Origin of the sequence: Sorangium aterium, assembly GCF_028368935.1 — a bacterium.
Classification (GTDB): domain Bacteria; phylum Myxococcota_A; class Polyangia; order Polyangiales; family Polyangiaceae; genus Sorangium; species Sorangium atrum.
In genome coordinates this window covers 2,016,744-2,074,414 of the sequence record NZ_JAQNDK010000002.1, presented here as the reverse complement: position 1 = coordinate 2,074,414, position 57,671 = coordinate 2,016,744, and the positions used below count along the sequence as shown (strand labels likewise).

The following is a 57,671-nucleotide window of genomic DNA, read 5'->3' as shown; positions in this document are numbered from 1 at the left end:
GCCGCTCACCTGTTCGCTCCTCTGGATGATCATGAATCGATGGGAACAGCACGTTTCACGATCATCTCCTGCGCGCGCGAAAAAGTCACACAGCGCTCCGGAATCGACTCCACCCGACTGCGCGCGGGGCGACTGCCCCTGGCGGAAACGCACGTTGGCAACGGCTCGTTTTCCCTGGGATTCGCGTCTCGCAGGGACATGACCATGTGCCCAGGCCTACCGCGGCGCGAGATCGAGAGCTCCAGCACAGGCGTGCACAAAGGTTCCAGATCTACCAGCCCGGAACGTGGCATGCGGATCGCAATACACGAGGGCGAGGAGAGAGCTGGCAAGGGTTCCGTAAGCACCCCGGAAAGGGGGCACGGCAAGAAGAACGTCGCAGCAGAGCTCGGGGGGGCTCCGTTGCGGCGCTCTTCTTGCCGTGCTGTCTGCCGAACGGCCGCGCTCATGCGCCTGCCGGGGACAAAATGAAAAAAGCGCCTCGCGGACCTGGGGGGGGAAGGTCTCCGCGACGGCGCTCGCCCACCATTTTGCAGGCTCTGTGCCGCCCCATCCAGATTAGAATTTCGAACACTTACACCAACGATAACCAGTCACTATTGCATCCTTGCAAATCACGGTTGCAATCTGATTCAAATTCGAAGGACCTCACGCTCTCGAACTGATCAGGCAAGTAACTGTTCCGGACGGAAATCCGACGTACAGGGCGTGCTCACTCGTCCCAGTGACGGCAGACCGGCTTCACGCCGCACCCCTCGCAGCGGACCGGATCGCGCCGCGACGGGCATTGCTGGAGCATGCCGAGGTGGCAGAGGGCGAAGTCGTACTTGACCGGATCGGCCGGATCGAAGCCGCGGAGGGCCGCGGTGATCTCCTCTGCCGTCTTCCAGGTGGCGCCCCTGCGATCGGTGAGCCCGATGTTGTAGCCGAGCTTCTCGATGTGCGTGTCGACCGGGATGAGGAGGGCCGACGGGGGCACCGGCCACAGGCCGAGGTCCACGCCGTCGGCGGGGCGGATCATCCACCGCAGCAGGAGCATCAGCCGCTTGGCGGCGCTGCCCTTCTCGGGATCGGGGAGGATGTGCGCTGCTCCGCGGTCGTCCGGACGCCGGTCGAGGCCGCCGGCACGTCGGATCGCCCGCACCCACGCCCCGAGGGCCTGGCGCAGGTCGCGGGTGCGCGAGAGCTCGGCCGCAAAGGCGGCGCCGAGCGAGCCCGAGGCCCGCTGCACCCGCCGGGCGCCGACGATCAGCCCGGCGAGGTCGCGATCGCGGTAGATCCGGTGCCGGAAGCCGCGCAGCCGCGCCGAGACGGCGCGGGCGTCGTCGGCGGTGAGGGCGATCTCCGGCCCGAGGCGGTCGAGCGCCTCGCCGATCTTGGCGTAGAGCGCCTTCACGTTGCCGAAGGCGAGCGACGCGGCGATGAGCGCCACGAGTTCCTGATCGGCCGGGTCCGTGTAGCGATGGACGAAGGAGACCGGGTCTCGCGCGCGGCGCTCCTCGACGGCGCACCGCGCGCGCACCCCGTCGAGCGCCGCCTGGACCGCGGCGCCCCGCGCGGCGTCCGTCCGCCGGGGCGCGGCCTTGACCGCGGCGTCGCCCGCCCGGGGCGCGGCCTTGACCGCGGCGTCGCCCGCCCGGGGCGCGGCCTTGACCGCGGCGTCACCCGCCCGGGGCGCGGCCTTGACCGCGGCGTCGCCCGCCCGGGGCGCCGCCTTGACCGCGGCGCCGCCCGCCCGGGGCGCGGCCTTGACCGCGGCGTCGCCCGCCCGGGGCGCCGCCTCGCCGCGCTTGCGCGCCCTCACGGCGACCCCGCGTCCGGCGCCGGATCGGCCACCACCGGCTCGGCGTTCGCCGCGCCCTCTTGCGCCTCCCGGTCGTGCTCCAGCGCGGGGAGCGACACGACGAACGCGCTGCCGCGCCCGTCGTCGGTGAGCGGGCTCTCGACCCGCACGGCGCCGCCATGGCTCTCGGCGATGTGCTTCACGAGCGCGAGCCCGATCCCGCTGCCGCGCACCTGCCGCTCGCTCGCCCGCCGTCCGCGCGCGAAGCGCTCGAAGATGTGCTTCTGCTCGTCGGGATCGATGCCCGGCCCGCGGTCGCTCACCCGGATGGCGACCCGCCTCGCCTGGCGCGTCAGCGCGGCGAGGCGCCCCCCGCCCCCGCCCTCGACCTCCACCGCGACGGCGACGCGGCCGCCGTCCTTCGCGTACTTGAGCGCGTTGTCGAGCAGGTTCACGAGGGCGAGCTCGAGCGCGCGCGCGTCGATGAGCGCCTCGGGCAGGCCCTCGGCGATCGTGAGCTCCACGGTCATCTCCTCGCGCTCGGCGCGGTAGCGGTACATGTCGACGGCGCGCGTCGCCACCTCGGCGACGCTCCCGCGCGCGAACTCGTAGGCGGCCTTGCCCCGCTCGACGCGGGCGAAATCGAGGACGTTCTCGATGAGCGCGGTGAGCCGCTCGCTCTCGCTCACGATGATCTGCAGGTACTGGCGGCGCTTCTCGTCGTTGGGGACGCGATCGCCGAGCAGGAGCTCGCCGAACATGCGGACCAGCGAGAGCGGCGTCTTGAGCTCGTGGGACACGTTCGCGACGAAGTCGCTCTTCAGCGCCGCGAGCCGCCGCTCGTTCACGGAGGCCAGCACCACGATCGCGAGCCCGGCCAGCGCGACGAGGGCCGAGAAGCCGACCATCAGGATCTCGATCAGGCGCTGCCGCTCGACCTTCTCGCCGAGCTCCTCGGCCGTGGTGAGCGCCATCTGGAGCCGCCAGTTGTAGAGCGTCGTCGGGAAGGGGCGCCCGACGGTGAACTCGCCGCCGATGATGGGCGGGCCGAACACGATGCGACCCTCCTCGTCGATGACGTTCATCCGGCTCTTCTCGCGATCGAGGTCGCGGAAGAGCCGGGGCATCACCTCGTGGACCAGGCGCGGCACCTCGTGCCACGCGACGATGAGGCACCTGCGCCCCACGTGCTCGCGCTGCCAGTAGCTCACGAGAAGGCTCTGCTGATCGATGACGTGGTGGAGGTGGCGAAGCTCGCCCGTGTCGCCGGAGAAGTTCATCTGCGGCAGGAGGCGGGCGAGCAGGAGCTTGCGGAACGCGTCGTCCTCCCGCCCGGACGCGCCGCGCGAGGCGAACGCGAGCACGTCGTGCGCCTCGTTGTCCATGTCGAGGACCAGGATGGCGCGCACGGTCGGCGTCTCGCGGGCCGCCGTGGGGAGCCACCGCCGCGCGATGACCGAGAGGTTCGCCACGTCGACGTGCGCGGCGACGACGTTGTCCTGGGCGATGATCAGCTTGTCGAGCCGATCGACGCGCTCGTCGGCGAGGGTGAGCGTCGCGTCGAAGACGGTCTGCTGCCGCGCCTTCTCGATCTGCAGCGTCGTGCGCAGGGCGATCCCGCCGAGCACGAGCACGGCGACGACGATGGCGGGGACGAGGGCGAAGTACGGGACGCGATGGCGCTGCCCGGCGGAGGGGAGGAGGTCCATCGCTCGGCTCCGCTAGCGGGCGGCCTTCTTCGCCCCCGCGGTCACGAGGCCGGGCTCGAGGACGACGCCGCGCGCGCCGACGAACTCGGCGAACTGCTGGCCGATGTAGGTGAGCGCGTTGCCGTCGCTCTCGGAGAAGGGCTTGCCGTCGAGCGGGTTTCCGATCTCGAGGAGGCCGAGGTAGCGGCCCGCGAGCTCGACGGGCGCGCAGATGACGCTCCGGAGCTCGACGCCGATCGCCTTCCACCGCTCGTCCATGACGCGCTCGTCCTTGGCCGCGTCGGGCACCACGACGGCGCGCCTCGACCGCATCGCGGCCAGCGGGAGCGGCGCCCGCTCGGACAGCCGGGCGAGGAGCGCGCTCTTGCCGCCGTACTGCCGGACGACGACGAACTCGCGCCGGTTGATGTCGAACAGCGACACGAGCCCGAGGGCGCACGGGATCTTGTCGAGCGTGAGCGCGAGGATGAAGTCGGCGCCCGCGAGGGTGTCCTGGAGGAAGTGCAGGTCGCTGCACGCCTCGAACAGCTCCGCGATGAGGTCGTCGCCGGAGAGGCGCCCGTTCTTCGGAGGGAAGGAGGACCGCCGACGCGGCGGGGCCGGCGTGGCGGCAGCGACCTCGGGCGCCTCCGGAACGAGCTGGAGACGTGGCAGCCCCTTCTGCTCGTCGGACGGCGCGGCGAGCAGCACCACATCGGGCGGCGGCGTGAGGGCTGGCCGCGGCAGGTCCGCCGGATACGCGGCGGCCGGCGGCGGCGCGTCCACAGCCGCCGCGGCGGCCGCAGGCGGCGTGCCGGGCGGCGCGGCGGCCGGCGGCGCCACGTCCGTCGCCGGCGCGGCAGCCGGCGGCGCGGCGGCCGGCGGCGCCACGTCCATCGCCGGCGTGGCAGGCGGCGCGGCGACCGGCGGCGCCACGTCCGTCGCCGGCGTGGCAGCCGGCGCGGCAGCCGGCGGCGCGGCGACCGGCGGCGCCACGTCCGTCGCCGGCGTGGCAGGCGGCGCCGCGCCCGCAGGCGGCGCGGCGGCCGGCGGCACGGCAACCGGCGGCGCCACGTCCGCAGGCGGCATGGCCGGCGGCGGCGCGGTGCCGCCGGTGCGCGGGCGGAACTGGATCTCGGGCTCGGCCGAGCGCCAGTCTTTCCAGGCGAGGGTCGCGAGCGGGCCGCGCTGAGGCCGACCGTCGAAGACGTGATCGAACACGGCGATATGGATGAACTTGCCCGGGCGCGCGTCGTCGATGCGCTGCCGGGCGCGCTCGAGCCGATCGACCAGCAGCGCGCTGACGAGATCGCGCGGGGTGCCGGTCGCGACCGCATAGACGAGCTCTCGGTACGTGAGCGGCGAGCGCTCGGACGGGTTCTCCTCGCGCTGCGAGATGAGCTGATACGGCGGCAGCTCCGCGGGCGCTCGCTCCGGCGCGGCGCCTCGCTCCGGCGCCGCGGCTCGCTCCGGCGGCGCATCCCGCCCCGGCACGGCCTCTCCGCCTTTCGCCGGCTGCGCCTGGGCGCCCGCTGGCTCCGAGACGAGGAGCGCGGTCCCCATCGAGATGAACGGAACCGTGGGCGCGATCAGACGCTTCCCTGCGACGCGCCCCGCAGGCTCGGCCGGCCTGGGAGAAGCCGCCCCGGCCGGGGACGCGCCCGCTGGGGTGTCGGTCCCGTCCGTCAGCGCCGCGTCGTCCGGGGCGCGCTGCACGACGTACCGCACGCGCGTCGCCGGATCGATCGCTCGGTAGCCGCTCTCCAGCAGATCCACCGAGAAATTGTTGAGCGGGCCCCCATCGCCGCGGAGCGCCCGGGCCTTCTGCAGCGCGGGCTGCCACTGCGGGGCCTCGACGCACACCTTCCTGCTCGGCGGAGCGTTCTGGCCTAACGACGAGATCTCGACGAACCAACGCATCGTTTGCGGTTCCAATCCGCGCTGGCGCTGACTGGGTGGCGCGCTCTGGCGCGAAGATCGTTCTACTCGACGCGCGCGAGAGGGGTCAACGCGCAGGCCGCATGGAAGCGCGCAGAGAGCGCGCGGACGCCTTTGGAGGATGGCGCGAAATCTTCTCAACCGGGACCGGTAAGAAGAATCGGGCCTGACCTGAAATCGCGCCCCCCGCGCCGCGAGTCGCCGCGGACGAACCCGTTCGTCCACTGAACGGCCGCGGGGTGTCCCCCGTGGCGGGAGGTCCCCCGCTGTCGAGCCGCGCCATCGCGCTGAAGGGGCCACTCCCCGTCGCTCGTCGCCGCGCGATCCGCCGTTCTCTTCGCGAGCGGGATACCCGTCCTACATCCAATCCAGCCGGGGGACGATCCGGGAGGCGCGACGTTGGAACTCCCCACGTGCGCTGATCCACCCCTGCGGGGGCCGCGCGCGCTCGCTATTGCGTCCGCAGGATGATGTGGAAGCCGAACGGCGTCTCCACGACCCCGCTCATCGCGCCGACAGCGAGGTTCTCCACCGCCTGCTCGAACTCGGGCACCATCATGCCCTTGCGGAACGTGCCGAGATCGCCGCCGCGCGCGCGGCCAGCCGGTTCGTCGCTGTACTGGGCCGCGAGATCCTCGAACCTCGCCCCCTGCTGCGCTCTCACAAGCAGCTGCCCAGCGAGCGCGCGCGCCTCGTCCCGCGTGCGAACGATGTGCGCCCGGGCCCGCAGTGATCCTGCATACATGATGAGGAGGTGCTTCGCCCCCATCTGGCCGGCCGTCGCAGGGGGCTGGGCCGGCGCCGGTTGCGTCGCGCCCGGCTGCGCCGGCGTCGGCGGCACCGGCGTCGGTTGCGCCGGCGTCGGCTGCGCTGCTCCCGGCTGGGCCGCGGGCTTGCCCGCGCCGTGGAGCGACTCCTTCGTCGGGGGATCGTGCGGGCCGAGCGCCCTGTTGACGAGCCGCGTGAAGTGCGCGGTCGGCTGCGCCCCGCTGAGAAAGTAGTCGTTGATGGCGAAGGACGGCGTGCCGGTGATGCGCAGGCGCTCGGCGAGCTTCAGGTCCGCCTCGACCGCCGCGCGGTGCGCTCCCGAGTCGAGCGCGGCGCGGAACTTCGCCACGTCGAGGCCGATCGCGGCCGCGTGGGCCTCGAGCGCCCCCCGGCCGAGCCCGCTCTCGGACTGGTCCTCCCACAGGCGCTGCGCCATCGCCCAGAAGCCGGCCTCGCCCTTCTGCCGGAACGCCTCGATCGACGCCTCGGCGGCGAGGGGCGCCCGCGTGTGGAAGGGGAGCGGCAGGTGCCTGAACACAACGCGGACCTTGCCCGGATAGGCGGCGATGATCTCGTCGATCGTGGGCTGGACGCGCTTGCAGAACGGGCACTGGAAGTCGGCGAACATCTGGATCGTCACCTTCGCGCCGGGCTTCGCCCCCTTGCCGGGGTTGTCCTTGGTCGGCGCGGGGGCGAGGATCCGCTCGGGCGGGTTGGCGGCCTTCGCGTCCTTCTGAAGCGCGTCGTAGACCTTCGCGGGCGGCGTGCCCGCGGCCACGAGCTTCGCGGCGTTCGCGAGCTGCTCGTCGACGAGGGCCTCGAACTTCTCCGCCGGCTGGGCGCCGGCGAGCCGCCTGCCGTTGATGAAGAAATGGGGCGTCCCCCTCGCCTGGAGGTCGTCGGCGAGGCGCTGATCGCGCTCGATGCGCGCCGCGTGGCGCCGGGCGGCGATGGCCCTCTGCGCGCGGACCACGTCGAGGCCCAGGGACTTCGCGTGCGCCGCGAGGTCCGCGTCCTCGAGGCCCCCGGCCTTCAAGAGCTCGTACGCCTTCCAGAACGCCGCGTCGCCCTTCTGCGCCTTGGCCTCCAGCGCGAGCTCCGCGGCGGGCTCGGCCCGCTTGTGGAAGGGGAGCGGGTAGTGCTTGAAGACGACGCGCAGCTGAGCGCCGTACTTCTTTTCGAGGCCTTCGACGGTCGGGGCGACCCTGCGACAGAACGGACACTCGAAGTCCGAGAACATGACCAGCGTGACCAGAGCGTCCGGGTTGCCCCGGATCGGCGACCCGTCGACAGGCACCTTCCACACGGTCGTGTCCTCGGGGGCCCGCGGCGTGGGCGGCTTCGGGGCCGGGGCGCGCGCCTTGTTCTGCTCGGACAGGGCCGCGTAGACGCGCTCCTGCGGGACGCCGGCTCGCCGGAGATCCTCGGCCGCCCGGAGCTGCTCGTCGACGACGGTCCGGAAGTCGTCGATGGGCCGCGCCCCGCTGAGCAACACCCCGTTCACGAAGGTCGCCGGGGTGGCCGTGACGCCCGCGGTCTTGCCGGCCTCGACGTCCCGGTCGATCTTCGGCGCGTGCCGCTGCTCCTCGAAGGACGCGTGGAACGCCGCCTGATCGACGCCCGCCTCGGCGGCCCAGGCCTCGAACGACTCCGGCGTGAGCGAGCGCTGGTTGGCGAAGGCGAGCTGATGGAATTTCCAGAACGCCTCGGCCCCGCCGAGCCGGAACACCGTCTCGGCCGCCAGGTGCGCCGGGCGCGCATTTTTGTGGAACGCGAGCGGGAAGTGCTTCCAGACGATGCGCAGCCGATACGGCCCGTAGGCCTCCTTCAGCTGCTCCAGCGTCGCCATGTACCTGGAGGTGAAGGGGCACTCGTAGTCGCCCCACACCACGAGGGTGACCGGCGCGAGCGGCTCGCCCCACCACGGATCCGCGCGGGTGACGGGTACCGCGGTGCCCGGCTCCGGCTCCTGCTCCGGCTCGGCCGCCACGACAGCGGTCGGCGCGGCGGGCGGCAGGAGGACCACCATCTTCGGCGGCTCGATCGCGGGCGCCGCCGCGGAGCCCGGCGCGCACGCCGCGAGCAGGCTCCAGAGGAACAGCAGCAACAGCAGGCGGGAAACAGGGGCTGACGCAGGCATGGGGCCTCGTGGGTCGTGATCCGGGGGAGGATCCTACACGGGCAACCAGCCCTCACGTCGCCTGGGCTACGGCGCAGCGGAGCACGAACAGGCGCACGACGAGCGTCGCGGCCGGCACGACAGCGAACGCGCGCCAAGGCACCGCGGTGGGTCCGTCCGCCAGAGCCCGGAGGCAACGGACAAAAAAAGAGCGCCCGCTCGACGGTGGGGGGGGAAACCGTCACGGGCGCTCTGAGCCTGCTCACTGAGCAGGATGCGGGCCAAGAGATTCCCTTCCGAATTCAGGGACTTTCGCTAGTAAAATGCCTTGCCTATTTCAATCCTGAATCAGCCGCTTGCAAACGTGCTGGGCAGAGCTGGCCGCCTCTGCAGCCCTGGTACCCCTTCTGACCGGGAGCCGCGGTGACACTTCCCTGAGCCACAGGCCCGTGCTCCCGGAGGACTGGACCGCGAGGCCCGAGCACGGTCCGACGGGCTCTTCCCCGGATGCATCCAGCCACTCCCCGCACGCCTTCGCGGACGGGCTCCACGGCTCGGGCCGCGTGAAAGTCGTGTAAAAGAGCCGCGTGTCACCGTCCAGCGCCGACCCCGCATCCTCCTCGCCGCCCGGAAGCGCAGCGCCCCGACCGAGCAGCGCCTCCCCCGACGGAACGGACGGAACCGGCGAAACCGAGACCACCGTCTCCCGGGACGCCGGCCCGGCGGCGCCCCCAGGTTGGCTCGATCGCCTGGTCGCGGCGTGGCCGCGCGTCGATCCGGTCCTGTTCGCCGCCTACGCGGGCGCGTGCGTGCTCTACGCCGCCGTCGCGTTCTACAGCGCGATGCACCAGCAGACGGGCGGCATGTGGTCGGCGCCGCTCGACGACGTCTTCATCCACTTCGACTACGCCCGCGCCACCGCGCGCGGGTACCCGTTCGAGTGGTCCGAGGGCAACGGCTTCTCGAGCGGGAACACGAGCCTGAGCTACCCGTTCGTCCTCGCCCTCGGCTACCTCGTCGGCTTCCGCGGCGTCCTGCTGATGGAGTGGGCGGCGATCGTCGCGTGCACCTCGACGCTCGGCTTCCTGCTCGTCGGCGCGCGGCTCCTCGAGCCTGTCGGGCGCTGGGCGAAGTACCTGCTGCCGCCCGTGGCGCTCTCCATCGGCGCGCTCGACTGGTCGCTGTTCAGCGGGATGGAGAACGCCTTCCACCTCGGCGTCTGGGCCCTCGCCACCCTCGCCGCGCTCTCGGTCGCCCGCGCGGCCGACACGCCGCGCGAGCCGACGGCGCGGGCGACTGACGACGCGCGCGCCGCAGCGCCGCCGAAGCGCCTCGCCCACCTCGGCTGGGCCGCCGGCCTCGCCGGCGCGCTCCTCTACGCCACCCGGCCGGAGTCGGTCGTCTGCGTGGCGGCGCTGAGCGTCTACGCGGCCATCGCCGTGAAGCGGGCGCACGGCGCGCGCGCGGCGATCGCGACCTTGCTGCGAACGTCGGTGCCCGGCGCGCTCGCGTGCCTCGCCCAGGCGGTCGCCAACCGCGTGTTCACAGGCGAGTGGGCGGCGAGCGGCGCCATCGCCAAGCTGGCGCTGAACAACCCGTACATGACGTCCTCCGAGAAGTGGGACACCTACGAGTTCCTCGCGACGTACGTCGTCGCCCGCAACACCAACCACCACTTCTCGGACGCCCTCCCCTGGGGCTGGCTCGTTCCCGCCCTCGCGCTCGTCCCCCTCGCCTCGCGCAAGACCCGCGGGGCCGCGGCGCTGCTCTGGGTCCAGGTCGTCGGGTGGCTCGCGCTCGTGTCCCTGAACGGTCAGGTCCGCTGGCAGAACGAGCGCTACACCATGCCCGCGGTCGCCTGGCTGCTGGTGCTCGCGGCGATGGGTCTCGCGTTGCTGGTCGCGCGCGCCGCATGGGCCAGCGGCGACGAGCGCCAGGAGCGGCAAGGGAGCGCCCCGGCCGGGCTCAGGGCGCGGCTCGGGGCCCTCGGCGGCGTCGCGGCCGCGGCCCGCGGCGGCGCCCTGGCGCGCGGCCTCTGGTGCGCGCGCGTCGCGCTCGCCCTCGCCGTGGCCGCGCTCTTCTGGGCCCACCAGCTGCCAAGGATGCGCGACCAGATCTGGTTCTTCGGCCGCGCCAGCCGCAACATCCGCGATCAGCACCTCGTCGCCGGCAAGCTCCTCGCCCAGCTCGACGTGCGCCGCGTCCTCGTCGGCGACGCGGGCGCGCTCCTCTACGCGTCGGACCGGCCCGGCCTCGACCTCATCGGGCTCGGCGGCTACCACGATCTCCCGTTCGCGCGCGCGGGCGTCCACGGCCTCGGCGCCTCGCTGGAGCTCATCGAGCGCATCCCCGCCGACGACCGCCCCGACACGCTGGCCATCTACCCGGGCTGGTGGGGCGACCTCCCGGCCATCTTCGGCAGGCGGATCGCCGCGATCCCCGTCGTCGGCAACGTGATCTGCGGCGGCGCGGAGAAGGTCATCTACCAGGCCGACTGGAGCCCGCTCGCGTACGGCGAGGCGCCCGCGTCGATGCGCGCGGACGAGCGGATCGTCGACGAGCTCGACGTCGCCGACCTCGTGAGCGAGCGGGAGCACGGCTACGCGTTCCCGCGGCCCCAGGCAGGCTTCGTCGGCTTCAGCGTCCTGCCGGATCCGCGCGGATCGGGGCACGATCGCTTCGACGCCGGGCGCGTCATCCCGGGCGGCCGGAGCGAGGCGGCCCGCCTGCACGCCCCTCGCGAGGGCCACGGCAGGCTCGTGGTCCGCACCGCCGCGCCCCGCGCCGCGACGATCCGCGCGACGGCGGACGGCCGGGAGATCGGCCACCTCGCGCTCAAGAAGGGCGACGGCTGGACCGAGGCCTCGCTCGACCTCCCCGAGGGCCTGCCCGAGACGTTCACGCTCACGCTCACGCCGGTCGACGGGGAGTGGGTCGATCACCACGTCTGGATCCTCCATCGCCCCGCGCAGGGCGCCGGCGCGCGCCCGCTCGCCGGACAGTGACGTGCGCGCCGGCCTGCCCCGCGACCCCGCGCAATGGATCGCGCTCGCGCTCGCCCTCGCCGCGGTGCTCGGCAGCGCCTGGCTCCTCCGCCGTGGCCGCTCGTCCACCATCGCACGGGCCGGCCCCGGCGCCGCGCGCTCGGGCCCCGACCCCGCGCCCCCCTCCGGCGCGGCCCTGGGCGCCGCGATCGCCGCGGCCCTCTCGGTCGTCGCGGCGCTCCTCTCGGCCGCGTACGTCGCGGTCTACCTGCGGGGCGGCCCCCGCATCATCGACGCGACGAGCTACTGGCTCGAGGCGCGCGCGATGGCGGCCGGCCACCTCGCGTGGCCGCTCGACGAGCCCGCGGCCTCCGTGCTCGGTCGCTTCCTCGTCCGCAGCGACGCGGTGGGCGACGCGATGGCCGGGCCCTCCGGCGCGAACCGCGCGGCCGAGGTCGCGGTCCTCTTTCCTCCGGGCTACCCCGCCCTGCTCGCGCTGGGCTTCCTCGCGGGCGCGCCGCTCGCGGTCGGCCCCGCGCTCGCCGCGGCGCTCGCGATCGCCACCTACGACCTGGCCGGGCGCTTCGCGCCGGAGGGCCCGGCCCCGGCCGGGAGCGCCGCGCCGATCCGCTTCGTTCCGCTCGTCGCCGCGCTCTTCTCGGCGCTCTGCGCCGCGCTCCGCTACCACACGGCCGACACGATGTCGCACGGGCTCGCGGCCCTCTGCTTCACGGTCGCGCTCGCGTCGGCGCGGCGCGCGCTCGATGAGGCCCGCGCCGCCGCGGCGACGGGCGCCGCGACGGGGCCCCTCGGTCCGGCGGTCCGCGCCGCCGCGCTCGCCGGGCTTGCCGCCGGCTGGCTCGCGGCGACGCGCCCGCCGAGCGCGCTCGCCCTCGCCGCGACGCTGCCCTTCGTGCTCCTGCCGGCGATCGCGCCGGGGAGCGCGGCGGCCGGTCCGCGCGAGGGCGAGCCGCCGCCGCGCCCCTCGCCGCGGCTCGTGCGGCTCGCCGCGGCGATGGCGCTCGGCGCCCTCCCCGGCCTCGCGCTACTCGCGGCCCACCAGCACGCCGCGACGGGCGCCTTCGCCTCGTCGCAGGCCGCGTACTACGCGGTCTCGGACGGCCCGCCCGGCTGCTTCCGCTACGGCTTCGGCGCCGGCGTCGGCTGCGTCGGCGAGCACGGCGACTTCGTCCGTCACAACCTCACGGAAGGATACGGCTTTCTGGCTGCTACCGGCACGACGCTGCGCCGCCTGAAGCTCCACCTCGTGGACGCGCTGAACGCCGAGCCGCTCGCGCTGCTCGTGCTCGCCGGCGCCGTGATCGCCTGGCGTCGGCCGCGCTCGCGCGCCCTCGCGATCGCCCCGCTCCTCCAGATCGCCGCTTACGCCCCCTTCTATTTCGATGGCAACTACCCGGGAGGCGGCGCGCGCTTCTTCGCCGATGTGCTGCCGGTGGAGCACGTCCTCGCCGCCATGGCCGCCCTCGCGCTCGCGGAGCACGCTGCGATGGCGGCGCACGCGGGGCGCGCTGCGACGGCGGCGGACGCGGAGCGCGGCCCCGCGCGCCGGCGTGGCGCGCTCCTCCCGGCGGCGCTCCTCGCGGCGGCGCTCCCGCTCGCCGGCTTCGCCTTCCGCGCGGGCTTCGACCACGCCGCGCTCCGCGATCGCGAGGGCGGCCTGCCCATGTTCGACCCCGCCGCAGTCACGCGCGCGGGCGTCTCGCGCGGCCTCGTGTTCGTCGACACAGATCACGGCTTCAACCTCGGCTTCGATCCCGCCCCGGAGGACGTCGCGGTGCTGCGCTACCGGGGCGACGCGATCGACCGCATGGCGTGGGAGGCCCGTGGTCGCCCCCCCGCGTACCGCTACCGCTTCGCGATCCCGGACGGCGGCGGCCTCGCCACGGTCTCGATAACGCCGCTCGTCTTCGACGCCGAGCCGCCCGGCGAGGCCCGCATCGAGGGCGAGTCGCTGTGGCCGCCCCGCGCGCAGCGCGGCGCCTTCGCGCTGCCCGAGCACGCCGGCGGCACGTGCGCGTCTGGCGGGCGCCTCCTCGCGGTGCACGCGGCGGGGCGCGGCGAGGCCGTCGTCCGGGTCGGCCTGCCCGCCCCCTGGCTCCGCGGCGCCCGGATCAGCCCGCGCGTGGCGCTCTCGGGCGACGGCGCCGGCGAGGTGCGCCTCCTCGTCGACGGCGCCCTGCTCCACGCCTGGCGGGTCGAGCCCGCCGCGCCGAGCACCCCCGGCGCGCCGCTCGCCTGCGCCGATCTCCCGCCGCACCCGATCCCCGAGGATGCCGTCGAAATCGAGCTCGCCCTCGCCCGCGAGGCCAGGGGAACGTACGAAACGAGCGAAACGAGCCGAACCGAAGGCCTCTTCGCGCTCGACGCGCTCTCCGTTGTGGGCGGGAATTCGGTTGACCGCTAGTCCCGTAACATGCGAGCTTTTCATAGGATTCTGTTGTCGTGCGGCTCCTGGAGCGGCGCATCCCCTGGAGCTCTGCGGTGGAAAGCGGCAAGTCGAGCGCCGGCGGCGGTCCGCTGGGGTGGGGGAGGTGGACCATGACGAAAAGCGAGCTCATCGACGCGATCGCGGGACGGGGGGAGCTCACCAAGGCTCGAGCGGAGCTCGTCGTGAACTGCGTCTTCGACGCGATGACGCAGGCGCTCCAGCGCAACGAAGGCATCGAGATCCGCGGGTTCGGCAGCTTCACGGTCAGGCCGTACAAGCCCTACAGCGGCAGGAACCCGCGCACGGGCCAGCCGGTGCCCGTGCCCGCCAAGCGCCTTCCGTTCTTCAAGGTCGGCAAGGAGCTCAAGGAGCTCGTCAACGCGAGCCGCGCGTACGCGATCTCGGGCGACGACGACGACGACGACGAGGACGACGAGGAGACCGACGACGAATGAGGCGGCCCGCGGCGCGTGCGTGACGTGACGCGCCGCACGAGGTGACGACGTGACCTCGTCGCTCGCGGCGCCCTCTTCGCTCCTGCGCCCTCTTCGCTCGCGCACGCGGAGGCGCGTCGCCCCCCTGGCGGGCCGTTCCGCTGCGCGGTAGAAGCGGGCCCCCATGGTCCCCGCCGAACGTCAGCTCCAGATCCTCTGCAAGGGTGTCGTCGACCTCCACGTCCGAGCCGAGCTCGAGGAGCGGATCCGCGAGGGCAAGCCGCTGCGCGTGAAGGCCGGCTTCGACCCGACCCGCCCCGATCTCCACCTCGGCCACACGGTGGTGATGCAGAAGATGCGGGAGTTCCAGGAGCTCGGGCACCACGTGGTCTTCGTGGTCGGCGACTTCACGGCGATGGTCGGCGATCCGACCGGCAAGAACGAGCTGCGCCCGCGGCTCTCGCGCGAGGAGGTCGTCGCCGCGGCGGAGACCTACCAGGCGCAGGCGTTCAAGGTCCTCGACAAGAACAGGACCGAGGTCCGCTACAACTCCGAGTGGCTGAACAAGCTCGATCCGACGCAGATGATCGAGCTCTGCGCGAAGTACACAGTCGCCCGCATGCTGGAGCGCGACGACTTCAAGAAGCGCTACGAGGAGGCGCGGCCCATCTACGTGCACGAGTTCATGTACCCGCTCCTCCAGGCCTACGACTCGGTCGAGCTCGAGGCCGACATCGAGCTCGGCGGCACCGATCAGCTCTTCAACCTGCTCGTGGCGCGCGACCTGATGCCCCGCTACGGAAAGCGCGCCCAGATGGTGATGACGATGCCGCTCCTCGAGGGCACGAACGCGCGCGTCGAGGACGGGAAGGTCGTGGGCGCCAAGATGTCGAAGAGCGCGGACAACTACGTCGGCATCACCGAGCCGCCGTTCGACATGCTGCAGAAGCTGATGCTCGTCGATGACGGCGTGATCTGGCGGTACATGGAGCTCCTGTCGTCGCGCCCGCCCGAGGAGATCGCCGCCCTGCGGGAGGCGGTCCTCCGCGGCGAGCAGGGCGTCATCGCGGTGAAGGAGCTCTTCGCGCAGGAGATCGTCACCCGCTTCCACTCGGCGGAGGACGCGCGCGCGGCCCTCGAGCGGCGCCGCAGCGTCGCGGCCGGCGGCCTGCCGGAGAATATCGAGGAGCTCCACGTGGCGAGCGACCGCGACACGATCCCGATCGGCAACGCGCTGGCGCTGGCGGGGCTCGCCGAGTCGACCTCCGCGGCGCGGCGCCTCGTGAAGGGCGGCGCGGTGCACCTCGACGGCGAGGTGGTCAAGGACGAGCAGCTCAAGCTCGAGCGTGGGAAGCGCTACCTGGTCCGCGTCGGCTCGAAGAACCGCCGCTTCGCCCACCTCGTCGTTGGCTGACGCGCCCGGGCGAGCGCCTCGCCGGCGCGCCGTGCTCGGCGGCGCCCTGGGCTGCGCCCTCGGCCTCGCGCTGCCCTCGTGCGGCGGCGCGCCGCGGCCGCACGCCCGGCCGAGCCCGCCGCTGCCGCCGCTCGCCACGGCGGACCTGACGCGCCTGCTGCCGCAGGCGGGGCTCAGGTGGCTGATCCTCGTCCGGCCCCGCGAGGTCGCGGCGGTGCCGTGGCTCATCCCGTCGATCGCGCTCGTGGCGCCCGAGGAGAACCTGGCCCGGCACGCCCGCGCGACCGGCGTCGATCTGCGGCAGGTCCGCGAGGCCGCGATCGCGTCGTACGCGGGCGCGGGGCCGGCGGGCGGCGCCACGCTCTACGTGGCGCGCCACAGCGGCGACCCGCGCGCCATCGAGCGCCTCTTCCGGCGGAGGCTCACGGGCAAGGAGCGGCGCGCGCTCGATCGCCCGGACGTCGTGCGCGTGACGGGCGACATCGGCACGACGCCGCGCGCGCTCGTGCTGCTCGGCGAGGACGTGGCCTGCGTGCAGGACGGCGGCAGCCCGCTGCGCGGGCCGGCGCGCGTCGCGTCGCTGTACGCGCTCGGGCGCCTCAAGCGCTCGCCCGCCGCGCTCTCGGGCGGCCCGCTGCGCGCGCTCGAGGCCCGCCTCGGCCCGGCGCCCGTGCGCGCGTTCGCGCCGGGGCCGTTCGACGGGGAGCTCGCCCGCGGCGCGCGGGGGCTGCTCGCGGCGGCCACCGCCGTGGGCGCGGCCGCGAGGCCGAGCGCGCGCGAGGGGATCGCGCTCGCGATCGCGGTGGCGGGCGACTTCTCGACGAGCGGGGAGGCCGCCTCGGAGGAGCTGCTCGCGGCCTGGAACGAGCTCGCGGGCGGCTCGTTCGGCCACCTGCTCGGGCTGGACGCGCCGGTCGAGCGGCCGCTCGCCACCCACGCGCCGGACGCGGTGGCCGTCGCGGTCGAGCTGAACCCGCGGGCGCTCGCCCGGGGGCTCGCGGCGGCGACCGGCGAGCGGCTCGCCGAGATGCTGCGGTAGGCGCGGCGGCGCCTCGCCGGTAAATTGGACGCCGTCAGCGCCATGCCCACCACGACCAGCGGCTTCTTCCTGCAATGCGCCTCCCGCGGCACGCTCGAGCTCGTCCTGCCCGCCGCCGACACGCCGTTCGGCGTCGAGCACCACCGCCGCGAGGAGGCTTCCGGGCCGTGGCGTCACGTGGCGACGTTCGCCAGCGGCCTCGGGCCGGTCGAGGCGGTGTCGCTCATCCAGAGCAACTTCGGCGATCCAGGCCACCTCGAGGCGGTGGTGCGCGCCGGGGATCGGCTGGCCGCGTTCTGGTGCGCGCCCTCGAGCGAGCCGTCGTGGAGCGAGCCGCGCTTCTTCGCGGAGGGCGCGGCCGGCGACCCCGCCCTGATCCAGGGCGGCTCCGGGGGCAAGGGCAACTTCGAGCTCGTGGTGCCCCACGCGAGCGGCGGGATCGCGCACTACCACCGCGACAACGACACCGCCGAGCTCGGCTGGCGCGGCCCGGTGATCTTCGGCGAGGGGCTCGGTCGATTCGAGGCGGTCGCGATGATCCAGCGCGTGGCCGGCGCGCCGCACGGACCGCACGCGCCCGGCGACCTCGAGGTCGTCGCGCGCGTCGGCGATCGCCTGCTGATGTTCTGGCGCTCTCCCGGGTCCGGGGCTGGGTGGCACGGCCCGGAGGAGGTGGTTTCGGGGGTCCGCGGGACACCGGCGCTCTTCTGGAGCGCGATCGGCGGACCTGCGACCCTCGAGCTGTTCTCGCCGCTCGCGCGCGTGGGGCTCGCTCGGTGGTGCCGCGACGACGGCGCCCGCGGGGCGCGCTTCCGCGGTCCGACCGTGTTCGCCACCGATCTGGGCCGGTGCGAGGCGGTATCGGTGATCGAGAGCTGGCCGCTCGGGCGGATCGAGCTCGCGGTGCGCGCCGAAGGGCGGATCGTCCACGCGACCCGCGACGGCGCGCTGTGGTCGCAGCGCGCGATCCTCGGCAACGCGCCCCCTTCTCCGGCGGATGTCCCCTCTCCGGCGACGCTCCCTCCGCCTGCCACCACGACGAATCGCCCGCCCGCCGCCACGACCTCTCGCCCGCCTGCCGCTACGCCTTCTCGCCCGCCCGCCGCCACGACCTCTCGCCCGCCTGCCGCCACGCCCTCTCGCCCGCCCCCCTCCACGAGTTCGCCTCCGCCTGCGCCGCTCCCGACCGGCGCGTCGCCGCGGCTGCGCGCCGGACCGCATCGGGCGGGATTCCGGCGCATCGGCGCGCTCTCGCTGTCGGCGGACGCCTGCTACCCCGACACGTGGCCATTCCAGGGCGCGCTCTACCGATGCCCCGCGCGGAGCGCCGCGCTGCTCTACTACCCCGCGTCCGCGGACGGCGAGGAGGCGCCGCTCTCGGCGGGAGGCCCGTTCCCGGTCATCGCGATCGCCCACGAGCGGCGCCTCGCCACGAGCGCGGCCACCGCGGGATCCCCCGCGGGTCTTGCCCAGGACTACCGCCAGCTCGCCGGCGTGATGGCGCACCTCGCGCGCTGGGGCTTCGTCGTCGTCGCGCCCGATCTCTCGTGGCTCACGCCCGACGACGCGCCGCTGCGCCGCGCCGCGGTGCTCCGGGACGCGCTCACGCACCTCCGCGCCGGCTCCCGGGGCCCCCTCCTGGTCGACTTCGCTCGGGTGGGCCTGATCGGCCACGGGCTCGGCGCGCAGGCGGCGCTCGCGCTCGCGCTCGACGCCGCTTGCCCGTTCGATGTCCGCGCCCTCGCGCTCCTCGCGCCGGCGGGCGCCCCCGAGCGCGCGCTGCCCATCGACGCGCTCGCGCCTCGGCCGGCGCTCGTCGTCCGCGGCACCGCGGATCCCGTCGCCGCCTCCGTCCCGGCGGCGCTCTACGACCGCGCGCGCGCCCCGAAGCACCTCGTGACCCTGCCCGGCGCGAACCACTTCGGCTACACGACGTCGCTCGGCCTCGTCGAGCCGCTCGACGGCCACGCCGGGCTCTCGCGGCGCGAGCAGCAGGCGATCGCGATGGGCTACCTCGCCGCGTTCTTCAATGGCTACCTCCGGGACGCGCGCGGCGACCTCGACGCGCTGTCGGGCAAGGCGCCGCTCGAGGGGCTCGAAGCAAGGGAGATCCCGGTCGACGCCGAGGTGCCTGACGGAGGAGCTGGATCCTAGGCGCAGCCGGCGGGCCGCGGCCGGACGCGCGATCGGCGCGATGCTACTTTCCGTCGCGTGTACCAGCTCGGCGGCCTCGTCGTCACGCTCGTCAACGGCCTCCTCGGCCTGATCCTCTGGCGGCGGCTCCGCGCGGCGTTCCCTCGACATGGAGCGATGATCAGCGCGCTCTGCGCTGCGGGGCTGCTGCTGGCCGCGCTCCCGGCGCTGCTCATGGCCGCAGCGAGCTTCTCGGGGTTACGCGCGCTCCAGCGCCACGCGCCGGAGCCGCTGGCGCTGATCGCCATGGGCATGCAGGTGGGCCTGCTCCTCTACGGGTTGCTCCTCGGGCTCGTCACGCTCGCGTGCGCGGCCGTCCGGGCGCTCCATCGGCTCCAGCCGCGCCGAAACGCCCCGATTGCGCTCGATGCCCAGACCACCACGAACAGCCAGGCCAGCGGCGGCGCCGAGGCCAACCCGGCCGCTCAGGACATCCCCGCGCCAGCGGATATCGCGGCCCGACCGGAGGCCGTCGACGAGCGCCGCCGCCGCCTCGTCGTCGGCGCGACATGGGCGCTGCCGGCGGCGGCGGTCGCGGTCTCGATGGGCGGCGTGCTCGCGTCGCGGCAACGACCGGTCGTGGTGAGGCTCGCGCTGCCGGTGCGCCGCGAGCTGACGAGCCTGCACGGCGTCACCATCGCGCAGCTCAGCGACGTGCACGTCGGCAGCTTCATGGACGCGGAGCGGCTCGACGAGCTCCGCGACGCCATGAACGCGGTACGCGCGGACATCCACGTCGTCACCGGCGATCTGCTCGATCACCACGTCTCGCAGCTCGAGCTGTCCGCGCGGCTGCTCCGGGGCCTGCGCCCCGCCCGAGGGCAGCTCTTCTTCTCCATGGGCAACCACGAGTACATCGCCGCGCGATCGGCCGACGTGGGGACGATCGTGAAGGGCCTCGAGGAAGCGGGCGCCCAGGTGCTCGTCGACGAGGCGCGGGAGGTCCGCATCGGCAGCGATCACCTGTGGATGGGCGCCATCGACTACCCGAGCCGCGCGCGCCCGGGAGAGCCCGCCCGGCGCCCGACGCGCGACGGACTGGATCGAGCGCTAGGCCAGATGCGGGACGACGGCGCGCCGCGCGTCGTCCTCAGCCACCATCCGGGCACGTTCCGCACCGCCCGCGAGCTGCCGTTCGATCTGATGCTGTCCGGCCACACGCACGGCGGGCAGATCTCGCTCGGCCGCATCGGCGATTACGCCCTCACGCCGATGTTGCCCGCCGGGCTCTACCACAACGGGCATTACGAGCACCGCGGCCGGCGCCTCCACGTCAACGCCGGCGCCGGAGGCTGGCTGCCGGTCCGCATCAACTGTCCGCCAGAGCTCACGCTCGTCGAGCTCGTGCCCGCCTGACGCCGCAGGAAGGGTCCTGCCCGCTGCGCATCGGCGGAGCTCTCGCCCGTGGACGCGCTCCGTCTCCCGGGTGAAACTGCGGGACATGGCACAAGCCGCGGTCCGCACCGGCCTTTCGCCGCAGGAATACCTGGACTTCGAGCGTTCGTCGCCGCTTCGCCACGAATACGCGGACGGTGAGCTCTTCGCCATGGCGGGCGGCACGCTGGAGCACAGCGCGATCGCCGCGAACATCATCGGTGAGCTGCGGAACGCGATCCGCGGTCGGGGGTGCCGGGTGCTCACCTCCGACATGCGCATCAAGATCGCCGCCACGCGCCGCTACGTGTACCCCGATGGCGCCGTCGTTTGCGCGCGTCCCGAGTTCGAAGACGAGCAGCGCGACACGCTCCTGAACCCACGTGTCATCGTCGAGGTGCTCTCCGAATCCAGCGAGGCCTATGATCGCGGGGACAAGTTCGCCCAGTACCGGACGCTACCGTCGCTCGAGGAGTACGTGCTCGCATCGCAGAAGGCGCCGCGAATCGAGGTCTTCACGCGGCAGCCTGACGGCAGCTGGCTGCTCCGGATCCACGGCCCCGGCGAGCACGCAGCGCTGTCCTCCCTCGGCAGCGCGCTCGACGTCGACCAGGTGTACCTGGGCGTCTTCGAGCAGGATGCGATGGGAGAAGCGCCGCAGGACGCGCCCTGACGCGCTGACGACGACCGGCGCCTCCCGGGCCTCGCCGCCCTCGGCTACAGCGTCACCTCGAACGGCGCGCGCGCGAGCTCTTCGCCCGTCTCCGACCGCACGACCGCCGTCCACTCCCCCGCCTGCCGCGCCCCGCGCGTGAACGCCCACGTCCGCCACCGCGGCGACGGCCCGACCCCGAGCGTCACGTTCCCCACCGGCGCCCCGCCGCCCGGCGGGACGAACGCCACCGTCACCTCGCCCTCCGCGTCGCTCCGGTTCTCGACCTCCAGGAACGCATAGAGCCGCGGGGTCTCCGGCGCGTGGAACGTCGTCCCCGGCGCCACCGGCTCGCGGTCCTTCACCCCCTCCGCGATCACCAGCCGCTTCACCTTCAGCTCCGCCGCCCCCCTCCCCTTCTCCTTGGCCTCGCGGCTCCCCTTGCTCCCCTTGTCCGCCACGACGTTCGCGTCCGGCGCGGGCGCCGTCACCGTCGCGGCCGGCGGGCCTGCGGGCGCCGCCGCCGTCGCGGCTGCAGGCTCGGGGCACTGCGTCGCCGCGGGGCTCGCGGCAGCGGCCTGCGCCGGAGGCCGCGCGTCGTGACGCTCGCCGCAGCCGGCGAGCGAGACCGTGCAAAGCGCCAGAAACGTCATCCGTCGAGCCATCTTCATTGCCATCGAAGCACTCCTCCGCGATCCGGGGCGTCCCGGCCTCGCCACCGGATATGGCAAGGCGTGGACCGCTTCTGGCTCATTGAAATCGCTGAAGATTTTGGCTGACCTGTGGTCGCGGGGCCGCGCCCCGTGTGTCCATCGAGACGGCCGACCCGCAACGCCGCAGTCAGCCCGAGCCCCCGGCCCTCTCGATTCGATGCGCGGACGAGATGCCGGCCGCGAGCTTTCGCTCACGCCGAAAGGTTCACCCGCCCGGCTTCCCACCCGAAGCGGGGTCGATGCCGTCCGCCCGCATCCGCTCGGCGCTCGCCGGTCCGGCCACGGTGCCGGCCGGGTGCACATACCACCCGGCCGGGTCCGCCTTGTCCGGCTCGTCGCGGACCTTGAGGACGGTGAACATTCCCCCCATGTCGATGTACGAGAACGGCCCGGCCCCGCCGCGCATCGGCAGGCTGTTCGCGGGGATAGGCATGGGCATCTCGCCCATGCCGCCCATCCCCGTGGTCCCCATCGTCATGTAGCCGGGCATCACGCGGCCCATCCGCCGATCGAGCGCGCGGGTCGCGGCGCCGACCATGTTCGGCAGGCCATGGCCCATCTGCATCATCGTGTGATGGGTCATGTGGCAGTGCACCGCCCAGTCGCCCGGCTCCTCGGGGACGAACTCGATGACCCGCGTGCTGCCGACCGGGACAAGGACCGTCGTCTCCGGGTACTGCGCCGACTCGGGGACGAACCCGCCGTCCGTCGCCGTGACCTGGAACGACAGGCCGTGCAGGTGGATCGGGTGGTGATCCATCGGGCCGAGGTTCCCGAGGCGCACGCGCACGCGCTCGCCGCGGCCGACGAGGAGCGGCGCCGTCGCGGGGAACGCCTTGCCATTGAACGTGAGGACGTTGAAGTCGCTCATCGCGTTCGGATCGGGCCGGCGCGCCCCCGCGTTGATCTTCCACTCGTGCGTCATCAGCACGAAATCCCTGTCCACGCGCGGGCCCCTGGGCCTCCTCGGGTGCACGACGAACATCCCCACCGCGCCCAGCGCGATCTGGGTCATCTCGTCGAAATGCGAGTGGTACATGTACGTCCCCGGATACCGCACGACGAACTCGTAAACATACGTCTCGCCGGGCGCGATCGGGGGCTGGGTGAGCCCGGCGACTCCATCCATGCCGTTCGGCAGCACGAGGCCGTGCCAGTGGACCGTGGTGGCCTCCGGCAGGGAGTTCGTCACGTAGATGCGCAGGCGATCGCCCTCGACCGCCTCGATGGTCGGGCCGGGCGTGCTCCCGTTGTAGCCCCACACCTCGCTCTTCAGGCCGGGGGCGATCTCGTGCTCGAGGGGGCCCGCCACGAGGTGGCCGACCTTCACGCCGTCCACCACCCGCAGCGGGAGCGTGCTGCCGTTCGGTGTCACCACGGCGGGCTGCCCCCCGGGCGCGGCGGTCCGGCGAGGCGGGGGCGTCGCGGCGCCCGCAGCGGGCGGCGCGCCAGGGCGCTGCTGCGCATGGGCGAGCCCTTGCGTGAGGATGGCGGCGCCGGCGGCCAGACCGCCCGCGTGGATGAAAGCACGTCGGTCCATGTCAATGCCCTCCTTCGCCGGTGGCCGAGGCCCTCGGCATCGCCGCGGGAGCTCCGGCCCCCGCGGCCTCGACGCGGCGCCCTGCCAGGAGCGCGTCGAACGCAGCCTTCGCCGTCCAGTGCTCGCGCAGCGCCTCGACCGCCGCGAGCTCGGCGTCGAGCTGCTCTCGGCGCGCCGAGAGCAGCTGGAAGACGCCGACCTGCATCGCGTTGTACTGGAGCAACGTCTGCTCCAGGACCCGCTTGCGCGCCGGGAGGATCACGCGCGCGTAGTGCTGCGCGCGCGCGTGCGCGAACACCAGCCGGTTGCGCGCCTCGCGGACCGCCGAGCGGACGTCGACGGCGCGCCCGTGGTAGCGCTCCAGCAGGCCGTCGAACTCCGCCGCCTGCGCGGCCTCGGCGCCCTGCCGCCGATCGAAGAGCGGGAGCGAGAGGCGGACCTCGGCGCCGACGACCCACGGGTGCTCGTGCGCCTCGTCGCTCGCGCCGAGCTCCCGCTCGCCGTGAACGCCGAGCGCCACGTCCGGCACCCAGCCCTCGGCGCGCAAGGCCCCGGCGCGCCCCGCCGCCGCCTCGAGCCGGCTGCGCAGCTCCGCGAGCTCGAGGCTCGCCCGCAAGGCCAGGGACTCCGCGCGCGGCGGCGTGGCGAGCGCGTCGGGCGCCGCCGGGACCGCGCCGGCGATCGTCCAGGAGGTCGCCGCGCCGGAGAGGCCGAGCAGCCGGGTGAGCCGCTCGCGCTGCGAGAGGAGCTCCAGCTCGATCTGCGCGGCCGTGACGCGGGCCTCCTCGTAACCCGCCTCCTGCGTCGCCACGTCGAGCTCCGGGACGTTGCCCGCCTCGAAGAGCGCGCGGGCGGCGTCGCGGGCCGCGGCGAACGCGTCGAGCGCGCGGTTCGCGATGCCCAGGCGCTGCTCCGCCGCCTGCACGGCGTAGAACGCGGCGCGCACCTGGTAGCCGAGATCGACGACCGCGCCCGCGGCGCGGTAGCGCGCGGCCTCGTGCTCCGAGCGCGCCGCCCTCGCGTGGAGCGGCGAGAGGAGCGCCGACGTGAGGTCGATCTCGACCCCGAGCTCGAGGTGCGCGTGCTCGACCCCCTCCTGCAGCGGCGTCACCCCGATCGCGATCTCCGGGTTCGGGAGCTTGCCCGCCTGCTCGAGGTTGCCCCGGGCGACGCCGACCTCCTTCAGCACGGCGCGCAGCTCGCGGTTGTTGAGCAGCGCGATCCGCACCGCGGCGTCCGCGGTGAGCGGCCGCCGCGGCGCCTGGCCGAGGGCGCGCGCGCCGGCGGCCGGCTCCGGATCGACCTCCTCCGACGCCGCGCTCGGCGGGAGCTCGACGCGGGAGAGCTCGCGGATCCGCGCCATGTCGGCGGTCGACGACGGGGCGGCGCAGCCGGCCGCGGCCGCCGAGGAGAGCGCGAGGCCTGCCACGAGCGGCAGGAGGCGCGAGGCGAGCGCGCGCGATCGCCGGCGTTCAGTGCGCATGGACAGGCTCCTCGGGCCTGGCAGCCGCCGGGCCGCCCTCCGGCGGCGTCGCCGGCGCCGGGGCGTGATGATGGTGGTGGTGGTGCTGGTGAGGGTCGGCGCCGGCGCCCCCCGCCGGCTCGAGCCCGACCCAGCCCGCGGCGGGCTCGCCGGGCAGCGGAGGCTCCTCCGAGAGGGCGACGCCGATCCGCGGCGAGGGAGCTTCCGCGGCCTGCGGTGAGGCAGCAGAGGACGCGGGGAAGCTCGCGGGAAGGGTGCGCGGCGCGCAGCCGGCGAGCGCAGCGACGAGCATCAGCAGGGCGTTCGGACCGGCGAGGTGAGGTGATTTCATGGAAGCCGCTCCAGCGTGGCGAGTGCGATCACGTGCGGGGCCCGAGGACGACCGCGCCCCGCAGCGGCTTCATGCCGCATTTGAGCTCGACCGCTCCAGAGCTCAGCGCAGGAAGTTGGATCGCCAACAGCGTCGTCCCGGGTTGCATGCATGGCCGGCGCGCGCGGTCCGGCGGCATTACACGTCGCCGCACCGGCCCGCGCGCGGTCAGGCGTGGATGTACACGAGCGTCCCGCCCTTGTCGTTGAACGCGGCGTGCCAGCCCTCGGGGACGGGGGGATCGGTCCACGCGAACAGCCACGCCGCATCGGCGGGCGCGAGGTTCACGCAGCCGCTGCTCCGCACCTTGCCGAACGCGTCGTGCCAGTAGACGCCGTGCAGCGCGTAGCTGTTGTGGAAGTACTGGACATAGGGCACGTCCCGCAGGTCGATGGACGACTCGCTGAGCTCGTCGCCGTCCATCGTCGCCGTGACGTGCTTCTCGCGGATGAAGAACGTGCCCTGCACGGTGGCGCTGGTGGTCGCGGGATCGCCGAGCTCGCCCCTGCCCGTCGAGACGAGGGTCGCGAAGACGGGGCGCTCGCCCTCGTAGGCGACGAGCGTCTGGAGCTCGATCGAGATGTCGATCCACTTCCTTCCGCGCGCCGCGTGCCCCCAGAAGTCGCGGCCCAGCCGCGCGACCCGCAGCGCGGACGCGGGGATCCACACGCCCGCGTCGGTCTCCGCGTAGGCGCCGCCGGCGGCCGTCTTGCCGGTGAGCACCCAGCCGGAGCGGTGCGCCGCCCAGCCGTCCGGCCTGAGCTCGCCCGAGGCGTCCGGCTTCAGCGTGCGCACCCCGTGGTGCATGACGAACGCGGGGGTCCCCTCGCTCTTCACCTCCACGCCGCGCATCGCCGTGGGGGTGACAGCCGAGGTGCGATCGATCGGGATGAGGTCGAGCTCGGTCGTCAGTCCGAAGCGCCGCCCTGTCCACTCGAAGGTGGAGATCAAGCCGAAGGCCGAGTCGGCCCGCGCGCGCCCGCGGTGCGCGGGGAAGCGCGCCTTCTCGGCAGCGCCGAGCGGCTTGGGCAGGTCGCGGCGGCTCGCGTAGAAGGGCGTGAGCGGCTCCGGCTCGCCCAGGAGCGCCTCGTCGCGGCGGGACCACGCAGGGGTGCCCTGGGCGCGCGAGCGCCCCTCGACGCGCCGCTGCTCGGCCTCGCTCGGCAGGTGGACATAGAGGTGCGGCGGCGGCTTCCGCGACACGACGTAACGGTACGGATACGGCTCGCCGCGGCGCGGGCCGGCCGGCGTCGCGGCGACGATCTCGTGGTCCAGGTCGAGCGAGGCGCCCTTGCCGACGCACACGAAGCCGCGGGGATGGATGGCGTACCACCCGCCGGCGCACCCCGCGTCGCCCGACGGCGCCGCGGCGCGCTCGACGATCGCGCCAGCCCGCAGGTAACCGAGCTTGAGCGCGCCGCGCTCGGGCGCGGCGTACACGAACGTGCGCATCGCGATGCTCGCGAGCTTGTCGCCGCGCCCGGGCCGCAGCGCCTCCCTGGACGCCGCGGGCTCGGCCTCGACGGCCGCGCCGCCGTCCAGCGGCTCCACGACGCCCGCGTCGGCGAGCGCCGGCTCCAGGGCCGCCGGCTGCGCGGCGGCCGAGCGCCCCGGCGGCTCCTCGCCCGGGCCGCATGCCGCCACGAGCGCCGCCGCGGCGAGCGCCGACGCGCGCCGCAGCCGACCACCGCGGCGGCGCGCGCGCGCATCCGGGAAAGAGCAAGCCATGACGAGCAACTGGCCTCGTCTAGCTCAGAGGCCGCCCGCCGACCAGGCCGCCCGCGCGGCGCGACATCTCGACCCGCCGAGCAGCCGCGGCAGTTCATCGCGCGCGCTCCCCATGCGCCACGCGCCGCTCCGGCTCACCAGCGTGGGTCGCCGTCGATCAGCCAGTCCAGCGCCCGTCGGGTCTCCTCCGCGACCGGCCCGTCGTACCGGTGGCCGGCCTCCTTGCTGCGCGCCACGCGGGCGAGCACCCCCGCCTTGTCGAGGCGCGCGGCGGCCGCGGCAGCGGCGGCGCCGCACCCGGCTTGCGCGCAAACGAAGAGGACCCGCTGCCCGCCGCCGTCCGCGAACGCCTTGGCCGTCGCCGGGGTCCACTTGTCATGTCCGCCCTCGACCAGCACGAGGCGCGGGAAGAGCGCCGCCCGGCGCGCGGCGATCGCAGAGCCCATGATCGCCCCCAGCGAGAAGCCCGTGTAGAGCACCGCGCCGGGATCCACGTGCTCGGGAAAGCGCGCCCGCAGCGCCGCGAGCCCCGCGTCGATCTCCTGCTCCAGGCGGGCGTTGCTCTCGTACGTGAAGCGGACGTCGCTCGCCGACGGCGAATCGGGCCGCGCGACGCCCCTCGGACACAGGACGAAGGCGCCGTCACCCACGATGTCGCGCCACACCTGGCACTGCCACTCGGGCCGATCGTAGTTGCCGTGCGACGCGATGAGCACGGGACGCCACGCCGTGGCGCCGATCGGCACCGACACCACGGCGGTCGGGAACCCCTCGACAGGGAGCTCCACGAACGGCGCGTCCGCGCGGAGCGGCGAAGCCCCCGCAACAGCGGCGGCCGCGTCGCCGGCAGCGGGCGCGGCGTCTCTTGCAGCGGTCGCCGGCGTCGCGCCGCCGTCCGCGGCCTGCGCTGCCCCTTCCCGCGCCGGGGCGGGCGCCACGCTGGGCGGCGCGGGCGTCGGGCCGACGGAGCGGCCTGGGCGGTCACAGCCGAGCGCCGCCACGAGGAGCGGGAGCGAAGCGAGCGAGAGCGAGAGGAGCGCGACGGGGGACGTCATCCGACCCAGAGGATGACGCTTTCCTAGGGGAGCGCCTCCGCGAGCTTGTCCGCGAGCGGAGCGCCCCAGCCGGTCGGATAGTCCCAGCCGGGCCCCGCGCTGAACCCTTCGGGGGTCTTGCCCTCGGTGATGTCGCGGAAGGCGGCCTGCACGCCCGCATCGGTGTACAGCGCCCGGTTCAGCCACCCGGCGACGGGCTTGCCCTGCGCGATCCGGTGGCTGTTCACCGACGCCATCAGCCCGGCGAACACCGGCGCGGCGAACGACGTGCCGCTGCGCCGCTCCCACTCGCCCAGGAAGTAGAGCCAGTACGGGGAGTCCGACGACGCGCTCAGCGCGACATCGGAGACCGCGCGCGTGCCCTGCGCGTCCTGGACGACGCTCTCCTGCCACCACGGCGTATCGAAGGCGCGCGATCGGCCCGAGCCGGAGCCGCTCCACGCCACCTCGCGCGCGACCTCGCCGCCGTCGCCGAGCTCGAGCACCGTCCCGCCGACGCACGTCACATACGGGCTCGACGACGGCACGTCGGGCCTGCTCGAGTCGCCGCTCGCGACGACGATCGTCATCCCGAGCGCCGCGCCCATGCGCGCCGCCTCGTTGTATTGCTCCCGGATCATCTGCGCCTCCGTCTCCTCGCGGTGCGCGAACGACGTCGAGAGCACCGACACCTCGCCGGCAGCGATCGCCTCGTTCCACGCATAGAGGATGGAGTGGGTGCGCGCGTCCGGCCCCTGGTACGCGATGAGCTCGGCCTCGGGCGCCATCGCGCCCGACCACTGCATGTCCAGCGTGGTCTCGACATAACGCGTGGAGATCGGATCGGCGGTGACCACTTCGACGGGGTTGTCGCGCGAGAGAATGCCGAACGATCGCCAGAACGACTGGAGATCCCGCTTCTTGAACGTCGCCCCGACCACGACGCCGACCTTCACGCCCTGCCCGCTGTGGCCGCCGGTGTGGAGCGCTTCGACCCCATAGGCCCGCGCGATCTGCGCGGGCGTGTACCCCTTCTCCTGCTCCGGCGGAGGGTCCGTCTCGATCGAGCCCCCCTCGGCCGCGAGCGGCTCGGTGTCCGCGGGGATCTCGACCGAGACGACGCCCGACGCGAGATCGATGATCCGCTGCGGCGGCCTGAGCGGATCGAGCGCGCCGAACGTGCGCAGCGGCTTACCGCCGGCCGAGGGGTTCTCGCGCTCGAAGTCGCGGAGCTCCGTGTCGAACGCGGCGTTGAACTGCTCGACCGTGCCCGCGAACTCGAGCAGGAGCCGGTTTTTGGACCGCCTTCGGATCTCCATCTTCTGCTGGACGAGCCAGTCTTCGACGGCCGCGACGTCGCTCTCGGATGGGGCGTGGCGCTCCATCCAGGTCTCGACCGACATGTACTTCCGGAACGTGTCCGGCTTCCCAGGATCGTACATGTCCTCGATCGCGCTCTCGAGCCCGGCGACATCCCGGGTCGGGAACCCCATCAGCGCGCGGAAGCGGTCCTCCTCCGGCGCCGCGCCGAAGTCGAAGTAGATCCCCCCGGCCGGCCGGGGAAGGCCGCTCGGGAGCACGGGTCCGTCTGCTCCGCACGCCGTGCCCCCGAGGGCGAGCAGCGCAACGCACCAAACCGAGAGCGAACGCATCAACGAGGCCCTGCGAGCGAGGGGGAAAGGAGTCCGTCAGGCGAGGCTCAGCACCACACGTGCTCGATGAGGTAGCAGGTGAAGGTCCCCGGCAGCCAGGTCTCGGGGTGCCCGCCGGTCGTGTTGTCGGTACAAATCTCGCAGTAGGCGTGGATGCAGTCGGGGTCGGTGCTCTGCGGCTTCGCCCCGGGGCTCGACACGGGCTTCTCGGAGTAGAAGAACCCGTCGGTCTTCAGCTGGTCGAGCTCGCTGTCCGACAGCTTCCCGAAGGCGGCCTCGTCCGAGGAGATGCTGAACCGCTGGTCCGACGCCTCCGTCAGGGCGGGCGCCGGGTAGTCGCCGTAGTCCGCCTGCTCGATGGCGGCCATCTGCTCCGAGAGCAAGATCTCCTTGCCGTTGCCGGTGGAGAGCTTGATGCGCGCGTAGTCGATCGGCCCCCCCGAGTAGTCGAGGGCGTAGACCGTGTCTCGGCTCATGTCGAGGTTCAGGAACTCGCTCGTCTCGAGGGCCTTCGAGACGTCCGCCTGGGTGATCCGCTCGTGCGCCGCCGCGTCATCGACGGGAGCCTCCTCCGACGCGCTGCATCCGGCAAAACCGGCTGCTGCGATGACGCCGAGCGCAACACTGAGAGCGAGCGACTTGGAAGAACGGATGGACTGTCGAATCATGATGGCGTTCCTTTCTTATGGGCTCACTGACGGCGCTCGCCTGGCCTCGCGCGGGCCAGCGGGAGCTCCCCCATGTCGGTCCTGCGTCGGTCCTGCAAACGATCGCTTGCTTGTCGGACGCCACGACTCCGGCGAGTCGAGTGGAATGAGGGGAAGATGAATTCATTTCAACGGTGCCGCAGGCCCCCCATACCTGGCAAGTAATTTCCCGGCGCGAAAGATAATTCCATCGTTCTTTCTGCCGCACAGTGGTCGGGACGGTGCGCTGTGCGGGGACTCGCTTACCCCGAGCGGCAGACGGGCCATGACCCGACTCAGGGGTTGCCGTGGGAGCCGGCCGCGGACATACCGGAGCCTACATGGTGGACGTGGCCAGATCGCCGCTCGGTTCAACTGCTGTGGCCGCCGAGGCTGCCATCGTGGTCCTCGACGGCCCGCTCGGGACCGAGCTCGCCGCGCGCGGGGTCGAGACGCCGGCGCCGCTCTGGAGCGCCGCGGCCCTGCTCGACGCGCGGGGCCGCGACGTGGTCCGCGCGATCCACCGGGATTACGCGCGCGCGGGCGCGACGGTGCACACGGCGAACACGTTCCGCACGAAGCGGAGGCAGGCGGGCGCCGCCTGGGCCGAGCTGGCGGCGCGGGCGGTCTCGCTGGCGCGCGAGGCCGTGCGCGACGAGGGCCCGCAGCACCGGGTCGCCGGCAGCATCGCGCCGCTCGAGGATTGCTACCGGCCCGACCTGAGCCCGGCCGACGCGCGGCAGGAGCACCGAGAGCTCGCGCAGGCGCTCGCGGGCGCGGGCGTCGACCTCCTCCTCTGCGAGACGTTCCCGCACGTCGGCGAGGCGCTCGTGGCGCTCGAGGAGGCGGTCGCCACGGGCGTCGAAGCATGGGTGTCGTTCACGGCGGGTCCGGGCTCGGATCTGCTCTCGCCCGAGCACATCGGGCTCGCCGCGCGGGAGGCGGCCTCTCGAGGCGCGAGGGCCGTGCTCGTCAACTGCACCCCTGCGACTCGCACGCTCGCGCACATCGAGCGGCTCGCGGCGTGCGGCGTCCCGTTCGGGGCCTACGCGAACGCGGGCGCCGAGGCCGAGGGGCTCGGCTGGGGCGTTGGCGTCGACCAGCGCGGCTCGGCGGCCGCGCGTTACGCGGAGCTCGCGCGCCGCTGGCTCGAGGCGGGGGCCACGATCGTGGGCGGGTGCTGCGGGACGGGGCCCGCGCACATCGCGGCGCTGCGCGCGCTCGTCGACGGGGCGAGGCCCGCGCGCGCCCCGGCGGGATCGCCGCGCTGAGGCCATGCAGCCGATCGCCGGTTGCTCCCCACGGGGCGACGTGCCACCGATTGCCCGACGGGCCGGGCGACGCCAGCGCGAAGCGGCGCGGCGCCCGGCGGGCACGATCCATCGCCTGAGACAGCACGCCGCCGCGATCGGCGGCGCCCCACGGACACGGAGCGCAAGATGATCGATCTCTATTACTGGCCCACCCCGAACGGCTGGAAGATCAGCATAATGCTCGAGGAGACGGGCCTCCCGTACAAGCTCATCCCGATCAACATCGGGCGGGGCGAGCAGTTCAAGCCGGAGTTCCTCGCGATCAGCCCCAACAACCGGATGCCCGCCATCGTCGATCACGACCCTCCGGGCGGCGGGGCGCCGATCTCCGTGTTCGAGTCGGGCGCGATCCTGCTCTACCTCGCGGAGAAGACGGGCCAGTTCATCCCCTCGGACGTCCGCGGTCGTTACGAGGTGACCCAGTGGCTCATGTGGCAGATGGGCGGCCTCGGCCCCATGAGCGGCCAGGCAGGCCATTTCAATCACTATGCGCCGGAGAAGATCCCCTATGCGATCGAGCGCTATACCAAGGAGGTACGCCGGCTCTATGGCGTGATGGACAAGCGGCTCGCGGACCGGCCTTTCCTGGCGGGCGAGTACTCGATCGCCGACATGGCGAGCTATCCCTGGGCGATGCCGCACGACCGGTACGGGATATCGGCCGACGAGCTCCCGAACTTCAAGCGGTGGCTCGACGCGGTGCGCGCGAGGCCCGCCGTCGAGCGCGGGCTCGCGGTCGGAAATGAGCTGCGGAACCCGAGCCAGCCCATGGACGACGAGGCGAAGAAGTGGCTGTTCGGGAAGAAGCCCGAGGCGTGAGCCGCCCGTCCCGCATGTGCAGCGGCCGCGCCGCGGTGCGCCCTGGGCGCGCGGCGCCTCGCTGACGGGCTGCGACCGGGGCGGACAAGCCACGATCGAACGAACCGTCCAGCGCGCCAGCGCTGCACGCGCGACGCACCACAGAGCGTCCTGAGCAGGGCGGGGCCACCAGCGCAGCCCGCCCTGCGGTAGGGCTTCACCGGGCGCGCCGAGCCGCTGGTGCGCCCTGGCTGGACCCGACACGTCCTTTTGCCGCAGAAAAACAGAACCAGCGCTCCTCGACGATCCGCTCGGCCCGGATCGCGCGGGCCCCGCTGCGGGGCGCTGCTCGAGCGAGCGCGCTGCATTCACCCCTCGCGGACGTCAAGCACGCTGGGAGCGGAAACGTCTGCACAGCTCCGCCGGGCACACACTCTGCTCTGCGGTGAGCCGAGATGTCTGGGCCTGGTGGGCCCTCGCGGACATCGGGGGGAACGATCATGTCGATTCATAGCAAGATGCTGGTGCCTGCATTTCTTTTCGCTGCTCTGGCCGCCGGTTGTACCGCGAATACGGACGACGCGGACTTCGATCAAACCGATCCCGGTGACGACGAGACCGGGGCCGTCAATCAAGCATTGGAGGAGGAGAGAGGCGGATACATGGGGATGGGCGCGGCGCAGCTCGCGCCCGGACAGGCCCAGATGGGCCCGAGCAAGGGCGAGATGTTCCCCGGCAAGGGCATGCTCGGACCGAGCAAGGGCCAGATGCTCCCCAGCAAGGGCATGCTCGGACCGAGCAAGGGCCAGATGCTCCCCAGCAAGGGCATGCTCGGACCGAGCAAGGGCCAGATGCTCCCCAGCAAGGGCGCGCTCGTGCCGAGCCAGGCCGGGATGTTCCCTGGCAAGGGCGCGCTCGTGCCGAGCCAGGCCGGGATGTTCCCCGGGCAGGCGCAGATGCCGTCCAAGGCCGGGTTCGGCGGTTATGCCGGCCAGCAATCCAGCCAGGGGATGCAGGGTTATGCTGGTCAGCAGGCCGGCCTTGGCCAGGCGGCCATCTCCCAGTCGGGCGCTTATGGTCAGCAGGGCCAGATCAGCGCGCCCGGCCAGCAGGGCCGGCCGTAACGCCCCGCGCGCGCGCTCGTCGGGCTCCCAGGAGAGCACGCCCTGCCGCGCCCACCTCACCCGCTCTCGATCGCCCAGAATGCCCCGACTGCCAGGTCGGTCGGGGCATTGTTTGGAGACCTAAAAAACAACGGTGCGGCGGCCTTCGACGATGACCCGCCGCTCCAGGTGCGCCCGGACGGCGCGAGAGAGGACGAGCCGCTCCACGTCACGCCCCATCCGGGTCATCTCCTCGGGGCCCATCTGGTGATTCACGCGCGCCACGTCCTGCTCGATGATCGGCCCCTGATCCAGGTCCCGCGTCGCATAGTGCGCCGTCGCGCCGATGAGCTTCACGCCGCGCGCGTGCGCCTGATGGTAAGGCTTCGCGCCCTGGAACGCGGGCAGGAACCCGTGGTGGATGTTGATGACGGGCGGCCCCTCATCGAGCATCTGCTCGGAGAGGATTTGCATGTACCGCGCCAGCACGACGAGATCGACATGGTGCCTCTTCAGCAGGTGAAGCACCTGACGCTCCTGCTCGCGCTTGGTCTCCGGGGTGATGGGGATGCAGAAGAAAGGGATTCGAAAGCTCTCGGCCACCGCCTCGAGCGTGGGGTGGTTGGAGATCACGAGCGGGATCTCGCAGCGGAGCTCGCCCGCGCGCTGCCGGAGCACCAGATCGTAAAGGCACGCAGGATCCTTGGTGACCAGGATCGCCATCTTCGGGACGTGATCGCTGTATTCCACCGACCATCGCGCCGAGAGCGCCGAGGCGAGCTCGCGAAAGGCGGCCTCGATCGCGCTGCGGGTGGCGGAGCCGCCCAGGGCGGCGACGGCGGCCGGCGAGGCGAGGCCGGACAGATCGACGACGAGACGCATGAAGAAGCGCGGGCCCTCGTCCATGAACGCATCGGTGTGATTGCTCGCGTCGATGATGTTCAGGCCGATGTCGTAGAAGAACCCTGCGAGTCGCGCGACGAGACCGGGCTGGTCGGGAGCGGCGATGAGGAAGGTTGCGTGAACGGGACCCATCATACGGGTCATGTAGCTCGCCCCGAGGCGGAGGCGCAAGCGCGAGGGCCGGGAGGGACCGCGGGCGGGCGCTTGCCTGTCTGCCTACCCGCTAGCGCCCCTCGCCGCTCTCGGAGGACGGCGGCCCAGACGGATCCTCCGCGAGCCTCGGCGCCAGCGTGGAGAGCTCCGCCCAGGGGATGCGCACGGTCCGCTCGACGTCGCGCAGGTGCGCGCAGTCGTTGTAATAGATGAGGTGCCAGGCCTCGGCCCGACCCCAGCGCCGCCTTCGCTGCCAGTGGGTGAGCGAGGTGTGGCGGGTGGCGAAGTGCGCGCTCGGGAAGGCGAGCGCGTTCATCCGGAAGAAATGGAGGAACGCGACGTCGATGAAGCCGCCGTGGGTGACGACGACGATCGTCCGCCCCTCGTGCTCACGGGTGACGCGATCGAGGGCGACGGAGACCCGCAGCATGAACTGAGCCCAGCTCTCTCCACCGGGGCTCACCGGCCGGTACGGCTCGCGCTCGAAATCGATCGCATAGCGCACCATCGCCTCGCCGACCGGCATCCCGTCCGCCTCGCCGGGGCGGAGCTCCTGGATCTCGTCGTCGAGCGTGACGGGCAGCCCCAGGGCGGGAGCGACGATCTCGGCCGTCTGCTGCGCCCGGCGATAGGTGCTGGCGATCAGGACGTCGGCGGGGATCTCGCGCGTCGCGGCCAGGCGATCGCGCAGGCGCTCCGCCTGGAGGATGCCGAGCTGCGTCAACCCGGTGTCCCCGCGCATCCCGCCCACGATATGGTTCACGTTGACCAGCGCTTCTCCATGCCGGATGAGATAGAGGTTCGTCACGATCTGAGCCTCCGAGGCGCGCGACCTCGTGGGGGGAGGGCCGCGCGGGGCGGTCCGCGCTCGCTAGGAAGAGCAAGGCCCCCCTCGAATGTCAAGGGTTTGTACCGCCGCCGCGCGGGCGCTCAGGGGCAGCCGTGGAAGAGCGCGAAGATGGCCGCGCTCTCGGAGCAGACCTGCTCGTCGCGCAGGGCGCTGCAGAAGTCGTCCTCCGTGAGGAAGGTCTTCTTTCCCGTGCTGCCCTCGATGCAGGAGATCGAATAGGCGAACCGCGAGGCGCCCTCCCCGGGCAAGCCTGGGATCTCCAGCTCGGAGCCTTGGCCCACCTGCGAGCCGCTATCGCCGGCGTCCTCCGGCGGATCGGCGCCGAGCAAGGGGAGCACCAAGATGGGAAAAAGGCTGAAGAGACCGGCTACGAAATTCGGGATCATGGGTTTACCTCCAGCGTCGATAGAAAGGCATCCTCGTGCGAGGTAGCCATTGCAGCTGTCGAATCCAACATGCATCCGACAGGCCAGCTCGGGTCATGTCCGCCCAGTGCACAGGCGCGCGCGAGCGCGGGGCGAGCCCGCGCCGTCGAATACGCGGGCCGCGGGCCGCCTGCCCCGTCCGGGTCGGAGGGCGCGCTCGGGCCGCTGCAGCGCCGGCGCGCGGCGCCGGACCGGCCCGCCCGGGCGCGGCGCGCTGCACCGCCCTTGCCAGCTCGCTCGGACATGGCCTACAAGGCGAGCCCTCTGAAGGAGACTTTCATGCACCGTCGCAGCTTCATCGCGGCCGCGCTGCTCGGCGTCGCGGCCCTCGCCGGGTGCGCGCCGCGCTGGCGCGTCGTGACCCAGGCGAGCCCCGACACGTTCGTCGGCCAGCGGTATTTCGCCCTGATGCCCATCGACTACGTGGGCCTCTTCATCCTCGACCAGCGCGAGGACCAGTACCTCGCCGGCAAGGACGCGGACGATCACCAGCGCTTCGTGGCGGACAAGGAGTCCATCAACGAGGAGTTCACGAAGGCGCTGGTCGCCACGGCCCAGGAGGAGGGCATCGAGGTCGCGCCGTCCGACGGCCCCACGTCGGCGCCGTTCGTGATCAAGCCCTATATCGGCTACATGAATCCAGGCTTCTACGCGGTCGTCTCCTCGGCCCCGAGCCAGATCCGGCTGACGCTCCGGCTCACGACGCCAGACGGCCGGGTGCTCGATGAGGTCCAGTTCTCGAGCCGCACGGCGTCGCCCATCCCGAACACGAACCTGAGCTCCGCGGACGCGGACAAGCTGAAGCCCGGCGGCCGCTGGCGCGAGGACGCGCGCGTGATCGGCGCGTATGTGGCGCGCTACCTCGCGTCGCGCGTCCACCCCTAGGCCCCGGTCGCCCAGGCTCTCCCCGGTCGCGCGCTTCGAGGAGGCTGCCGGGGCGCGCGCGGGGGGCGCTCGCCCGCTTCACAGCAGCACCCCGCGGAGCAGGAGCTCGGCCACGCTGAAGTAGATCACGAGGCCGGAGACGTCGACGAGCGTCGCGACGAACGGGGCCGAGGCGCTCGCCGGGTCGAAGCGGAGCGCCCGGAGCACGAACGGCAGGAGCGCCCCCGCCAGCGTGCCCCAGGTCACGACGCCGACCAGGCTGATCGCGACGGCCAGCGCGAGGAGCCCGTAGTGCGGGCCATAGGCCCCGAAGAGCTTCTCCCAGGCGATGACGCGCGCGAAGCCGATGGTGCCGAGGATCCCGCCGAGCGCGAGGCCCGACGCGAGCTCCCGGCGGCTGACGCGCCAGAAGTCGGCGAGCCGGATCTCGCCGAGCGCCATGGCCCGGATGACCAGCGTCGTCGCCTGAGAGCCGGAGTTGCCCCCGCTCGAGATGATGAGCGGCACGAAGAGGGCGAGCACGACGGCGCGGGCGATCTCGCTCTCGTAGTGCCCCATCGCCGTGGCGGTGAGGAGCTCGCCCACGAACAGCGCCGAGAGCCAGCCCGCGCGCTTGCCGAGCATCCTGGAGATGGGGGTCCGGAGGTAGGGCGCGTCGAGCGCCTGCATGCCGCCGAGCTTCTGGATGTCCTCGGTCGCCTCCTCTTCCACGACGTCCACGATGTCGTCTGCGGTGACGATCCCCTTCATCCGACCCTCGCTGTCGACGACGGGTATCGCCACGAGATCGTGCTCCGCGAAGCGCCGCGCCACGGCCTCCTGGTCGGCGTCCTCGTTGACCGACACGATATCGGTCTTCATCACGTCGCTGACGCGCCGGTCGCCGGGGGCGATCATGAGCTGTCTCAGCGACACCACGCCGCGCAGCCGCTGCTCGGCGTCGAGCACATAACCGTAGTAGATGGTCTCGAGGTGATCCCTGGCCTGCCGCTTGAGGTAGCTGATCGCCTGGTCGACCGTCGCCTCCGGCCGCACGCGCGCGAACCACGGGCTCATGAGCCCGCCAGCCTCATCCTCGGCGTACGCGAGGAGCGCGGTCACCTCGCGCCGCGTCGGCTCGTCGAGCAAGGAGAGGAGCTCCGCCTGGTCGGCCGGCGCCACCTCGAGGAGGATGTCCGCCACGTCGTCGGGCGCGAGCAGGCGGAGCCACAGCCTGCGTTCGCCCTTCGTGAGGCCCGCCAGGAGCGCGGCCTGGTCGGCCGTGGGAAGACCTTCGAAGAAGTCCTCCGCCTCCTCGCGCCGCAGGCGGCGATAGGCCTGCACCCGCTCCTCGTTCTGCAGGGCCGACCAGGACAGGATCAGATCAGCCGCCGTGAGCGCCTCGGCCGCGTTGAAGGGCGGGCGTTCCATCATCGCCTCACCTCGTCGAGCGCCTGGCCCGCCCTGTCGGCGTCGCCCGGCAGAAGATGCGCATCCGCGAGGGCCCAGCGGCAGGCTCGACCCTGGAACCACGATTAGCAACGGGCGCGCCACGGCCGCCCCTCCCTGGAAGCCCCGGCACGCACACAGCGCAGCGGCCCCCCCGCCTGCGCCGTCGGACAGCGAAGCGCCTGGGGAAGCCGGCATATTCCTGGTTCCCTCGGACTTCTTCCCGGTGCTCGGATCGCGCCGACGCGCAATGGCGCGGTTTGGCGGGAACCTACCGTATCTCCCAGGATGCAGGCTCTTTGCCCGGCCTGCGTGGAGCCTGCCGGCGCGCTCTGACGCCTGCGCGCACGTCTGCGCTCACGCGCGCGCGGGCGGGTCGAGCAGATCGACCCCGAAGCGGCGCAGCAGGCGGCAGAGCGGGACGAGCGGCAGCCCCACGATGGCCGCCTCGTCGGCGTGGCGCACGTCGTCGAACAGCCACGGTCCGTGCCTCTCGAAGAGGTACCCTCCCGCGCTGCCGATCGGCCGATCCAGCTCGACATAGCGGCGGATCTGCGCGCGGCCGAGGGGGCGGACGCGGAGCTCCACCGTGACGATCTCGGCCAGCGTCCGCGGCTCGCCGGCCGCGAGCGGCACCGCCGGCGGCGCGTGCACCGCGACGGCGGTGTGGAGCGCGTGGACGCGCCCCGCGAGCCGCCCGAGCTGGTCTGCCGCCTCGTCGAGCGAGGCCGGCTTGCGGAGGAGCTCCCCATCGAGCTCGAGCGCCTGATCGGCGCCGATGATCACGGCGCCCTCCCGCGCGGGCGTGAGGCTCAGCGCCTTCCCCTCCGCGAAGAGGCGGGCGCACGCGAGGGGCGACATCCCCTCGGGCGCGATCTCCTCGAAGGCCGGCGCGACGGCCTCGTACGCGAGCCCGAGGCGATCGAGGAGCGCCCTCCGAAAGGGCGACGTGGAGGCGAGGACAACCGGGAACATGGCCGGCTCCATGGCACGGAACGACGCGCGTGCCGAGAGGAACCGCCCGCCTCGCGCTCCTCCCGCCCGTCGCGCTCCTCCCGCTACTCCCGCTCCTCGCGCGCTTCACCTGCGCTTCACCCGCTCTTACCTGCTCTTCACGCTCTTCGCGGCGTTCGCACCGACTTGCTTTTATTTACCAAATTTTATCGAGAAATGGCAGACCTCGAGGATTCTCAGCAATGGTGACAGCCGCTGGGCATGCGGGAATAACCACAGGAATTCCCGCCGTCAGGTGTCGCCTGAATTACCCATCATGCATTTCATTAAAAAGCAGCTTGCACTCGGACTCTACAGCACGCGACAGTACGCCAATGCAGCAACTCAACACAAGGCACCTCGTCACACTCTCTCTCGTCGCGCCGGGCATCGGGCTCTCCGTGCTGCTCGCCGCCTCGCCGGCGAGCGCAGCGACGTACGAGGTGGGGCGGGGCAAGCCTCATGCGAGCCTCGCGGAGGTCGCCCCTCGCCTCGCTGCCGGGGACGTGGTCCTGGTCGAGGGCGACGCGACCTATCCGGGGGATCTGTTCTTCAAGAAGTCGGGCACCGAGGCGCAGAAGATCACGATCCGCGGCGTTCGCGTGAACGGCCGCCGCCCGGTCCTATCCGGGGGGACGAACACGGTGGTCTTCGCTGGCAATCACTATACCTTCGAAGGCTTCGACATCACCGGCGGCTCGGGCCGCTGCGTGTTCAACAAAGCGCACGACATCACGATCCGCGACTCGGTGGTGCACGATTGCGCCGGGCACGGGATCCTCGGCGCCGACTCCGAGTCGGGCTCCCTCACGCTGGAGTACGTCGAGGTCTATGCCTGCGGCTCGGGCGACAGCAGGCACCCCATCTACATCGCGACCGACGAGGAGACGCGCCTCGGCTCCGTGTTCCGCATGCGGCACTGCTATGTGCACGACGGCAATGGCGGCAACAACGTGAAGAGCCGCGCGGAGCGGAACGAGATCTATTACAACTGGATCGAGGGCGCGAAATACCACGAGCTCGAGCTGATCGGGCCGGACGGCCAGGACGAGGGGCTCGCGCGCGAGGACTCCGACGTCGTGGGCAACGTCCTCGTCAAGACCGGCCAGCACTTCGCCGTGCGCGTCGGGGGCGACGGCACGGGGCAGACGTGGGGCCGCTTCCGGTTCGTCAACAACACGTTCCTGCTCGCCCCCGGGTCGCGGCCGGCGCTCAGGATGTTCGATGGAATCGAGAGCGTCGAGATGAGCAACAACGTGTTCTATCGGCGCGGCGGCGGCGGCGTGGAGGTCTATGTCGACAGGAGCGCGACCTGGAAGACGGGAGCGGCGTTGATCTCGGGCGCGAACAACTGGGTCCCCACCGGCTCTTCGGCCCTCCCCGCGGCGTGGACAGGCACGGTGCAGGGCGCCGACCCCGGCTTCACCAACCTCGGCTCGCTGGACCTCCGCCCGGCGTCGAACAGCCCGCTCGTCAACGCCGGCTCCAGCGCGACGCCGAGCCCGGCAGGGCACCCGTTCCCGAGGCCGCTCGCCGCGCCGCAGTCCTCGCCCGTGAGGAGCGTGCGCGCGGCCAGCCGACCGCTGCAGCGGCCGGTCGCCGGCGCGATCGACATCGGGGCCTACGAGTCCGGCTCCAGCCTCGCGGCGCTCGCCATGAGGACCGTGGACAGCGATCGGGACCTCGGCGACAGCGACAGCAGCGCCGTGGAGGAAGAGTGGAACGTCGACGGGGACGCCGCCCCGAGCGACGGTGAGGCGGGCGCCGGCGACACCGACGACGTCGATGCCAGCGACGCCGACGCCGAAGGCAACGCGTCCGCCGGCGACTGCGCCGCGGACGGCGACGCGGCCGGCGACGACACCGCGGCGCGCGCCGCTGCGTGCCCCGAGGCCGCGCAGGGCGACGCGGACGCGCCGCACGACCCCCACGCCAGCGCGTGCAGCGTCGGCGGGGCGCTCGCGGGCGGGCCGGTCGCCGGCTCGGGGGCGTTCCTCGCCGGGGCGGCGGCGCTCCTCGGCGCCGCCCTCCGGCGGCGCGGTCGCCGCGCCGGGGCGTGAGCCGCGGCGCGAACCCTCAGGCCACGAGCGCGCGCAGCAAGCGACGCGCCGAGGCCGGGTCGGGCAGCTGAAACGCCGCGGAGCTCTCCCCGCCGCCCACGTGGATCGTGAGGGCGGTCGGGGGGAGCGCCGCGAACAGATCCTCGTCGGTCCTGTCGTCGCCGAGCGCGATCACCACCGCGTCGGGCCCCATCGTCGCGAGCACCCGCGGCACGATCACCCCCTTGTTGACCCCGCGGAGCCGCACCTCCAGCACCTTGCGGCCCGGGATGAGCTCGAGATCGTGCTCGCGCAGCGCCTCGCCGAGCTCCAGGGGCACCTCGCGGGCCGTCTGGCTGGCGAGCTCCGGGTCGGCGGCCCGGTAGTGCCACGCGATCGACACCATCTTCTCCTCGATGAAGCTGCCCGCCGTGCGGTCGACGAATCCCTGCAGGATGTCGCGGACCCTCGGCTTCCAGTCGAGCGCGGCCTCGCGGAGCGCCACCCAGGGCTCGCCGGGCGCGGCGCGGGAGAAGAACCCGTGCTCCGCGTGGAGGCTGATGGGCAGCTCGCCCAGCCACCGCTCGAGGTCCTCGCGCGGCCGGCCGCTCACCACGTGCACCTGCGTCCGCGGGCGCGCCGCGAGCTCGCGCAGCTCGGCGACGAGCGCCTCGTCCGGCTGAGCGAGCTCGGGCATGGCCTCGAGCGGGACCAGCGTGCCGTCGTAGTCGAGCATCACGATCAGCGACGGCGCGCTGAGCGCGCTCGCGATCGTGCTCCCCTGGGGCGCGCCTTCAGGCCGCCGGACGGCCCCCACCGCGGGCGCCGCGCCGCTCGCGCGCTCGAGATCGTTCAGGAAGCGGTGCGACCAGCGGTGCGCGTCGTGCGTCACGACGCGGCGGCGGAGCGCCTGCATCCGGACGCGCTGCTCGGACGGCGACATGACCAGCGCCCGCTGGATCGTCGACGCCACCGCGTCGATGTCGTGCGGGTTGACCTGGAGCGCCTCGATCAGCTCGGCGGCCGCGCCCGCGAACTCGCTCAGCACGAGCGCGCCGGTGTCGTCGATCCGCGAGGCCACGTACTCCTTGCAAACGAGGTTCATCCCGTCGCGCAGCGGCGTCACCATCATCACGTCGGCCGCGAGGTAGAGCGCGACGACCCCGGCCATGGGCATCGACCGGTGCAGGAAGTGGATCGGGATGTCGTCGAGCGTCCCGTAGCTGCCGTTGATGCGGCCGACGAGCTCGTTCACGACGCGCCGGAAGTCGGCGTAGGCGTCGACCTTCTCGCGCGTCGGCACCGCGAGCTGGATGAACCGGACCTTGCTCCGGAGCTCGGGCTCGCGCTCCAGGAAGCGCTCGATGGCGAGCATGCGCCGCGGGATGCCCTTCGTGTAGTCGAGCCGATCGACGCCGAGCACGATCTTCCGGCCCTTGGCGCTCTCGCGGATGCGCCGCGCCTCGGCGCGGACCTCCTCGTCCCGCGCGAGCCGCACGAACTCGTCGACGTCGATGCTGACCGGATACGCGCCGAGCCGCACCCGCCGCCCCTCGTACGCGAGCGTCTCCAGATCGGGATCGAGCCCGAGCACGCGCGCGGCGGAGTAGACGAAGTGGTACCGATAGGCCGTCGTGTGAAACCCGACGACGTCGGCGCCGAGCATGCCGCGCAGCACCTGCTCCCTCCAGGGCAGGATCCGGAAGACCTCGGCCGCGGGGAACGGGATGTGCAGGAAGAAGCCGATCCGCGCGTCGGGGATGCGCCTCCGCAGCATCGCCGGCACGAGCGTGAGCTGGTAGTCGTGGATCCACACCCTGTCGCCCGGCCTGTACCGGGAGGCGATGGCGTCGGCGAAGCGCTCGTTCACCTCGCGGTAGCTCTCCCAGTCCTGCCGGGCGTCGAGGTGCAGCTTCTCGACGAGGTAGTGGAACAGCGGCCACAGGACGCTGTTCGAGAAGCCGTCGTAGTAGCGGCTCACCTCGGCCGACGTGAGGTGCACCGGGACCGCGCCGAGCTGATCGAGCCGCTCCTCGACCTCTCGGCGCTGCTCTTCGGTGAGCTGCGCGAGGTCGCCCGGCCATCCGAGCCAGAGGCCGCCGTGCCGCTCGTGGGGGCCACGTAGCGCGGTCACGAGGCCGCCCGCCGAGGGGACGACGGAGACGTCCCCCTGATCGGCGTGGACGGTCACGGGGAGGCGGTTCGAGACGATGAGCAGGCGGGACATGCGCGGCCAGGAAGCTAGCGCATGGCCCCTGCACCACGCCCTTGCGGCGCGGTGAAATCAGGGGCTAGCCGATGGTGCTCGTCGGGCGCGCCCTGATCGCTACCGGTCGATCCGGATCGACGGCGCCGTGTTCTCCGGAGGGTTGGGCTTCGACGTGGCCGTGGGCGCTGCGGGGCGAACGGGGCGGCCCCAGTTTCGCCTGCCGCCCGAGCTCGTGTTCGACGGCGCGTCGTCGGTCTTCGCGGGCGCGGCCACCTGCGCGAGCCGTGCGACCGTCTGCACGGACATCTCCGACGGCCCCTGCACGATGGAGTAGGGCTGGAAGCCTTCCTTCTGCAGGGTCAGCCGGCGAGGCGACGCGCGCACCTCGTCGTTCGCGATCGAGAGCTGGAGCGGCGTCTGCCCGAGCGATTTCCCGTCCTCCAGGACCTCGGCGCCCGCCGGGATCGACTCGATGATCAGCATGAACGAGGGCGCGCCCTTGTGTTCGCTGGGCGTGCCGGTCGCCGCGGGCGCGGTCGTCGGCGCGGTCGCGACCTCGGGCGTGGCCTCGCTGTTCTGCGCGGGCTTGCGGGTCAGCGCGAACGCGCCCGCCGCCACGACGACCGCGCCAATGGCGGCGAAGATCACCGCCTTGCGCCCGCCGCCGGAGGGCGCTTCCTGCGCGCCGGTCGCGCCCTTGGACGCGCCCGCCGCGGTCGCGGCGGCGCCCGGGCCCGAGCCGACGCCGGAGGTGCGCCCGCTCGGATCGTCATCGCTCGACGGCGCGGGGAGCGTCACCGCGTCCTTGAGCGCTTGCACCGTGGACGAACGCGACGAGATCTGCACGCCGGGCAGCGACTCGAACGAGGTGATCTGCGTGCCGCCGAACGCGGTCGTCACGCCCATGCCGCGGGCGCACTCGCCGAGGCCCTGGATGAGGGCGTCCATCGTCGCGGGCCGGCCGTCCGGATCCTTCGCGAGACAGCGCATCACGAGCGCCTCGAGCGGCTCCGGGATGTCGACGTCCGGGTTCCGCTCCTTCATGCGCGGCACCGGCTGCTGGAGGTGCGCCATCAGGATCTGGATCGACTTCTCGGACTCGAACGGGACCTTCCCGCAGAGCATCTGGTAGAGGATGACGCCGAGCGAGTAGATGTCGGTCCTGAGGTCAACCTTGCCGTGCGAGATCTGCTCCGGCGACATGAAGCGGGGCGAGCCCAGGAACGCGCCCTGCTGCGTGAGCTCTTCCGAGTCGTCGCCGAGCTGCTTCACGAGGCCGAAGTCGAGGATCTTGACCGCCTCCTCCGCGTCCTCGTTGGAGACGAGCATGACGTTCGACGGCTTGAGGTCGCGGTGGACGACGCCGTGCTTGTGCGCCTCGCGCAGCCCGCGCGCGATCTGCCGCGCGATGCGCATCGCCTCGGGCGGCGGCAGGCGCCCCTGCCGGCGCACGCGCCGGAAGAGCGTCTCGCCCTCGAGGAACTCCATCGCCATGAAGAACCGGTCCTGATCATCGGCCTCGATGCGGCCGTAGTCGAAGACGGTGACGATGTTCGGGTGCTGGAGGCGCGCGAGGATGCTCGCCTCGAGGAAGAAGCGCTTGTGGAAGTTCGGGTCGAGCTGCCGCGAGGCCTGGTTCGGGATCAAGACCTTGATCGCCACCGGGCGCCCGAGCGGGATCTGCTCGCCGCGATAGATCGTGCCCATGCCGCCGGTCGCGAGCTGGGAAAGGATCTTGAACTTTCCGTTGAGCACCTTTCCGAGCAACGGATCGATCGGCTCGCTGCGCGCTACTTCATCGACGACGTTTTCGTTGGCACCACTCATATGAACTCCGTCGCCTTCCCCGTGCGGGCGCGGGCGAGCCCTCCCCTCGGTGACGATGCCTCGCGATGCGTGAGCCTGGACCTCATGATCGTGGGGAGCGTCGGCGCGTGGGGCCGTCGGGGCAGTCTAAACGGAAGAAATGTCCTTGGCGACCTTTCCTCGATCGCCTCCACGATCGCCCCGTTCGTGAGGCCGGGACCCCCGCGCGAGAGGCCGGCCGTGAGGCGCTGCACCATGCGCCGTGCGCCATAGCCCCGATCGACGGGAACCGCCAGTTGCTGGCATCGAGCGTTTGCATCGCACCTTCGCGCCACGAGATCCTGCGAGCAGAGTACACTGCTCCGCGCCCGCGCGATGCTCTTCCGATCATCCTTGTCGGGTGCCGCCGCCGGACGCCGGCCGGTGCGCGCCGGACGTCCCTGCCGGCCTTCTCGCCCTCCCGGGTGGGGACGAGGTAGTAGAGGAGGATGCGACCGGATCGCGCCGTGCTGCGCTGGTGGAGGGGGAGAGAGTACCGGCGCCTACTCGACGTGGCCGCGTCCGAGCTCGCCGGCTCGCGCCACGCCGACGCGGAGGCGACGTGCGCGCGGGCGCTCCGGATCGCCGAGGAGATCTACGGTGAGGGGGACGCCGAGCTGACGGCGCCGCTCTACGCGCTGAGCTCGGCCCGGCTCGCGCAGGGGCGGCTGGACGAGGCGCGCGCGAGCTCCGCGAGGGCGATCGCCATCGCCGAGGCGGCGGCGAGCACCGATCCCCCGCTGCCGAGGCTGCTCGAGCAGCTGGCCGCCATCCTCGAGCGGCAGGGCGAGCTCGAGGACGTCGAGGCGCTGTTCCGCCGGATGCTCGCGGGCTACGAGCGGATGCGCGACCCCGACCCCATCGAGCTGTCGGCGCTGCTGAACCGGCTCGGCCTGCTGCTCGGCAGGCGGGGGGCCCGCGCCGAGGCGGCGCCGCTCTTCCGGCGGGCGATCGCGCTGCGGGAGGGGGCGCTCGGTGCCCGTCACGCGCTCGTCGCAGAGGCGCTCTACAACGCCGCCACGTTCCTGGAGCTGGAAGAGGACCTCCCGACCGCCGAGCGGGAGGTGATGCTCCGGAGGGCGCTCGAGATCGCCGAGGCGGGGGCGGGCGTGGAGGGGGCGCTCCTCGCGTCGATCCTGCACAACCTGGCGGCCGCGCGGGAGGCGCTCGGGGACGCGGCCGAGGCGGCGGCGCTGTACGAGCGCGCGCTCGCCGCGCGGGAGGCGCTGGCCGGGGCCGCCCACCCGTCGCTCCGGCCCACGCTGGTCCGGCTCGCGCAGGTCCACCACGCCGCGGGGCGGCTGTCCACGGCGCTGCCGTTGTACGAGCGGGCGCTCGCGCTCGCCGAGGCGGAGCTCGGGGTGGATCACCCGGTGGCCACGGCGATCGAGGCCTGGATGGCAGAGGCGCGGAGCCGGAGCTGACCCCGCCGCCTGCGGGCGCGGTGGACGGCCCAGCGGGCAGGCGCGCCCATCGGCGGCCTGGCCGGACAGAGGCGCGCCGGGGTGGCCTGGCGGACAGGCGCGATCAGCGCCCGGACGACGGCGGATCGCCGCCTACGCGCCAGCGCTCGACGAGCTCCGGGAGGACGGTCGAGGCCATCTGGAGCAGGTGCGCCATGTGGTGTTCGGGCGTGTTGCCCCGGAACCCACGGACGTGGAGCTCGCCGACGCTCGCCTCGGTGGTCGGGATCATCTGCTTCTCGAGCTTCTTCGAGACGGCGCCCTCGGCCGCGCGCAGCCGCAGGTGCGGGGGCGCGTCCGACGCGGGCGACCGCTCGACGTGGTGCCCTGCCGCGGCGTCGAGCAGGTAGCTGGCCGTGGCGGTGGAGCTGGCGTACGCGATCGGGTCGATCTCCGAGTGCGTGATGGTGAACAGCAGCTTGTCCGAGGCGGCGAGCTGCGCGGCGCGCGCGAACGAGGCGAGCTGCAGCGGGTTGAGCCCGCTCGGCTGCTCCGGGACGAAGCCGCAGTGGATGCCGTCCGTGACGAGGATCGCGTCGAGGGTCTCGGCGCCGCGGCGGAGCTCCAGGATCTTGGCGATCGCGCCGTAGCCCGCGCTCCACGAGGAGAGGGCGACCCGGCGGAGCCGCGGAGTCGGCAGCCCGCGCTGCGCGAGCGCCCGGTCGATGTCCGCGAGCAGGCTCTCGTAGACGCCCGGCGTCGCGTAGAAGTCCTCGTACGCGCCCGAGCCGATGCCGAGGTTGATGACGGCGACCGCGGCGTTCAGCCCGGCGACCTCGGCGCTCTCGCGGACGAGCTGGGTGTTGCCGTGGAAGTGCAGCAGGAGATCGTAGCTCGACCCGGTGGGCCTGAACGTGTCGGGCGTGAAGAGCACGCCGCCGCGGATCGACGCGTAGCCCTCGTGCCGGATCGCGGGCGGCGGCGTCGCCGGCTCGGGCGGCGGCGCCGGCAGCTGCAAGCGCGCGAGCCCCTCCGGCGCGACGGCCGCGCTCGCGCCGGCGTCCTCGCGCGAGGAGCGCAGCGCGAGCAGCGACGCGCGGTTGACGGGGGTCATGGCGCGGAACGCCTCGGCGGAGGCGGCCGGCATGCGCGCGACGAGCCCGCGCGCGGTGATGGCGACGACGACGATCACGGTGGCCGCGGCCAGGACGAACGCCCCGAGGGCGCGCCACACGCGCGCGCGGCGCTCGCCCGGCGAGGGCGCGGACCAGGAGCCGTACGGCCCGGCCCCGGGGAAGGGCGGCGTCCCCTGCAGCGTTGGAGCGGCGAAATCGGGAAGGAACGCCTGCTCCTCCGGCGCGGGGGCCATGCCGAGGGGCGGCAGGTCGAGGGGAAGACCGCGATCCGGGCAGCCCTGGACCACGGTGACGGGCGGCGGCGTGGGCGTCGGCGATAGGTCCGCAGGCGACCCGTCAGCGCGCACGTTTCCCTTCATTTCGATACCCCTCCCTTACAACGGGGATGTAGCGCCCAGCCCTGGTTCGCCAGGCGCTGCGTCTGTTCCGTGAGCGCGCCGCACGGCGGCAGCACGCTGCGTTTCTGCTCCTGCCGTGAACCCGGAAGGCGTCGCGGCAGGCGGAGCATCGACCAGTACGGTCTCGAGCTCAAGCGACAACCGTTCCGTACGCGCATATTTAAGCGTGGCCGTAAGACCCTGGCCCCTGCTGGAACACGCGCGGGTGAGCCTGTCGGACCGCAAAGCGAGGGAGCGGGTGGGGTGTGCCCGGGGCCGCGCAGGTGCGCGCGAGCGGTGACGCGAGCACGCCGTGAGCACGCCGGCGACGAAACACGCACTTGCGCCCCTCTCCGGCACCCACCAAGGTGCTCGGCGCTTGCTCTCCCGAGAGGTCCGCTTCCTGCTCGCAGCGACGCTGCTCCATGCCGCCATCCCGTTGCTCGCGCGGATCGCGGGCTCCTCGGGGCCGGCGCTCGAGGCCCGCTCGAGCGGCGCGCGCCGCGAGGTGGAGATCGAGATAGAGCCCGTCCCGCCGCGCGAGCCGGAGCAGGACGAGGCGCGCGCGCCCCTGCCACGCGCGCCGGACGAGGCGCGGCCGCGCGAGGCGGAGCCGGTCCTCGGCCGGACGGCGCGCCGCGACCGGCGGCCGCTCGATCCGTCGGCGCCGCCGGAGGCGCCGGTCGAGCCGCGAGAGGGTCCCGTGGCGCCTCCGGCCCCTGCGCCATCGAGCGAGTACGACGGGCCGCCGAGCGCGCCGACCCCACCGCGGGGGGTGGCGGGCCTCGGGGGGGCGCCGGTGTGGCAGCTGCCCGGCGTTCTGCCGGATCGCGCGCCGCCACCGCCGGCGCCGACCGCGCCGACCGCGCCGCGCGAGGTCTCGGTGGACAGGGCCGGCGAGGTGCTGCGCGAGGCGATGCGCGATCGGGACAAGACGCTGGGGCTGGATCTGCCCGCCGCCGGGACGGTCGCGTCCGTGGTGGCGGACGCGGTGCGCTCCTCCGAGACGCCCGCGACGGCGCGCGCGGTGTTCGAGGTGCAGCTGAGCGGCGCCGGCGCGGTGCTCGGCGTGCGCGCGCTGTCGTCGACGGCAGGAGCGGCGGCGCTCTGGGCGCTGGTGGCGCGCGAGGCGGCGGCGCAGCTCGCCGGGCGCGTGCTCGCGATGACCGCCGCGTTCGCCAAAGGGGCGAAGGTCTACGTCACGGTGAACTCGTCGGTGCAGATGCCGAGCGGCGCCACGTCGGGCGGGATCCACCAGCAGGGCGCGGGCTTCGGGTTCGACGTCGCCGACATCGGGGCCCGACCCCGCCGCCTGGTCCAGTCGAGCTTTCGCGTCGAGGCGATCGACTGAGGCGCTCGGGCCGACCGGGGCGCGCGACGCGCTCGGGCGATCAGCGGCTCCGGCGCGCCCTCCAGCGCCTGTAGCGCGCGGCGCTCGCGGCGAGGCCGATCCAGAGCAGCCCGAGCAGGCTCAGCGCCGCCGGGGCGCCGGTGAGCCAGACGAGCGCCGGCATCGGCGGGCGCGTCGGACAGGGGCGGCGCGTGTCGAAGCGGCAGGCGTGATGCCGATCGAGCTCCTCCGCAGCGGCGCCGACCTCGGCCACGTCGTCCGGCAGGCCCCGCAGGGCCGCGGAGGCCATCATGTAAGCCGCAGAGGCGGCGCGATCGTACGCCGGGTCGGCCGGCACGCGGTCGCGCACGAGCTCGACCAACCGGGCGGCGCGCTGCGCCGGCGCCTGCTCGGCCAGCGCTCCGGCGAGGTGCCGCGCGAGCGCCTCGTCGAGCTGCAAGGCGCAGGCGACGGCGCGATCTTCCCCGGGCGTGAGGTAGACCGTCTCGCCCGACGCCGTCTGGCGCGGCTCCGTGCCGGACACGGCGACCGGCTTGCGAAGCGCGACCCGCGCCCCGCGGACGCAGCCCGGGACCCTCGGGAGGGCGCGCAGGTGCACCGCGGCGTAGCGCTGGTACGCGACGCCGGCGATCGCGCCGAGCGAGAGCGCCAGCGCGAGGAGCGCGGCGACCCGGCGCGCGCCGGCGCGCGCTCCGGCGCTGGCGCGCGCTTTCGGCGCGGCGCGCTCTCCGGCGCTGGCGCTCTCGCTCGGCGCGGCGCGCTCCTCGCCGGTCTCCGGCGCGGGAGCCGGCTCGCCGGAGGGCTCTCGGGACGACATGGCCGGCGGTATGGACAGCCGCGGCGACGCTGTCAATGCGCCGTCACGAGGGGGGCGCCGCGCCGGCGAGGCGCGCCACCTGCGCCCACGCGCGGGCCGCCTCCTCGTGCCCGGTCGCGGCCGCGAGCTGCGCCAGGAACTGCGCGCACGCCTGCTCGCCGTGGTGATCCTCGGCCTCGCGGGCGCGCGCGAGGGCGCTCAGCGCCTCGAGGAGCGCGCCCTCCGTGCGGCCCGCGGCGGCCAGCGCGACGCCGTACGCGAGCAGCGCCCGCGCCCGCTGCGAAGGCGACGCGTCGGCCTCCGCGGCGATCCGGAAGCGCCGGAGCGCCTCCTCCTTCGCGCCGCGCCCGAGCGAGATCAGGCCGGTCATGCGCTCCGCCAGATCGAGGTGCTCGCCGGTGCGACGGAGCTCGCCCACGAGCCGCTCGAGCGTGCGGAGGTCGCCCTGGACGAGCGCTTGCTTGGCCAGCTCGGCGAGGCGGACCGCGATGTCGTTCATCGACAGGACGGGCGACTCCGTGGTCTTCGCGAGCGGATCTCCGGAGGCGTCGCAGCACGGAAGGCCCACGTCCGGGGAGGTCGCGTCGGGAAAGTCCTGGGGTGCGTCGTCCGGTTGCGCCGCGAGCGCGCCGAGAGCGTGGGCGACGTCGCGCCCCGCGCTCCGCGGCGCGACGTCGCCCACGCTCTCGCGACGCTCGCCCTCCGCGGCGAGCGCGGAGGCCGCGCCGCGCTGGCGGGACGCCGCGCGCGCCTCGCTCGCCGAGCCGTCCGCCGCCCCGCCGAGCGCGTCGGGGCCGGAGCGCTCCCGAGCCGGCGCCGCGCGCTGCGGCTCCGGCACGTCGCCGACCACCTCGATGGGCGTGCGGTAGGTGGGCGGCTGGCTCGACGAGCTGTCCGGCGCCCCGTCCCGGGGCTCTCTCGCCGTCTCCTGCTCGTCGGCGAACGCGAGCAGCTCCGCGGCCGAGGACTCGAGCAGCGCGTCGCCGGCCGCGCGCCCGGCGCGCCCGGCGAGATCGGCCGCGGAGCGCCGGTCGCCCGCCTTCGCGGCGTGCCACGCGGCGTCGGCGAGGCCGAGCACGCTGGCGTGGTCCTCGACGACCCGCGCCGCGGCCAGGTGCCACGCGGCGCGCTCGCCCGGCGGGACGGCCGCGATCAGGGCGTCGCGCAGCGTGCGCGAGGAGAGCCGCAGCCAGCCGGGCTCCGGCCGGAAGGCCCAGCCGGCGCCGAGCAGCGCTGCCTGGACCGCGGCGACCTTCGGGGCGCCGGTGCCGTCGCACAGCGCGTCGATCGCCGCGTCCGACGCGTCCCCGCCGAGCGTCGCGAGCGCGGTGAGCACCGTGCGGTGGCCGATCGCGAGCAGGCGCAGGCGGCCCTCGATCGGGCGGAACGCGGGGGGCGCGGCGAGCTCGGCGCCGGTCATGGTGCGCGCGGGCCTGCCCCGCCCGGCGCTGCGCCGGCGCGGCCCGACGCTCCTGCCGATCCAGCGCAGCGCGCCGCTCTCCAGGGCCTCGCACAGGAGCTCGCGCACGGCCAGCGGGAAGGCGGGCGCGCGCGCGGCCCAGCGGCGCGCGCCCGCCTCGTCGATGCAGCCGTCGAACAGGCGGCGGACGAGATCCTGCGCGCCCGTCGCGGAGAGCGGCCCCAGCGTGACCGTCGCGGCGGGGGTGAGCGCGGTGAGCGGCGCGGGGAGCGGCTCCGAGCGCCCGAGCCGGGCGACGGCGCGCGGGCCGCCTCCCGGCGAGAGGGCGAGGGCGATCGCGTCGAGGCTCGCGGCGTCGACCTCGGAGGCGTCGTCGACGGCGAGCAGGCCGACGCGGACGTCGGACGGGGCGAGCCACGCGGCGAGCACCTCGGCGGCGATCCTCGGCTCGACGCCCTCGCCGGCGAGGAGCCGCGCGAGCGCGGGCTTCAGCCGATCCGGGAGCGCCGGCGCGCGGGCGCGGCTCTTCTCGGCGCGGAGCGCCGCGCGCGCGAGGGCGCGCCGGAGCGCGCCGAACGGCTCGCGCGAGGCCCCGATCGGCGCGACGAAGAGGCTCCGCGACGGCGCGAGCAGCCGCTCCAGCTCGTGGAGCAGCCGCGTGCCGCCGGCGCCGGGCTCGGCCCGGACGATCGCGAGGGAGCCGGGGGGCACGGCGAGCTCGGCGAGCTCGGCGTCGCGGCCGATGAGCGGCGGCTTGCACAGGCGCGCCACGCTCTCGGCGACCTGCCTGCGCAGCGGCTGCTGCGCGTCGAGGCGGAGGCCGCGCACCCGGCGCGCGCCGTCGATGCCGCGGTGGGCGCCGAGGGTCATGAGCTCGCCCGAGATCACGGCGGGGAGCGCGGGATCGAGGAGCACGTCGCCGGGGGGCGCGACGCGGGCGAGCATGACGGCGACGAGCAGCGGCTGCCCCCAGGACAGCGCGGTGAAGCGCCCCGCCTCGCCGACGTAGGTCATCTCGCCCTGCGCGATGCCGACCGCGAAGCGCGCGTCGGGGTGCACCCCCGCGTCCTCCGCGGCGAGCGCGGCGAGCAGCACCGCCTCCTCGACGTCGTCGGCGGTGAACTCGAAGGAGAAGGTCTGCGCGCTCCAGGCGCACAGGGTGGCGCCGAGCGCCTCGGCGCGCTTCTTCAGCGCGAGCGCCCTCGCGAGGTAGCTCTCCTCGCCGCGCGCCGCGCCGCCGGCGCCGCGCGCCGCGCCCTTCTGGCGCGATGGCGGCGCGGGCGCCCGCGGCGCGCCGCGGCGGCCGGGCCACGGCGCGACCGCGTCCGTGCCGTCTGGCTGCGAGAGGGCCGCAGTACCTCGAAAGGACACGACGATGCGCTCCGGCATTACGGCGAGTGTAGCGGGGCGCGGAGGCGGCGTGGGCGGTTCTCGGCGCGCGCGCCGCGGTACGATGGATCCCGTGATGCGCTCGTCTCCCCCGCGCGCCGTGAGGCCGGGATCTCGCCCGGCGCGCGCCGTCGCGCTCGCCTCCGCGGCGCGCGCCGTCGCGCTCGCCGCCGCGCTCGTCGCCATGGCGCTCCCCTCCCCTGCCGCTGCGAACGGCGTCTTTCCCTCGGCGGACCAGATCGTGTTCGACCCGGCGGATCCAGCGCGCGCCGTCGCCCGGATGACGTACGGCCTGCTGACCACGCGGGACGGGGGCGCGAGCTGGCGCTGGATCTGCGAGGGCGCTGTCGGGTACGACGACGCGGGCGGCCAATCCCCGCCCATCGCCGCGGCAGCGAGCGGCCGAGTGCTCGCCGCGCTGACCGACGGGATCGCGGTCGGCACCGAGGGCGGCTGCGTTTGGGCGCGCGCGCGCGGCGCCGAGCTCGCGGGGCGGGAGGTGATCGATCTCTCGGTCCGGCGGGGCGATCCGTCGCACGTCGTCGCGGTGGCCGCCGGGACCAGGCACGGCCTCTGGGCGTCGCGCGACGGCGGCGCGACCTGGACCAGCGCGGGGACGCCGCTCCCGGAGGGCTTTCTGGCGCGGACGGTCGACGTCGCGCCCTCGGATCCGCGGCGGGTCTACGTGAGCGGCCTCGCGAGCGAGGGCGGCTCGGTCAAGGGGGTGATCGCGCGCTCGGCCGACGGCGGGGAGACGTGGCAGACCGCGGCGGTGCCGGGGAGCACGACGTCGCGCGAGCCTTACATCGCCGGGGTCGATCCGCGCGACGCCGACGTGCTGTACGTGCGGATCGCGAGCGCGCCGGGGCGCCTGTTCGTCTCGATGGACGGCGGGGCGACGTTCGCGCCCGTGTTCGCGACCGAGGGCTTCGTGCGCGCGTTCGCGATCTCGCCGGACGGCGCGACGGTGGCGGTGGGGAGCGACATCGACGGCGTCTTCCGCGCGGCCTCGTCGACGCTGGCGTTCGAGCGCGTCTCGAGCGTCGCGCCGCGCTGCTTCGCCTGGACGGATTCCGGCCTCTACGCGTGCGCGAGCGAGTTCGTGGACGGCTTCACGATCGGCCGCTCGCTCGACGGCGGCGCGACGTTCGAGCCGCTGCTCCAGCAGGCATGCATCCGTGGTCCTCTGGATTGCGCGGCGAGCACGGCGGTCGGAGCGGTCTGCCCGACCGACTGGCCGAGGATCGCGCTGATGACGGGCCACCGGGACTGCACGTCGGACGCCGGCCCAGCCGCGGCCGGTAGCGGCACGAGCGCCGGCGCGACCGGCGCCGGCGGAGCGTCCGGCGTCGGCGGGGCAACGGCGGCGAGCGGCGGCGGAGATCGGGCGAGCGCCGCAGGCGCGGGTGGAGCGCCCGATGTACCAGACGGCGGGGCGCCGCCTTCCGGTGGGGCGCGACCGAGCGAAGAGGGCTGCAGCTGCCGCACCGGCGGCGCGGAGGACGGTCGGGCCGGCGCGCTTGCCGCCGCGTGCCTGGCGGCGGTCGCGGCGGCGCGGCGGAGATCTCGACGCGCTGGCGTCGCCGCACGAGGCGCGCTCGGCTGAGCCAGGACCAAAACGGACAGCCTCGCGGGTCGCTCTTCCGAGGTCGCGACGTGCCGGCGCCCCCTCGCGAGGGGGGGAACGTCGATCCGGAACCGAAATCGACAGCCTCGAGGGTCGCTCCTGCGAGGTCGCGACGTGCCGGCGCCCCCTCGCGAGGGGGGGGAACGTCGATCCGGAACCGAAATCGACGGCCTCGAGGGCCGCCCCTGCCAGGTCGCGACGTGCCGGCGCCCCCCTCGCGAGGGGGCCGCGTCGATCCGGCAACGCAGTCGACACCTCCTAGGGCCGCTCCGACAGCGGATGTGTCAGGGAGAGATGACGACCCGCTGCGTGGCCGTCCCGACGTCGCCGTTCGGGTCCTCCAGGGAGATCTCGATGTCGAGCGCTTGCCCCCGGATGGTCTCGACAGGGAGCCCCCGGTCCACCTGGAAGCGCACGCCATCGATCTCGCAGCGGCCCTCTCCGACCTTGTGCAGCGTGACCTGCGCAGTGAACGGAAGGAGCTCGAACTCCAGCTCGGGGAAGTACCCCTCCACGGTCAGGCGCGAGCCCATCTGGCGGAGGCCGGTCACGCGCAGCGCGAGCCACACGTGGTGGCCCCCTTGAGGGCCCGCCTCGATCGGCACCACCTCACCATGCTCCAGCGAGGTGAACGCGTCTTGCCCCTGCCCGATCACGACCGCGGGCGCGCCAGAGGACGGCGTCTTGCACGCGTCGCTCGCCGACGCGATCCACAGCGGGTCGTGGTCGTCGAGCGCGGACGGGGCGATGAAGGGGTCGACGCACGCCCCCGCCGCGCAGGTCGCGCTCGCCGCACAGGAGCTCGCGCAGCACGCCTCGTCGAGCGAGACGGGCAGGAGCACGCTCCGCCCGCCAGCAGCGCGGGTCGCGGCCTTCCGCGTCAGGATGGGAGAGGCCTCACCGTCGCGGAACGCCGCGATGGATAGCTCGATTTCCGCGCCGTCCCGCGCTGGCCCCACCTCGAGCTCCGCCGGGAGCGACAGCTCTCCCCTCCGATACGAGAGGCGCTCGGTGCGCGTGACGACGCCATCCACCTTCGTGGTGCTCTCGACGCGCTCGATATCGAAGCCGACCGCCATATCCGTCGTGAGGCCGACCACAACGAGCGCATCGGCCGAGTCCGCGTCGCTCCCGCAACCTGCGGAGCACAGGAGGAGCAGCGAGAGCAGCGCCTCGGGGATCGGCCGCACGCTCATCTGGGGTCGATCAGCTCGACGTGTGGGATGAACGCTTGCGGCGCCGCGCGAGCCAGCCGGCCACGGCCGCGAGCGCGGCGAACGGCGCGGCGAGGGAGGCCTTGCTCGCAGGCCTGAAGGCGCACATGCCGGCGGAGAGGTTCCCGTCGATGCCATCTGGACCGATGGTGACCTCCGCCTCGGCCTCCACGCTGACGCCCTGCGCGAGCAGCGCGTTCACGCACGCGGGGATCTGCGATCCGGAGATGATGTACTTCCCATTGCAGAAGAGCGCGCCGTCGCCGCTGCAGGAAGCATCGCAGTTCGCGCGGAACTCGTGCTCGCAGTCCTCGAACTCCTCATTCTGACACGTGGTCTGGCAGTCCATGTTCGCGTCGGCCGTGCACGAGCCGCCGCAGCACTCGATGCAGTGCTGGTAGCAGTCGCCGTCCACCGTCACGCACTGCGCGTCGCACTCGCTGTCGCAGTTCGCGTCCCACGTGGCGGCGCACTGGACGGCATCGACGGCGCCGGAGCACTCGACGTCCCGCGTGGTGGTGCACTCTTTGAAGCAGTTGTGGGAGCAGGTGATCGCGACGCCGCGGTCACATTCACCGCTGCACTGCTCGGTGCAGCTGTCCGTACAGCCCGCGTCCGCCGAGAGGGTGCACTCCGTCTTGCAGACTTGCACGAGCTTCGTGGCGCACGCTGTCTTGTAGATCCCGAGCTCGCTGCAGCCCGCGGAGCACTCGCCCGTGACGCGCACTTCGCAGTTCGACAGGCCCTCGAAGCGAATGTTGCCGCACTCCGGGACACCCGCGCTCGCCGGAAGAGCGGCCGTGAGACAGACGGTGATGCTCGCCAACCCGAACAACATGGATCTTCGCATAGGCGCACTCTCCTCCTCGACGGCCGCGAAAATTCGATCCTACACAAGGCGATTGCCGCGAGGAAGCGACATCTCCGCGGCGCACGTTTGCGCCGCACGGGATGCGTTGTGGGGTACGCGGGCACGCGGGCACGCCGGCCGCATGTGGAGACGTGGAGACGTCGAGACGCGTGTTGAGGGAGCTCGATGTGAAAGGGGGGCCACGGGCGCGGCGCCAGCGTCGTTTTCGTCCGCCGGCGCGACGGGCGCTCGGGGCTCAGTCCGCGGGCCAGGGGTTCGGCGGATCCGCCGGCGTGTAGGGCTGCACGTTCGCCTCCGCCCTGATGAGGTTCTCGATGAACAGATCGACGTAGCGCAGGTCGTCCTCGACGTCGGGGTCCGGATGATCCGCGAGCCACGCCTCGACGTTCGGCCGCAGCGCCTCGAGCGTGCGCCGCGCGGTGCGGGGGTCGGCGTCCGCGGCGAGCTGGGCGGCGAGCTTGAGCCCGGCGAAGAGGTTCAGCATCACGAAGCCCTTCTCGACGGTGTCGCCGGAGAAATAGCCGGCCTCCGGCGGCGCGTCGGGCGCGCTCGGCGCCTCGATGTCGACCTCCTGCGCGTGCGCCTCGCCCGTCAGCGGGTGCCGCCACGACAGCGCGAGGCTGCCCACGGCGCGCGGCTCCTCGACGCCTCGCTGGTCGGGCTTCGGCACGAGCTCGAGCAGGATGGCGCCTCCGCCGCCGCGCCGGCCGGAGCCGACGGGCTCCGCGGCGCTCGTCCGGCCGGCGAGGAAGAGGCTCGGGATGTGCACGGCGCCGCCGCGCTCGCCGCCCTGCCAGCCGTTCGTGCCGTACGCGCCGCGCACGACGTAGCCGTCGCCCACGGCGACGTCGAGCTCCACGTCGAGCGCCAGGGGCACGAGGAACGTCTTCACCTCCTCGGCGAAGACCTCCTCCACCGCCTTCGGGTCCTCGAGGAAGTAGAAGTTGCCCGCGCCGACCTCGCTGATCCCGCGCATCGCGTCGACGTCGAACTCGGCCCCGACGCCGACGGCCGTGAGGCCGATCCCCTTCTCCGCGTACCCGGCCGCGAGCGACACGAGCCGCTGAGGCGACGTGAGCCC

The 57,671-nt window shown here is 73.5% G+C and carries 41 protein-coding genes (1 of these 41 only partly in view); 16 read left to right on the top strand and 25 right to left on the bottom strand.

The genetic code is table 11. The features are described 5' to 3' along the window. Window positions 1-712: 712 nt before the first annotated feature. The 4 genes from POL72_RS22780 to POL72_RS22765 all read right to left on the bottom strand — a co-directional run bounded on the left by POL72_RS22780 (window position 713) and on the right by POL72_RS22765 (window position 8,317). Window positions 713-1,804: a TIGR02757 family protein gene (locus POL72_RS22780; protein WP_272097614.1), complete on the bottom strand. Its 1,092-nt coding sequence runs from the start codon at window positions 1,802-1,804 to the stop codon at window positions 713-715. Then, the gene (locus POL72_RS22775) at window positions 1,801-3,492 is read right to left on the bottom strand and encodes a sensor histidine kinase (protein ID WP_272097613.1); all 1,692 of its coding nucleotides are present in this window, start codon (window positions 3,490-3,492) and stop codon (window positions 1,801-1,803) included. Before POL72_RS22775 ends, POL72_RS22780 begins: the two co-directional genes overlap by 4 nt. Before the next feature lie 12 nt (window positions 3,493-3,504). Next, window positions 3,505-5,391 (bottom strand): GAF domain-containing protein, encoded by a 1,887-nt coding sequence (locus POL72_RS22770; protein WP_272097612.1) that lies wholly within the window; start codon window positions 5,389-5,391, stop codon window positions 3,505-3,507. Window positions 5,392-5,860: 469 nt separating this feature from the next. After that, window positions 5,861-8,317 (bottom strand): thioredoxin domain-containing protein, encoded by a 2,457-nt coding sequence (locus tag POL72_RS22765; protein WP_272097611.1) that lies wholly within the window; start codon window positions 8,315-8,317, stop codon window positions 5,861-5,863. A 566-nt stretch (window positions 8,318-8,883) separates the two neighbouring features. Between POL72_RS22765 and POL72_RS22760 the strand changes: the two genes are divergently transcribed. The 8 genes from POL72_RS22760 (at window position 8,884) to POL72_RS22725 (ending at window position 20,856) form a co-directional block, all read left to right on the top strand. Beyond that, complete coding sequence (locus POL72_RS22760) at window positions 8,884-11,301, top strand: hypothetical protein (RefSeq protein WP_272097610.1); 2,418 nt, start codon at window positions 8,884-8,886, stop codon at window positions 11,299-11,301. Between the two features lies 1 nt (window position 11,302). Beyond that, a complete protein-coding gene (locus POL72_RS22755; protein ID WP_272097609.1) occupies window positions 11,303-13,705 on the top strand; it encodes a hypothetical protein in 2,403 nt (800 codons plus the stop codon). A 134-nt stretch (window positions 13,706-13,839) separates the two neighbouring features. Then, window positions 13,840-14,184: an HU family DNA-binding protein gene (locus tag POL72_RS22750; protein WP_272097608.1), complete on the top strand. Its 345-nt coding sequence runs from the start codon at window positions 13,840-13,842 to the stop codon at window positions 14,182-14,184. 163 nt (window positions 14,185-14,347) lie between these two features. Further along, the gene (gene tyrS, locus POL72_RS22745) at window positions 14,348-15,577 is read left to right on the top strand and encodes a tyrosine--tRNA ligase (protein ID WP_272097607.1); all 1,230 of its coding nucleotides are present in this window, start codon (window positions 14,348-14,350) and stop codon (window positions 15,575-15,577) included. Continuing rightward, window positions 15,570-16,616 carry a hypothetical protein gene (locus POL72_RS22740; protein WP_272097606.1) on the top strand — a complete coding sequence of 349 codons (1,047 nt, stop codon included), beginning with the start codon at window positions 15,570-15,572 and terminating at the stop codon, window positions 16,614-16,616. Before tyrS ends, POL72_RS22740 begins: the two co-directional genes overlap by 8 nt. Before the next feature lie 42 nt (window positions 16,617-16,658). Then, the gene (locus POL72_RS22735) at window positions 16,659-18,770 is read left to right on the top strand and encodes an alpha/beta hydrolase (protein ID WP_272097605.1); all 2,112 of its coding nucleotides are present in this window, start codon (window positions 16,659-16,661) and stop codon (window positions 18,768-18,770) included. 57 nt (window positions 18,771-18,827) lie between these two features. Then, complete coding sequence (locus POL72_RS22730) at window positions 18,828-20,165, top strand: metallophosphoesterase (protein ID WP_272097604.1); 1,338 nt, start codon at window positions 18,828-18,830, stop codon at window positions 20,163-20,165. Window positions 20,166-20,250: 85 nt separating this feature from the next. After that, window positions 20,251-20,856 carry a Uma2 family endonuclease gene (locus POL72_RS22725; protein WP_272097603.1) on the top strand — a complete coding sequence of 202 codons (606 nt, stop codon included), beginning with the start codon at window positions 20,251-20,253 and terminating at the stop codon, window positions 20,854-20,856. A 44-nt stretch (window positions 20,857-20,900) separates the two neighbouring features. On the opposite strand, the gene POL72_RS22720 is transcribed toward POL72_RS22725, so the two are convergent. From POL72_RS22720 to POL72_RS22685, 8 genes are all read right to left on the bottom strand, one after another. Further along, window positions 20,901-21,512 carry a DUF2914 domain-containing protein gene (locus POL72_RS22720; protein WP_272097602.1) on the bottom strand — a complete coding sequence of 204 codons (612 nt, stop codon included), beginning with the start codon at window positions 21,510-21,512 and terminating at the stop codon, window positions 20,901-20,903. 241 nt (window positions 21,513-21,753) lie between these two features. Then, window positions 21,754-23,088 carry a multicopper oxidase family protein gene (locus POL72_RS22715; protein ID WP_272097601.1) on the bottom strand — a complete coding sequence of 445 codons (1,335 nt, stop codon included), beginning with the start codon at window positions 23,086-23,088 and terminating at the stop codon, window positions 21,754-21,756. Between the two features lies 1 nt (window position 23,089). Then, complete coding sequence (locus POL72_RS22710) at window positions 23,090-24,571, bottom strand: TolC family protein (protein WP_272097600.1); 1,482 nt, start codon at window positions 24,569-24,571, stop codon at window positions 23,090-23,092. Next, window positions 24,561-24,902, bottom strand: a complete 342-nt coding sequence (locus tag POL72_RS22705) for a hypothetical protein (RefSeq protein ID WP_272097599.1) — start codon at window positions 24,900-24,902, stop codon at window positions 24,561-24,563. The genes POL72_RS22710 and POL72_RS22705 overlap by 11 nt, the downstream gene beginning before the upstream one ends. A gap of 207 nt (window positions 24,903-25,109) precedes the next feature. Continuing rightward, on the bottom strand, window positions 25,110-26,669 hold the full coding sequence (locus tag POL72_RS22700; protein ID WP_272097598.1) for a L,D-transpeptidase family protein: 1,560 nt from the start codon (window positions 26,667-26,669) through the stop codon (window positions 25,110-25,112). A gap of 134 nt (window positions 26,670-26,803) precedes the next feature. After that, entirely contained in the window at window positions 26,804-27,724 is a 921-nt protein-coding gene (locus tag POL72_RS22695) for an alpha/beta hydrolase (protein WP_272097597.1), read from the bottom strand. A gap of 23 nt (window positions 27,725-27,747) precedes the next feature. Beyond that, window positions 27,748-29,283, bottom strand: coding sequence for a S53 family peptidase (locus POL72_RS22690; RefSeq protein ID WP_272097596.1), 1,536 nt, complete (start codon window positions 29,281-29,283; stop codon window positions 27,748-27,750). 119 nt (window positions 29,284-29,402) lie between these two features. Then, window positions 29,403-30,023: a hypothetical protein gene (locus POL72_RS22685; protein WP_272097595.1), complete on the bottom strand. Its 621-nt coding sequence runs from the start codon at window positions 30,021-30,023 to the stop codon at window positions 29,403-29,405. A gap of 359 nt (window positions 30,024-30,382) precedes the next feature. Here POL72_RS22685 and POL72_RS22680 point away from each other — a divergent pair, with 359 nt between their 5' ends. The 3 genes from POL72_RS22680 to POL72_RS22670 all read left to right on the top strand — a co-directional run bounded on the left by POL72_RS22680 (window position 30,383) and on the right by POL72_RS22670 (window position 33,276). Beyond that, window positions 30,383-31,312 (top strand): homocysteine S-methyltransferase family protein, encoded by a 930-nt coding sequence (locus tag POL72_RS22680; protein ID WP_272097594.1) that lies wholly within the window; start codon window positions 30,383-30,385, stop codon window positions 31,310-31,312. A gap of 168 nt (window positions 31,313-31,480) precedes the next feature. After that, a complete protein-coding gene (locus POL72_RS22675; protein WP_272097593.1) occupies window positions 31,481-32,173 on the top strand; it encodes a glutathione S-transferase N-terminal domain-containing protein in 693 nt (230 codons plus the stop codon). A gap of 479 nt (window positions 32,174-32,652) precedes the next feature. Beyond that, entirely contained in the window at window positions 32,653-33,276 is a 624-nt protein-coding gene (locus POL72_RS22670; protein ID WP_272097592.1) for a ribosomal eL19 family protein, read from the top strand. A gap of 120 nt (window positions 33,277-33,396) precedes the next feature. On the opposite strand, the gene purU is transcribed toward POL72_RS22670, so the two are convergent. The 3 genes from purU to POL72_RS22655 all read right to left on the bottom strand — a co-directional run bounded on the left by purU (window position 33,397) and on the right by POL72_RS22655 (window position 35,547). Then, the gene (purU, locus tag POL72_RS22665) at window positions 33,397-34,293 is read right to left on the bottom strand and encodes a formyltetrahydrofolate deformylase (RefSeq protein ID WP_272097591.1); all 897 of its coding nucleotides are present in this window, start codon (window positions 34,291-34,293) and stop codon (window positions 33,397-33,399) included. 88 nt (window positions 34,294-34,381) lie between these two features. Next, window positions 34,382-35,119: a histidine phosphatase family protein gene (locus POL72_RS22660; RefSeq protein ID WP_272097590.1), complete on the bottom strand. Its 738-nt coding sequence runs from the start codon at window positions 35,117-35,119 to the stop codon at window positions 34,382-34,384. Window positions 35,120-35,241: 122 nt separating this feature from the next. Then, window positions 35,242-35,547, bottom strand: coding sequence for a hypothetical protein (locus POL72_RS22655; protein ID WP_272097589.1), 306 nt, complete (start codon window positions 35,545-35,547; stop codon window positions 35,242-35,244). Window positions 35,548-35,865: 318 nt separating this feature from the next. Here POL72_RS22655 and POL72_RS22650 point away from each other — a divergent pair, with 318 nt between their 5' ends. After that, window positions 35,866-36,471 carry a hypothetical protein gene (locus POL72_RS22650; RefSeq protein WP_272097588.1) on the top strand — a complete coding sequence of 202 codons (606 nt, stop codon included), beginning with the start codon at window positions 35,866-35,868 and terminating at the stop codon, window positions 36,469-36,471. Window positions 36,472-36,549: 78 nt separating this feature from the next. Here POL72_RS22650 and mgtE read toward each other — a convergent pair whose 3' ends face one another. Together mgtE and POL72_RS22640 are read right to left on the bottom strand one after the other, a co-directional pair. Further along, window positions 36,550-37,884, bottom strand: coding sequence for a magnesium transporter (mgtE, locus tag POL72_RS22645; protein WP_272097587.1), 1,335 nt, complete (start codon window positions 37,882-37,884; stop codon window positions 36,550-36,552). A gap of 372 nt (window positions 37,885-38,256) precedes the next feature. Continuing rightward, window positions 38,257-38,874: a Maf family protein gene (locus tag POL72_RS22640; protein WP_272097586.1), complete on the bottom strand. Its 618-nt coding sequence runs from the start codon at window positions 38,872-38,874 to the stop codon at window positions 38,257-38,259. A 353-nt stretch (window positions 38,875-39,227) separates the two neighbouring features. Here POL72_RS22640 and POL72_RS22635 point away from each other — a divergent pair, with 353 nt between their 5' ends. Further along, a complete protein-coding gene (locus POL72_RS22635) occupies window positions 39,228-40,952 on the top strand; it encodes a right-handed parallel beta-helix repeat-containing protein (RefSeq protein ID WP_272097585.1) in 1,725 nt (574 codons plus the stop codon). A gap of 16 nt (window positions 40,953-40,968) precedes the next feature. On the opposite strand, the gene POL72_RS22630 is transcribed toward POL72_RS22635, so the two are convergent. Together POL72_RS22630 and POL72_RS22625 are read right to left on the bottom strand one after the other, a co-directional pair. Next, a complete protein-coding gene (locus POL72_RS22630) occupies window positions 40,969-43,158 on the bottom strand; it encodes a bifunctional alpha,alpha-trehalose-phosphate synthase (UDP-forming)/trehalose-phosphatase (protein WP_272097584.1) in 2,190 nt (729 codons plus the stop codon). Between the two features lie 99 nt (window positions 43,159-43,257). After that, window positions 43,258-44,967, bottom strand: coding sequence for a serine/threonine protein kinase (locus POL72_RS22625; protein ID WP_272097583.1), 1,710 nt, complete (start codon window positions 44,965-44,967; stop codon window positions 43,258-43,260). A gap of 467 nt (window positions 44,968-45,434) precedes the next feature. Between POL72_RS22625 and POL72_RS22620 the strand changes: the two genes are divergently transcribed. Then, window positions 45,435-46,409, top strand: coding sequence for a tetratricopeptide repeat protein (locus POL72_RS22620; RefSeq protein ID WP_272097582.1), 975 nt, complete (start codon window positions 45,435-45,437; stop codon window positions 46,407-46,409). Window positions 46,410-46,512: 103 nt separating this feature from the next. On the opposite strand, the gene POL72_RS22615 is transcribed toward POL72_RS22620, so the two are convergent. Continuing rightward, window positions 46,513-47,871 (bottom strand): hypothetical protein, encoded by a 1,359-nt coding sequence (locus POL72_RS22615; protein ID WP_272097581.1) that lies wholly within the window; start codon window positions 47,869-47,871, stop codon window positions 46,513-46,515. Between the two features lie 409 nt (window positions 47,872-48,280). Between POL72_RS22615 and POL72_RS22610 the strand changes: the two genes are divergently transcribed. Next, on the top strand, window positions 48,281-49,252 hold the full coding sequence (locus POL72_RS22610; RefSeq protein WP_272097580.1) for a hypothetical protein: 972 nt from the start codon (window positions 48,281-48,283) through the stop codon (window positions 49,250-49,252). 40 nt (window positions 49,253-49,292) lie between these two features. Here the strand turns inward: POL72_RS22610 and POL72_RS22605 are convergent, their stop codons facing one another. Together POL72_RS22605 and POL72_RS22600 are read right to left on the bottom strand one after the other, a co-directional pair. Beyond that, the gene (locus POL72_RS22605) at window positions 49,293-50,069 is read right to left on the bottom strand and encodes a hypothetical protein (RefSeq protein WP_272097579.1); all 777 of its coding nucleotides are present in this window, start codon (window positions 50,067-50,069) and stop codon (window positions 49,293-49,295) included. Window positions 50,070-50,112: 43 nt separating this feature from the next. Next, the gene (locus POL72_RS22600) at window positions 50,113-52,878 is read right to left on the bottom strand and encodes a hypothetical protein (RefSeq protein WP_272097578.1); all 2,766 of its coding nucleotides are present in this window, start codon (window positions 52,876-52,878) and stop codon (window positions 50,113-50,115) included. A gap of 76 nt (window positions 52,879-52,954) precedes the next feature. On the opposite strand from POL72_RS22600, the gene POL72_RS22595 reads away from it, so the two are divergent. Continuing rightward, window positions 52,955-54,484 carry a WD40/YVTN/BNR-like repeat-containing protein gene (locus POL72_RS22595; RefSeq protein WP_272097577.1) on the top strand — a complete coding sequence of 510 codons (1,530 nt, stop codon included), beginning with the start codon at window positions 52,955-52,957 and terminating at the stop codon, window positions 54,482-54,484. A gap of 305 nt (window positions 54,485-54,789) precedes the next feature. Here the strand turns inward: POL72_RS22595 and POL72_RS22590 are convergent, their stop codons facing one another. The 3 genes from POL72_RS22590 to POL72_RS22580 all read right to left on the bottom strand — a co-directional run. Continuing rightward, window positions 54,790-55,701 (bottom strand): hypothetical protein, encoded by a 912-nt coding sequence (locus POL72_RS22590; protein ID WP_272097576.1) that lies wholly within the window; start codon window positions 55,699-55,701, stop codon window positions 54,790-54,792. A gap of 10 nt (window positions 55,702-55,711) precedes the next feature. Continuing rightward, on the bottom strand, window positions 55,712-56,557 hold the full coding sequence (locus tag POL72_RS22585) for a hypothetical protein (RefSeq protein WP_272097575.1): 846 nt from the start codon (window positions 56,555-56,557) through the stop codon (window positions 55,712-55,714). 268 nt (window positions 56,558-56,825) lie between these two features. Continuing rightward, window positions 56,826-57,671, bottom strand: partial view of a vWA domain-containing protein gene (locus POL72_RS22580; RefSeq protein ID WP_272097574.1) — the 3' portion only. It continues 720 nt past the right edge of the window; 846 of the gene's 1,566 nt are visible here — the last part of the coding sequence; its start codon lies off the right edge, out of view; it ends in the stop codon at window positions 56,826-56,828.

What these genes read in the sequence shown, in the direction of transcription:
- POL72_RS22750 (WP_272097608.1), top strand. Translation starts at nt 13,840, where the DNA reads ATGACGAAAAGCGAGCTCATCGACGCGATCGCGGGACGGGGGGAGCTC.
- POL72_RS22635 (WP_272097585.1), top strand. Translation starts at nt 39,228, where the DNA reads ATGCAGCAACTCAACACAAGGCACCTCGTCACACTCTCTCTCGTCGCG.
- mgtE (WP_272097587.1), bottom strand. Translation starts at nt 37,884, where the DNA reads ATGATGGAACGCCCGCCCTTCAACGCGGCCGAGGCGCTCACGGCGGCT.
- POL72_RS22695 (WP_272097597.1), bottom strand. Translation starts at nt 27,724, where the DNA reads ATGACGTCCCCCGTCGCGCTCCTCTCGCTCTCGCTCGCTTCGCTCCCG.
- POL72_RS22605 (WP_272097579.1), bottom strand. Translation starts at nt 50,069, where the DNA reads ATGTCGTCCCGAGAGCCCTCCGGCGAGCCGGCTCCCGCGCCGGAGACC.
- POL72_RS22590 (WP_272097576.1), bottom strand. Translation starts at nt 55,701, where the DNA reads ATGAGCGTGCGGCCGATCCCCGAGGCGCTGCTCTCGCTGCTCCTCCTG.
- tyrS (WP_272097607.1), top strand. Translation starts at nt 14,348, where the DNA reads ATGGTCCCCGCCGAACGTCAGCTCCAGATCCTCTGCAAGGGTGTCGTC.
- POL72_RS22720 (WP_272097602.1), bottom strand. Translation starts at nt 21,512, where the DNA reads ATGGCAATGAAGATGGCTCGACGGATGACGTTTCTGGCGCTTTGCACG.
- POL72_RS22705 (WP_272097599.1), bottom strand. Translation starts at nt 24,902, where the DNA reads ATGAAATCACCTCACCTCGCCGGTCCGAACGCCCTGCTGATGCTCGTC.
- purU (WP_272097591.1), bottom strand. Translation starts at nt 34,293, where the DNA reads ATGATGGGTCCCGTTCACGCAACCTTCCTCATCGCCGCTCCCGACCAG.
- POL72_RS22620 (WP_272097582.1), top strand. Translation starts at nt 45,435, where the DNA reads ATGCGACCGGATCGCGCCGTGCTGCGCTGGTGGAGGGGGAGAGAGTAC.
- POL72_RS22685 (WP_272097595.1), bottom strand. Translation starts at nt 30,023, where the DNA reads ATGATTCGACAGTCCATCCGTTCTTCCAAGTCGCTCGCTCTCAGTGTT.
- POL72_RS22595 (WP_272097577.1), top strand. Translation starts at nt 52,955, where the DNA reads ATGCGCTCGTCTCCCCCGCGCGCCGTGAGGCCGGGATCTCGCCCGGCG.
- POL72_RS22625 (WP_272097583.1), bottom strand. Translation starts at nt 44,967, where the DNA reads ATGAGTGGTGCCAACGAAAACGTCGTCGATGAAGTAGCGCGCAGCGAG.
- POL72_RS22700 (WP_272097598.1), bottom strand. Translation starts at nt 26,669, where the DNA reads ATGGCTTGCTCTTTCCCGGATGCGCGCGCGCGCCGCCGCGGTGGTCGG.
- POL72_RS22765 (WP_272097611.1), bottom strand. Translation starts at nt 8,317, where the DNA reads ATGCCTGCGTCAGCCCCTGTTTCCCGCCTGCTGTTGCTGCTGTTCCTC.
- POL72_RS22655 (WP_272097589.1), bottom strand. Translation starts at nt 35,547, where the DNA reads ATGATCCCGAATTTCGTAGCCGGTCTCTTCAGCCTTTTTCCCATCTTG.
- POL72_RS22770 (WP_272097612.1), bottom strand. Translation starts at nt 5,391, where the DNA reads ATGCGTTGGTTCGTCGAGATCTCGTCGTTAGGCCAGAACGCTCCGCCG.
- POL72_RS22715 (WP_272097601.1), bottom strand. Translation starts at nt 23,088, where the DNA reads ATGGACCGACGTGCTTTCATCCACGCGGGCGGTCTGGCCGCCGGCGCC.
- POL72_RS22640 (WP_272097586.1), bottom strand. Translation starts at nt 38,874, where the DNA reads ATGTTCCCGGTTGTCCTCGCCTCCACGTCGCCCTTTCGGAGGGCGCTC.
- POL72_RS22735 (WP_272097605.1), top strand. Translation starts at nt 16,659, where the DNA reads ATGCCCACCACGACCAGCGGCTTCTTCCTGCAATGCGCCTCCCGCGGC.
- POL72_RS22600 (WP_272097578.1), bottom strand. Translation starts at nt 52,878, where the DNA reads ATGCCGGAGCGCATCGTCGTGTCCTTTCGAGGTACTGCGGCCCTCTCG.
- POL72_RS22710 (WP_272097600.1), bottom strand. Translation starts at nt 24,571, where the DNA reads ATGCGCACTGAACGCCGGCGATCGCGCGCGCTCGCCTCGCGCCTCCTG.
- POL72_RS22670 (WP_272097592.1), top strand. Translation starts at nt 32,653, where the DNA reads ATGTCGATTCATAGCAAGATGCTGGTGCCTGCATTTCTTTTCGCTGCT.
- POL72_RS22650 (WP_272097588.1), top strand. Translation starts at nt 35,866, where the DNA reads ATGCACCGTCGCAGCTTCATCGCGGCCGCGCTGCTCGGCGTCGCGGCC.
- POL72_RS22585 (WP_272097575.1), bottom strand. Translation starts at nt 56,557, where the DNA reads ATGTTGTTCGGGTTGGCGAGCATCACCGTCTGTCTCACGGCCGCTCTT.
- POL72_RS22675 (WP_272097593.1), top strand. Translation starts at nt 31,481, where the DNA reads ATGATCGATCTCTATTACTGGCCCACCCCGAACGGCTGGAAGATCAGC.
- POL72_RS22630 (WP_272097584.1), bottom strand. Translation starts at nt 43,158, where the DNA reads ATGTCCCGCCTGCTCATCGTCTCGAACCGCCTCCCCGTGACCGTCCAC.
- POL72_RS22680 (WP_272097594.1), top strand. Translation starts at nt 30,383, where the DNA reads ATGGTGGACGTGGCCAGATCGCCGCTCGGTTCAACTGCTGTGGCCGCC.
- POL72_RS22775 (WP_272097613.1), bottom strand. Translation starts at nt 3,492, where the DNA reads ATGGACCTCCTCCCCTCCGCCGGGCAGCGCCATCGCGTCCCGTACTTC.
- POL72_RS22725 (WP_272097603.1), top strand. Translation starts at nt 20,251, where the DNA reads ATGGCACAAGCCGCGGTCCGCACCGGCCTTTCGCCGCAGGAATACCTG.